The 57,671-nt window shown below is 61.9% G+C and carries 52 protein-coding genes (2 of these 52 running past the window's edge); 16 read left to right on the top strand and 36 right to left on the bottom strand.

Going from position 1 to position 57,671, the window contains the following annotated elements; translation table 11 throughout:
* Nucleotides 1-424, bottom strand: partial view of a glycine betaine/L-proline ABC transporter ATP-binding protein gene (locus Q9451_RS16685; RefSeq protein ID WP_012272330.1) — the 5' portion only. It extends 737 nt beyond the left edge of the window; 424 of the gene's 1,161 nt are visible here — the first part of the coding sequence; it begins with the start codon at nt 422-424; the stop codon falls past the left edge of the window.
* A gap of 361 nt (nt 425-785) precedes the next feature.
* On the opposite strand from Q9451_RS16685, the gene Q9451_RS16680 reads away from it, so the two are divergent.
* Together Q9451_RS16680 and Q9451_RS16675 are read left to right on the top strand one after the other, a co-directional pair.
* Nucleotides 786-1,766 carry a LysR substrate-binding domain-containing protein gene (locus Q9451_RS16680; RefSeq protein ID WP_012272331.1) on the top strand — a complete coding sequence of 327 codons (981 nt, stop codon included), beginning with the start codon at nt 786-788 and terminating at the stop codon, nt 1,764-1,766.
* A gap of 93 nt (nt 1,767-1,859) precedes the next feature.
* Complete coding sequence (locus tag Q9451_RS16675) at nt 1,860-2,744, top strand: alpha/beta hydrolase (protein WP_012272332.1); 885 nt, start codon at nt 1,860-1,862, stop codon at nt 2,742-2,744.
* 2 nt (nt 2,745-2,746) lie between these two features.
* Here the strand turns inward: Q9451_RS16675 and Q9451_RS16670 are convergent, their stop codons facing one another.
* From Q9451_RS16670 to mntP, 3 genes are all read right to left on the bottom strand, one after another.
* Nucleotides 2,747-3,478: a hypothetical protein gene (locus tag Q9451_RS16670; RefSeq protein ID WP_012272333.1), complete on the bottom strand. Its 732-nt coding sequence runs from the start codon at nt 3,476-3,478 to the stop codon at nt 2,747-2,749.
* Between the two features lie 223 nt (nt 3,479-3,701).
* Nucleotides 3,702-4,493 (bottom strand): histidinol-phosphatase, encoded by a 792-nt coding sequence (gene hisN / locus Q9451_RS16665; RefSeq protein WP_012272334.1) that lies wholly within the window; start codon nt 4,491-4,493, stop codon nt 3,702-3,704.
* A gap of 62 nt (nt 4,494-4,555) precedes the next feature.
* The gene (gene mntP, locus Q9451_RS16660; RefSeq protein WP_012272335.1) at nt 4,556-5,122 is read right to left on the bottom strand and encodes a manganese efflux pump MntP; all 567 of its coding nucleotides are present in this window, start codon (nt 5,120-5,122) and stop codon (nt 4,556-4,558) included.
* A gap of 288 nt (nt 5,123-5,410) precedes the next feature.
* Here mntP and Q9451_RS16655 point away from each other — a divergent pair, with 288 nt between their 5' ends.
* A complete protein-coding gene (locus tag Q9451_RS16655) occupies nt 5,411-6,301 on the top strand; it encodes a universal stress protein (RefSeq protein ID WP_012272336.1) in 891 nt (296 codons plus the stop codon).
* Between the two features lie 71 nt (nt 6,302-6,372).
* Here Q9451_RS16655 and Q9451_RS16650 read toward each other — a convergent pair whose 3' ends face one another.
* The 4 genes from Q9451_RS16650 to Q9451_RS16635 form a co-directional block, all read right to left on the bottom strand.
* A complete protein-coding gene (locus Q9451_RS16650; protein ID WP_012272337.1) occupies nt 6,373-6,894 on the bottom strand; it encodes an acyloxyacyl hydrolase in 522 nt (173 codons plus the stop codon).
* A gap of 196 nt (nt 6,895-7,090) precedes the next feature.
* Nucleotides 7,091-7,837 (bottom strand): phytanoyl-CoA dioxygenase family protein, encoded by a 747-nt coding sequence (locus Q9451_RS16645; RefSeq protein ID WP_012272338.1) that lies wholly within the window; start codon nt 7,835-7,837, stop codon nt 7,091-7,093.
* A 54-nt stretch (nt 7,838-7,891) separates the two neighbouring features.
* Nucleotides 7,892-8,335 carry a hypothetical protein gene (locus tag Q9451_RS16640; RefSeq protein WP_012272339.1) on the bottom strand — a complete coding sequence of 148 codons (444 nt, stop codon included), beginning with the start codon at nt 8,333-8,335 and terminating at the stop codon, nt 7,892-7,894.
* A gap of 133 nt (nt 8,336-8,468) precedes the next feature.
* The gene (locus Q9451_RS16635; protein WP_012272340.1) at nt 8,469-9,338 is read right to left on the bottom strand and encodes a LysR family transcriptional regulator; all 870 of its coding nucleotides are present in this window, start codon (nt 9,336-9,338) and stop codon (nt 8,469-8,471) included.
* A gap of 107 nt (nt 9,339-9,445) precedes the next feature.
* Between Q9451_RS16635 and Q9451_RS16630 the strand changes: the two genes are divergently transcribed.
* The gene (locus Q9451_RS16630) at nt 9,446-10,831 is read left to right on the top strand and encodes an aldehyde dehydrogenase family protein (protein ID WP_012272341.1); all 1,386 of its coding nucleotides are present in this window, start codon (nt 9,446-9,448) and stop codon (nt 10,829-10,831) included.
* Nucleotides 10,832-10,869: 38 nt separating this feature from the next.
* On the opposite strand, the gene Q9451_RS16625 is transcribed toward Q9451_RS16630, so the two are convergent.
* Both Q9451_RS16625 and Q9451_RS16620 read right to left on the bottom strand, forming a co-directional pair.
* Nucleotides 10,870-12,780, bottom strand: coding sequence for an AAA family ATPase (locus Q9451_RS16625; RefSeq protein WP_012272342.1), 1,911 nt, complete (start codon nt 12,778-12,780; stop codon nt 10,870-10,872).
* A 59-nt stretch (nt 12,781-12,839) separates the two neighbouring features.
* Complete coding sequence (locus Q9451_RS16620) at nt 12,840-13,739, bottom strand: helix-turn-helix domain-containing protein (protein WP_012272343.1); 900 nt, start codon at nt 13,737-13,739, stop codon at nt 12,840-12,842.
* A gap of 183 nt (nt 13,740-13,922) precedes the next feature.
* Between Q9451_RS16620 and Q9451_RS16615 the strand changes: the two genes are divergently transcribed.
* The 4 genes from Q9451_RS16615 (at nt 13,923) to Q9451_RS16600 (ending at nt 18,591) form a co-directional block, all read left to right on the top strand.
* Entirely contained in the window at nt 13,923-15,281 is a 1,359-nt protein-coding gene (locus Q9451_RS16615; protein WP_012272344.1) for a glutamine synthetase family protein, read from the top strand.
* 65 nt (nt 15,282-15,346) lie between these two features.
* Nucleotides 15,347-16,435 (top strand): polyamine ABC transporter substrate-binding protein, encoded by a 1,089-nt coding sequence (locus Q9451_RS16610; protein ID WP_012272345.1) that lies wholly within the window; start codon nt 15,347-15,349, stop codon nt 16,433-16,435.
* Nucleotides 16,436-16,448: 13 nt separating this feature from the next.
* Nucleotides 16,449-17,744: an FAD-binding oxidoreductase gene (locus Q9451_RS16605; protein ID WP_012272346.1), complete on the top strand. Its 1,296-nt coding sequence runs from the start codon at nt 16,449-16,451 to the stop codon at nt 17,742-17,744.
* Between the two features lie 169 nt (nt 17,745-17,913).
* Complete coding sequence (locus tag Q9451_RS16600; RefSeq protein WP_012272347.1) at nt 17,914-18,591, top strand: DUF3313 domain-containing protein; 678 nt, start codon at nt 17,914-17,916, stop codon at nt 18,589-18,591.
* 69 nt (nt 18,592-18,660) lie between these two features.
* Here Q9451_RS16600 and Q9451_RS16595 read toward each other — a convergent pair whose 3' ends face one another.
* Entirely contained in the window at nt 18,661-20,037 is a 1,377-nt protein-coding gene (locus Q9451_RS16595) for an L-serine ammonia-lyase (protein WP_012272348.1), read from the bottom strand.
* A gap of 146 nt (nt 20,038-20,183) precedes the next feature.
* On the opposite strand from Q9451_RS16595, the gene Q9451_RS16590 reads away from it, so the two are divergent.
* A complete protein-coding gene (locus tag Q9451_RS16590) occupies nt 20,184-21,125 on the top strand; it encodes a LysR substrate-binding domain-containing protein (RefSeq protein WP_012272349.1) in 942 nt (313 codons plus the stop codon).
* 10 nt (nt 21,126-21,135) lie between these two features.
* On the opposite strand, the gene Q9451_RS16585 is transcribed toward Q9451_RS16590, so the two are convergent.
* The 11 genes from Q9451_RS16585 to Q9451_RS16535 all read right to left on the bottom strand — a co-directional run bounded on the left by Q9451_RS16585 (nt 21,136) and on the right by Q9451_RS16535 (nt 33,203).
* Entirely contained in the window at nt 21,136-22,557 is a 1,422-nt protein-coding gene (locus Q9451_RS16585) for an undecaprenyl-phosphate glucose phosphotransferase (protein ID WP_012272350.1), read from the bottom strand.
* Between the two features lie 177 nt (nt 22,558-22,734).
* Nucleotides 22,735-23,487, bottom strand: coding sequence for a WecB/TagA/CpsF family glycosyltransferase (locus tag Q9451_RS16580; RefSeq protein WP_012272351.1), 753 nt, complete (start codon nt 23,485-23,487; stop codon nt 22,735-22,737).
* Nucleotides 23,487-24,674, bottom strand: a complete 1,188-nt coding sequence (locus Q9451_RS16575) for a glycosyltransferase family 2 protein (RefSeq protein WP_012272352.1) — start codon at nt 24,672-24,674, stop codon at nt 23,487-23,489. Before Q9451_RS16575 ends, Q9451_RS16580 begins: the two co-directional genes overlap by 1 nt.
* A complete protein-coding gene (locus tag Q9451_RS16570) occupies nt 24,671-25,873 on the bottom strand; it encodes a glycosyltransferase (protein WP_012272353.1) in 1,203 nt (400 codons plus the stop codon). The genes Q9451_RS16575 and Q9451_RS16570 overlap by 4 nt, the downstream gene beginning before the upstream one ends.
* Nucleotides 25,874-25,922: 49 nt before the next feature.
* A complete protein-coding gene (locus Q9451_RS16565) occupies nt 25,923-26,927 on the bottom strand; it encodes a VirK/YbjX family protein (protein ID WP_012272354.1) in 1,005 nt (334 codons plus the stop codon).
* A gap of 9 nt (nt 26,928-26,936) precedes the next feature.
* The gene (locus tag Q9451_RS16560) at nt 26,937-27,914 is read right to left on the bottom strand and encodes a glycosyltransferase (protein WP_012272355.1); all 978 of its coding nucleotides are present in this window, start codon (nt 27,912-27,914) and stop codon (nt 26,937-26,939) included.
* A 5-nt stretch (nt 27,915-27,919) separates the two neighbouring features.
* Nucleotides 27,920-28,444: a serine acetyltransferase gene (locus tag Q9451_RS16555; RefSeq protein WP_012272356.1), complete on the bottom strand. Its 525-nt coding sequence runs from the start codon at nt 28,442-28,444 to the stop codon at nt 27,920-27,922.
* An 8-nt stretch (nt 28,445-28,452) separates the two neighbouring features.
* Nucleotides 28,453-29,409 (bottom strand): glycosyltransferase family 2 protein, encoded by a 957-nt coding sequence (locus Q9451_RS16550; RefSeq protein ID WP_012272357.1) that lies wholly within the window; start codon nt 29,407-29,409, stop codon nt 28,453-28,455.
* Nucleotides 29,402-30,019 (bottom strand): acyltransferase, encoded by a 618-nt coding sequence (locus Q9451_RS16545; RefSeq protein ID WP_012272358.1) that lies wholly within the window; start codon nt 30,017-30,019, stop codon nt 29,402-29,404. The genes Q9451_RS16550 and Q9451_RS16545 overlap by 8 nt, the downstream gene beginning before the upstream one ends.
* 104 nt (nt 30,020-30,123) lie before the next feature.
* The gene (locus Q9451_RS16540) at nt 30,124-31,590 is read right to left on the bottom strand and encodes a GMC family oxidoreductase (RefSeq protein ID WP_012272359.1); all 1,467 of its coding nucleotides are present in this window, start codon (nt 31,588-31,590) and stop codon (nt 30,124-30,126) included.
* A 236-nt stretch (nt 31,591-31,826) separates the two neighbouring features.
* Nucleotides 31,827-33,203, bottom strand: coding sequence for an oligosaccharide flippase family protein (locus Q9451_RS16535; protein WP_012272360.1), 1,377 nt, complete (start codon nt 33,201-33,203; stop codon nt 31,827-31,829).
* 95 nt (nt 33,204-33,298) lie between these two features.
* On the opposite strand from Q9451_RS16535, the gene Q9451_RS16530 reads away from it, so the two are divergent.
* From Q9451_RS16530 to galE, 3 genes are all read left to right on the top strand, one after another.
* Entirely contained in the window at nt 33,299-34,825 is a 1,527-nt protein-coding gene (locus tag Q9451_RS16530) for an O-antigen ligase family protein (protein WP_012272361.1), read from the top strand.
* Between the two features lie 4 nt (nt 34,826-34,829).
* Nucleotides 34,830-37,430, top strand: a complete 2,601-nt coding sequence (locus tag Q9451_RS16525) for a cellulase family glycosylhydrolase (RefSeq protein ID WP_012272362.1) — start codon at nt 34,830-34,832, stop codon at nt 37,428-37,430.
* A gap of 105 nt (nt 37,431-37,535) precedes the next feature.
* Nucleotides 37,536-38,510, top strand: a complete 975-nt coding sequence (gene galE, locus Q9451_RS16520; RefSeq protein WP_012272363.1) for a UDP-glucose 4-epimerase GalE — start codon at nt 37,536-37,538, stop codon at nt 38,508-38,510.
* 132 nt (nt 38,511-38,642) lie between these two features.
* Here the strand turns inward: galE and Q9451_RS16515 are convergent, their stop codons facing one another.
* The 9 genes from Q9451_RS16515 to Q9451_RS16475 form a co-directional block, all read right to left on the bottom strand.
* The gene (locus Q9451_RS16515) at nt 38,643-39,449 is read right to left on the bottom strand and encodes a CpsD/CapB family tyrosine-protein kinase (RefSeq protein ID WP_012272364.1); all 807 of its coding nucleotides are present in this window, start codon (nt 39,447-39,449) and stop codon (nt 38,643-38,645) included.
* Nucleotides 39,450-39,460: 11 nt separating this feature from the next.
* On the bottom strand, nt 39,461-41,023 hold the full coding sequence (locus tag Q9451_RS16510) for a Wzz/FepE/Etk N-terminal domain-containing protein (RefSeq protein WP_012272365.1): 1,563 nt from the start codon (nt 41,021-41,023) through the stop codon (nt 39,461-39,463).
* Between the two features lie 19 nt (nt 41,024-41,042).
* Complete coding sequence (locus Q9451_RS16505) at nt 41,043-42,158, bottom strand: hypothetical protein (RefSeq protein WP_012272366.1); 1,116 nt, start codon at nt 42,156-42,158, stop codon at nt 41,043-41,045.
* Between the two features lie 25 nt (nt 42,159-42,183).
* On the bottom strand, nt 42,184-42,741 hold the full coding sequence (locus Q9451_RS16500; protein ID WP_012272367.1) for a polysaccharide biosynthesis/export family protein: 558 nt from the start codon (nt 42,739-42,741) through the stop codon (nt 42,184-42,186).
* A gap of 261 nt (nt 42,742-43,002) precedes the next feature.
* A complete protein-coding gene (locus tag Q9451_RS16495; protein WP_012272368.1) occupies nt 43,003-43,179 on the bottom strand; it encodes a hypothetical protein in 177 nt (58 codons plus the stop codon).
* 251 nt (nt 43,180-43,430) lie between these two features.
* Entirely contained in the window at nt 43,431-43,973 is a 543-nt protein-coding gene (locus Q9451_RS16490; RefSeq protein WP_012272369.1) for an XRE family transcriptional regulator, read from the bottom strand.
* Between the two features lie 79 nt (nt 43,974-44,052).
* The gene (locus Q9451_RS16485) at nt 44,053-45,471 is read right to left on the bottom strand and encodes a TIGR00366 family protein (RefSeq protein WP_012272370.1); all 1,419 of its coding nucleotides are present in this window, start codon (nt 45,469-45,471) and stop codon (nt 44,053-44,055) included.
* A gap of 152 nt (nt 45,472-45,623) precedes the next feature.
* A complete protein-coding gene (locus Q9451_RS16480) occupies nt 45,624-46,280 on the bottom strand; it encodes a CoA transferase subunit B (RefSeq protein WP_012272371.1) in 657 nt (218 codons plus the stop codon).
* Nucleotides 46,281-46,314: 34 nt separating this feature from the next.
* A complete protein-coding gene (locus tag Q9451_RS16475; RefSeq protein WP_004374230.1) occupies nt 46,315-47,013 on the bottom strand; it encodes a CoA transferase subunit A in 699 nt (232 codons plus the stop codon).
* Between the two features lie 140 nt (nt 47,014-47,153).
* Between Q9451_RS16475 and Q9451_RS16470 the strand changes: the two genes are divergently transcribed.
* On the top strand, nt 47,154-48,059 hold the full coding sequence (locus Q9451_RS16470) for a LysR family transcriptional regulator (protein ID WP_012272372.1): 906 nt from the start codon (nt 47,154-47,156) through the stop codon (nt 48,057-48,059).
* The gene (locus tag Q9451_RS16465) at nt 48,047-48,868 is read left to right on the top strand and encodes an aldo/keto reductase (protein ID WP_012272373.1); all 822 of its coding nucleotides are present in this window, start codon (nt 48,047-48,049) and stop codon (nt 48,866-48,868) included. The genes Q9451_RS16470 and Q9451_RS16465 overlap by 13 nt, the downstream gene beginning before the upstream one ends.
* 58 nt (nt 48,869-48,926) lie before the next feature.
* Here Q9451_RS16465 and Q9451_RS16460 read toward each other — a convergent pair whose 3' ends face one another.
* From Q9451_RS16460 to lexA, 4 genes are read right to left on the bottom strand one after another with little or no spacing between them, the layout of a single operon-like run.
* Entirely contained in the window at nt 48,927-52,007 is a 3,081-nt protein-coding gene (locus tag Q9451_RS16460) for an error-prone DNA polymerase (protein ID WP_012272374.1), read from the bottom strand.
* Nucleotides 52,004-53,422, bottom strand: coding sequence for a DNA polymerase Y family protein (locus tag Q9451_RS16455; RefSeq protein WP_012272375.1), 1,419 nt, complete (start codon nt 53,420-53,422; stop codon nt 52,004-52,006). The genes Q9451_RS16460 and Q9451_RS16455 overlap by 4 nt, the downstream gene beginning before the upstream one ends.
* 6 nt (nt 53,423-53,428) lie before the next feature.
* Complete coding sequence (imuA, locus tag Q9451_RS16450) at nt 53,429-54,049, bottom strand: translesion DNA synthesis-associated protein ImuA (RefSeq protein ID WP_012272376.1); 621 nt, start codon at nt 54,047-54,049, stop codon at nt 53,429-53,431.
* Nucleotides 54,049-54,666: a transcriptional repressor LexA gene (gene lexA / locus Q9451_RS16445; protein ID WP_012272377.1), complete on the bottom strand. Its 618-nt coding sequence runs from the start codon at nt 54,664-54,666 to the stop codon at nt 54,049-54,051. Before lexA ends, imuA begins: the two co-directional genes overlap by 1 nt.
* Before the next feature lie 92 nt (nt 54,667-54,758).
* Between lexA and Q9451_RS16440 the strand changes: the two genes are divergently transcribed.
* Both Q9451_RS16440 and Q9451_RS16435 read left to right on the top strand, forming a co-directional pair.
* On the top strand, nt 54,759-55,415 hold the full coding sequence (locus tag Q9451_RS16440; RefSeq protein WP_012272378.1) for an HAD family phosphatase: 657 nt from the start codon (nt 54,759-54,761) through the stop codon (nt 55,413-55,415).
* Between the two features lie 15 nt (nt 55,416-55,430).
* Nucleotides 55,431-56,342: a LysR substrate-binding domain-containing protein gene (locus Q9451_RS16435; RefSeq protein ID WP_012272379.1), complete on the top strand. Its 912-nt coding sequence runs from the start codon at nt 55,431-55,433 to the stop codon at nt 56,340-56,342.
* Nucleotides 56,343-56,378: 36 nt separating this feature from the next.
* On the opposite strand, the gene Q9451_RS16430 is transcribed toward Q9451_RS16435, so the two are convergent.
* Nucleotides 56,379-57,671, bottom strand: partial view of a TonB-dependent receptor gene (locus tag Q9451_RS16430; RefSeq protein WP_345960686.1) — the 3' portion only. It continues 768 nt past the right edge of the window; the window shows 1,293 of its 2,061 coding nt (coding positions 769-2,061); the start codon falls outside the window, past its right edge; its stop codon occupies nt 56,379-56,381.

The raw sequence follows: 57,671 nt of genomic DNA, 5'->3' as shown, positions 1-57,671 counted from the left end.
CTTCCGGTACACCGGCAATTTCCAGGCCGAAGGCGGTGTTCTCAAGCACGCTCATATGCGGCATCAACGCGAAGGACTGAAACACCATGCCCATTTCCTTGCGGCGCACATCCAGCAAGGCTTTGTCTGAAAGACCGGTAATTTCCTTGCCGTTGAGGTGAATGCTGCCGGAAGTGGGTTCGATCAGGCGGTTGAACAGCCGCACCATGGTCGACTTGCCCGAGCCCGAGAGGCCCATGATGACGAAAATCTCGCCACGCTTGACGGAAAAGCTTGCATCGAACACGCCGACAACGTGGCCGGTCTTGCTGAAGATTTCGTTCTTGTCGGCGCCCTTGCGGAGCATCTCCATGGCCATGTTCGGGTTGGGACCGAACACCTTGAAGATGTTGTTTACCGAAAGAATCTCATCGGCATGGCTCATACGACCCTCTTTATTATGCTTATTAACCAATCAATCAACATCGCACTTTCAATAAGGCGGGTAGCGATCAGTGCGAGTACGCTTGGCAGTCCGTTCAAATTCGAACGTGAGTCAAAACCGGCACGCAGAATGTCCTGCTTCAAAAAGTTATCCGACATCGATGTCTCGAATGTCGCGCCGTGGCTTTAACGTTAGGCCCAGCGCCAGAGCGGGTCCAACGACATTTGTATGGCGCTAACCATTACCTGAAGTTATCAATCGGGCGCTGAGGCCGTAGGTAGAGCCGCCCGCACATTTACCTGTTGGCGAGGAACAGGCTAGAGTGGCGTGATTGGCTAGATGAAGGACCTCCCCGCTACCCATGGTCAGACACTCCGAACCCGATCAGACGCTGATCAAGATGCCCTCGCTGCGTGCGGTCAAAGTCTTCGTCGCCGCCGCCAAGTACCAGAACTTCACCCGTGCCGCCGAGGCGCTGTGCGTCACCCAGGCTGCAGTCAGCCGGCAAATCCGCGAGCTGGAGACCTACCTGAGCGCCGAGTTGTTCACCCGTGTGGGCCGTGCGGTGGAGTTGACCGTGGCCGGTTCGATCTTCTTCGATGCGGTGCAGTTATCGTTCGTCAACATCTCCCAGGCGGCCGAGCGTATCCGCAGCAACACCAATACCAAGCAGGTAGTCACCCTGTGCTGTTCACCGGCCTTTGCCGCCTTGTGGATGGGGCCGCGCATGCCGAAGTTCTTCGCCGAGCACCCGGACATCGACATCAACCTTGTAACCACCCAGAACTTTCTGTCGATGGAGCCTGGGGTGCGCCCCGACATCTACATCACCAAGCTGGGCAAGGTGCAGGCAGGCTATAGCTCGCACCCGCTCAACCATGACGTGATCTACCCGGTGTGCACACCGCAGTATTTGGCGCAGCACCCGGAGGTCCGCACCCTTAAAGGGTTGCGCGATGGTACCTTGCTGAACCTCAGCCCCTACGGCCGCTCGCAAGTCGCCGAACATGTGGACTGGAATGTGTGGCTGGCCTTCCATGACGTCGACCTGAAAAGCCGCGCCAGTACCGCACCGCATTTCTTCAATGCCAACGACTACAACCTGTTGGTGCAACTGGCCCTTGGCGGCCAGGGCGTGGCGTTGGGCTGGCATCACTTGGTCGAGTCGCTGGTGGCACAGGGGATGCTGGTAAGGCCAGTGGCAGAAGAACTGGTGCTCAAGGACACCTTTCACTTCCTGGCATTCAATGAAGACAAGGAGCATGAAGCCAGCTGCCTGCGATTGCGGGACTGGTTGCTGGACGAGTTTCAGCCGTTGTTGGAGTCGTTGGGTAATCGGTAACCCTGCGCTTTCGGAAACAGCTTGCAACCAAACCAACCTGCCATCCCGTCACTTTTTCGACATCCAGCACAGTGCTTCTGCTAGAAAGCCCACATGCCTACTCTCTTCGTCACCCACCTGCGCCGCCGCTGGCTCCCCTGGGTGTGCGCCATTCTGCTGGTCATCGGCCTGCCCACCAGCTGCGCCGTGCTGCAGTACAAGGAGCGCGAGCTGGTGTTCCGCATCGAGCCTGGCCAAGCCAGTTGGTTTCGCGGGCTGCCCAGCGGCGTGCAGGAACTCGACCTGCGCCCGCACAGCTTCAGCGATAACCAGAGCCTGCACGCCTGGTGGTGGCCGGCCAAACGCGCCAACGCGCCGGCCATCCTTTACCTACACGGCGTGCGCTGGAACCTTACCGGCCAGTTGTTCCGCATAGAACAGCTGCATGCCATGGGTTATTCGGTGTTGGCCGTGGATTATCGTGGCTTTGGCCGAAGCCGTGGCGACCTACCTTCCGAGGCCACGGTCTACGAAGATGCACGCATTGCCTGGGAGCGCTTCGCCCAGCTGCAGCCAGATGCCGGCAAACGCCTGATCTTCGGCCATTCTTTGGGGGGCGCGGTGGCGGTGGAACTGGCCAGTGAGCTGACACGCGAATCACAGAACAACGGTGCCAGTGTGCCGGCACGCGGGTTAATCCTGGAGTCGACCTTCACTTCACTGGGCGATGTCGCGGCGGCAGTGGCCAATACCTCCTTGCCAGTGCGCTGGTTGATGTCGCAAAAGTTCGACTCGCTGGACAAGATCAAGGGGGTTGGCCTGCCTGTGCTGCTGGTACACGGCCTGGATGACCGATTCGTGCCAGCGCGTTTCAGCCAGCAATTATATGAAGCAGCCCACCAGCCCAAGACATTGCTGCTGGTGCCCGGGGCAACCCATAACAACAGCATGAGCCTGGCCGGGCAGCGCTATAAACGCGCCATACAAGCGCTGCTCTGAAGTTACTGCACCGGCAGAAAGTTCATCAGCAACAGGCTTTGCGCATAATTCAAGCCAATCCGCCGATACCGCTCATCCAGCAGCTCGGCCAGCAAATCCAGCCGCGCGACGATCTTGCCGAACTCCACGGCAAAACTCAGGTTGCTGCCCTCCTCCGAGATTTCGTTGGAGAACAACAGCAGCACCCCATTGGCGTCCTGTCGCTGGCTGAGCATCCACGTCGCCTTTTCGATATTGCGCGCAGCGTTGTTGATGAACAGCGGGTCGATGGTGTCGGTCATGTAGAACTCGGTACGCCCGCCGTGCGCGGTGATCAGCATGCTGCCGATGGCGTAGATGAAGGCGCCGACGCGGTCGCCGCGAAACTCGGGGCTAAGGGCGTAGCTCAATGCCGCCAGGTCGCGGCGGTTGCCCAGTTGCGGCAGCGGCCGGCGCTGCTCGATGGCGATGCGGATCTGGCGCTCGGCAGTGGCGGCGTCGACGTAGCCCGACATCTTCCACTGGTTGGGGTTGCGCAGGTACAGCTTGTTCATCAGCAGGTACAGGCTTTGCAAATTGTCGCGCATCGACAACGTGGCCAGGCGGTCGACGCTGGTCTGGAACAGCTCGCTGGGTTTGCCATTGCCGAACTGGCTGACCATATCGCGGCCCTGTTCCTGCGTGCAGGCACAAAGGCCCGCAAGGGCGCCGGCCAGCAGCAGGCGGGGGAAGAATTTGGGGTGTCTTGCAACCATCGGCACCGGGTCAATATACGGCGGCTGCTCTGGGGATCAGAGCAGCCTGGCCAAGCATAGAGCCCGGAAATTGGAAAAAGTGCGGTGATCAGGAAAGCAGAATCCTGTAAGGGCTCTTCGCGGGTAAACCCGCTTCCACAGGTTCAGCACTAGTTTTGAAAACTGTGCCCCACTTGTGGGAGCGGGTTTACCCGCGAAAAGGCCCGTATAGGAGACACACCCATCACATGGCGTGACGCAACATCTCCACCACCTGCGCATGCAGCGCCGGGTCACCACAGGCTACGACGCAACCACCGTTCTGCGCCGAGCTGCCATCCCAGGCCGTAATGACCCCACCCGCCCCTTCGATGATCGGCATCAGCGCCTGTACGTCATACGGCTGCAGGCTGGCCTCGACGATCACGTCGACAAAGCCCGAGGCCAGCATGCAGTACGCGTAGCAGTCGCCACCATAACGCATCAACCGCGCCTTGCCGGCAACGGCCTCGAACGCGGCCTTGCGCTCGGCGGTGTCGAACATGTCTGGCGTGGTGCACATCAGCGTGGCCGAAGCCAGGTCGGCACAGGCACGGGTCTGCAAGGGCGTGCCACTGCGCCAGGCGCCTTCGGGGGTGCCGACAAAGCGCTCGCCGGTGAACGGCTGGTTCATCACCCCAACCACCGGGCGCGTGCCGTCGTTAAGGGCAATCAGCGTGCCCCACAGCGGCAGGCCGGTGATGAAGGCGCGGGTGCCATCGATCGGGTCGAGCACCCAGGTCAGCGGGCTGCTGCCGACGGCCACCCCGGCTTCTTCGCCAAGGATGCCATGCTCGGGGTAACGCGCCTGGATCAACTCGCGCATGGCGTCCTCGGCGGCCTTGTCGGCAACCGTCACCGGGTCGTACAGGCGCCCGCCCTTGTCCTCGACCTCCAGGCTGGCGCGAAAGTACGGCTTGATCGCCACAGCGGCAGCATCGGCCAACCGCTCGGCGAAGGTACGGAATTCGCCGATCTGTTCAGCGCTCAGGGACATGGGGCAGGCCTCGTGACAATGATGGGGCCAGCATCATACCCGACACGCCGTGCCAGCCGCACTCAAACAGCCGTCAGGTGCTCATACAGGATGGTCGCGCCCACCAGCATCAGCACGATGCCGCCGATGATCTCGGCACGCTTGCCCACCACCGAACCCAGGGCCCGCCCCAGCATGGTGCCGAGGGTGACCATGGTCATGGTCGCCAGGCCGATCGCCGCAGCCGCCACCCAGATGTTCACATCGACGAACGCCAGGCCAATGCCCACCGCCAGGGCATCGATGCTGGTCGCCACCGCCGTCACCGCCAAAATCCAGAATGAGTGCTGGCTTTGCTTTTCTTCCTCTTCCTCATCCGGCTTCAGGCCGGCATGCACCATGTGCGCGCCCAGCAATAGCAGCAGGAAGAAGGCAATCCAGTGGTCCCATTGCTCAACGTACTGGCTGGCCGCCTGGCCCAGCAGCCAGCCAATGACTGGGGTTATGGCCTCGATGACACCAAAGATCAGGCCGGTGCGCAGGGCTTCGGCCAAACGGGGTTTATGCAGGCTGGAACCTTTGCCGATGGCGGCCGCGAAGGCATCCGTGGACATGGCGAAGGCAAGGAAAACGAGGGAAATGGGATTCAACGATCAGGCTCCGCCGGGCTACGAGTCAACGACAGCTCCCTGCAGGCCCGGCTTGGCTACAGAAAGGTCGTTGGTCTCGCCAATCCAGCTGGATGCACAGGCCATGGCAGGTTGCCAAATATGTTGACCGGTGCGCCTTCGCTTGGGTGCGAAGGCAGGCTACTCCCCAAAGAGTGCGGCGATGATAACAGCCCCAGGTGAAAAAAGCGTGAACGGCTTTACCGGCCACACAGGGCTAGACTGAACAGAACCAGGTGACCGGGGGGCTGCCACACGTGGAGGTGTGAGATGAGCCAGTTCAAGCGTCTGTTCGTCATGCTCGGCCCGCAAATGCGCCACACGCCAGCGCTGCAACGCGCAGCGGCGCTGGCGGAATCCAGTGGTGCTCTGCTGGATATCAATGTGATCGTCGACGACGTCGACACCTTTGGCTTGATGAGCGATGGTCGCGAGCGTGAGCGGCTGCTCAGCGACAACCGCCAATGGCTGGCGGACGAGGCCGAGCAACTGGGCAACGCCGGCCTCGACGTGTCCACCGAGCTGTTGTTGACCCGCGACCCACTAGGCTGCGTGCTGGAGCGGGTCGAACGGCTGGGCTGCGACCTGCTGGTCAAGGACGTACAGCACGAACCGGTGCTCAAACGCCTGCTGGTCACGCCACTGGACTGGCAGTTGCTCAAGGACAGCCCGGTCGCCGTGCACCTGGTCAGCGACATTCGCCTGCCCCTGCCCCGGCAAGTCGCCGCCGCGGTGGACCTGAACAGCCATGGCGCAGGCGAGCACCTGGACGAGCAGGTAATCCACTGCGCGCACGCCCTGGCCCTGCAATGCAACGCCGAGCTGCACCTGTTGCATGTGTGCGACGCGGCCAAGACCCACATTGCCGACTTCGGTGCTGGCACGGTGACCATGCCCGGCTTCGAGGGCAGCGTGCGCACTGCGCAGCGAGCAGCGTTCAACCGCCTGGGCGACCATCATCAGATCCCGCTGGAACGCAGGCATTTCCTGGAGGGCGCAGCGATCAAGGCCATTGCTCAGTTCGTCGGCCACAGCCGGGCCGATGTGATCGTGATGGGCAGCCACCGGCATGACGCGATGCAGACGTTCCTGGGTGGGACCACGGCGCATGTGCTGGAGCATCCGCTGTGTAACGTGCTGGCAATCAAGGCCTTACGCTGAATGCGGGTGTGCCTGAACCGATCTCTTCGCGGGAATGAATAGGAGCAGCGCAAGGCTGCTCCTATCTTGTGTCAGAAACCCTTGCTGTAGAACAGCGAGTACGACTCGATCCCGTCGTTAGGCTGCTTGAGCCCAGCGTTGGAGTAGTGCATCGCGCGGATCCCGACTTTTTGCTCGCCCGGCAACTTCAGACCAAAACCGATGCGGTCTTCGAAGTTGACCGACGAACCCAGGCGCTGGTCGCCCACGTCGGTCTTGGAAAACGCCGCCAGGCCAATACCAGCCTCAATGTACGGTGTGTAGGTGAAACCGCTGAACTCGTACGTGAACACCGGGCTGAATGACAGCGAGTGCGCGCCACTGGCGTCACCGCCCTCCCAATAGGTGTAGGCGGCATCCCAGTAACCGGTCACGTAACCGGTACTGCTTTCCAGCCATTTCTTGTCCCAGTCGAACGACAGGCCGATACGGTAGGTCATGTCGCCTTGGCTAGTGGCGCCCACGGCACCGGATACCTGCGCGGCCTGGGCCAGGTTGGCCCCTGCAAAGGCCAGCACTGCAGCGGCCAGCGAAGCTGCGAGACGGGTTTTCATCAACGACTCTCCTGATGGTCTACACGGCAAGCGGGGGCTTAGGCCCCTCGATCTTTTAGGGTGGACCGGCGCATCCAGACCGGTCACACGAAGTAATAGTTTTTTGATTATTGTCCAGATAATCAGAAAGTTGAAAGTGTATTGCCACTATTGGCTAAATCGCTTGCTTAAGATGTGCCTTGCCGTGCACAGCACTTCAGTCGTATTCCGCCTCTTCATGCTCACCCAGCAAACGCCTTTGCCGAGGCGTGGCTTCCTCCAGCACCTGCGGGTTGAAGCGCCAGTTCAAGTACGGCGAGAACTTCTGCGCGACCATGCGCCGGCCATAGTGCACCTGCAGCATGTCGCGCTCGCGAGCCTGGCTGCAATTGGGCCCGGCGCTGTGCCAGACGTCGCTGCGAAACACCAGTGCATCGCCCGCCTTGCACAACACGGCCTGTGCTTCACGCCCCTGCCAGTGATCTTCCCCCGCCTGGGGTGGCCGCGCCGCGCGGTGGCTGCCGGGTACGATGCAGGTCGGGCCGATGCCGTGGTCGATGTCGCTGAGGTACAGCTGCGCAGTGAGGATTTGTGCGGGTTGGGTGAAGTCGCCTTGCGCGCTTAGCCAATCGGGCAGCTGCATGGGCAGATGATCCAGGTGCAAGGCCATGCCCGGGTAACCCGGATGGCTGCGCCAGGCAGTTTGCCCGATCACATGGCAATCAGCGCCCAGCGCCGCTTCAGCCAGTGCTATCACAGGCGGCAGGTCGAGAAAGGGCAACCACAACGGGTTGCGGTTGAACACACACTTGTAGTGTTCCAGCAGCCCCTGGTAGTCCCAGTGAATCGGCTGCAGGTCATCGATGGCGCAGCGCAACAAGGCGATGCGCAGGGGTTCGAGCACACCGGGGAGCAGCACATAGCCCCGCTCGTCCAACATCTCCAGCTGAAGGTCCAGGTTCATGACGATGTGCTCCGCCATGACGGGAGCACATTTGTACTCCCGCCCGTTTATCCATCAACGCCAGTTCAGGTTCACGGTTGTGGGGGCTTTGCCATTCACGGTTACCAATTGCTGCACCGTCTCACCCTGGGCGTTGCCCATGATCTTGTACTTGCCAGGAGGCAACTGCACATACAGCAGCGGCCCGGCATCCGTGATGCTCAGTACAGGCTGGCCTTTTGCGTTCTGGATATCGACTGAAGCCCCGCTCTGGAATTTGCCTTCCGGGCCAGTGGAAAGCTCCACGTGCAGGTCATAACCAGATGTCTTGCGCAGCGCATTGGCCTCATCCTGGCCGATACCGCCTTGCAAGTAATGCACGCCGTTCTGTTCCTGCGGTTGCAACTGCACGGCCTGCATGTCGATGGGGGCATTGAGATCGGCGGCGGCAGCCAGGGTCCATGGCAAGGCCAGGGTTAACAGCAACGCGGCGCCGAGTGCATAGTGATGGTTACGCATGGTACGACCCTCCTTTAGAGGATGGCTTACCTATTATCTGATCCTCTCAGGGGGGTGGTGTTCGTGCTGATGCATGGTCGTCATCGTGATATTCGGCACTAAGCCATCAAATAAACGTAAATTTAGCTGTTTATCAATTGGTTGTGCGCCCTTCCTCTAGTAGTTTCACGAACATGCTCAAACTGCGCGATACTGTGCCTCGGCGCCATACCAGCCAGGTTTTCAGGTAGCGGAAGTCCTCCGACATCGGCCAGGCGCTGACGGTGCTGCACCCGGGCATGTTGTCGAGCATGCTGCGTGGCATCATGGCCAGGCCGGCACCGGCGCTGACGCAGGCCAGCATGCCGTGGTAGGACTCCATCTCGTGGATCTTGCCCGGCACTGCCTGGTCCTGCACGAACCAGCTTTCGAAATGATGACGGTACGAACAGTTGGCACGGAAGGCGTAGATGCTTTCGCCGTTTACGTCCTGGGCGCGGGTTACGGGTGCATGGTTCAACGGGGCTATCACCATCATCTCTTCCTCAAAGACCGGTATGCCCTCCAGCGTCGGGTGCAGCACCGGGCCGTCGACGAACGCGGCCACCAAGCGGCCAGACAACACGCCTTCGAGCATGGTCCCGGAAGGCCCGGTGGACAGGTCCAGGTCAACCTTGGGGTAGCGTTGGTTGTACGCCGCCAGCAAGGCCGGAATACGCACCGCTGCGGTACTTTCCAGCGAGCCCAGAGCAAAGGTGCCCTGTGGGTCTTCACCTGCTACGGTCAGCCGCGCCTCGTGTACGAGGTCCAGAATGCGGCGCGTGTATTCGAGGAAGTTCCAGCCTGCAGGCGACAGGCGCAGGCGGCTCTTCTCGCGAATGAACAGCTCCACGCCCAGGTCTTCTTCCAGCTGCTTGATGCGCGTGGTCAGGTTCGACGGCACCCGATGGATGTGCTGCGCGGCAGCGCTGATGCTGCCCTGCTCTGCCACGGCTTTGAAGATCTCCAGTTGCACCAGGTCCACAGCCTTTCTCCAAACGTGAATGTTTCGCTCATTATTATTCAGTTTTCATTAAAGCCATAGCCCACTAGTCTGGCGTCATTGATTAACAACAACGAGAGTGTCCCGCCATGAGCGCGATCAGCAGCCTGACCCACGCCATCTCCCTCGACCCGTACAGCGGCGAGCAGATCGGCGCCTACCCATTCGACACCGACGCCGCACTGGAAGCGGCGCTGCAACGTGCCAAGGTTGGCTACCGCCAGTGGCGCCAGGTGTCGCTGGGTCAGCGCAGCGAGTATTTGCTCGCCCTGGCCAGCACCCTCGAAACCAAGGCCGAAGCCTTCGCGCAAATGATCAGCCGCGAAATCGGCAAGCCGATTGCCCAGGCACGCGGTGAAGTCAGCAAATGCGTAGGCCTGTGCCGCTGGTACGCCGAACACGGCCCAGCCATGCTTGCCGCCGAGCCAACCCAGGTGGAAAAAGCCCGTATCGAATACCGCCCACTAGGCCCCATCCTGGCGGTGATGCCGTGGAACTTCCCGGTTTGGCAGGTACTGCGCGGCGCCGTGCCGGCGATTCTGGCGGGCAACACCTACGTGCTCAAGCACGCCCCGAACGTGATGGGCAGCGCTTACCTTATGGGTGAGCTGTTCAAGGACGCCGGCCTGCCGGAGGGCGTGTTCGAAGTGCTGAACGTGACCCCGGATGGCGTCACCCGCGCCATCAACGACCCGCGTATCGCCGCTGTGACCCTGACCGGCAGCGTTCGTGCCGGCATGGCGATTGGCGCCCAGGCCGGCGCAGCACTGAAGAAGTGCGTGCTGGAGCTGGGGGGTTCCGACCCGTTCATCGTGCTGGCTGACGCCGACCTGGATGCTGCCGTCAAGGCTGCGGTGATCGGCCGCTACCAGAATACCGGCCAGGTCTGTGCTGCCGCCAAGCGCCTGATCGTGGAAGCAAGCATTGTCGAGCAATTCACGCAAAAGTTCGTAGAAGCCACGCGCCAGCTGAAAGTCGGCAATCCGCTTGAAGACGACACCTACATCGGCCCGATGGCCCGCTATGACTTGCGCGACGAGCTGGATGGCCAGGTCCAGGCGACGCTGGCCGAAGGCGCCACCCTGCTGCTGGGCGGCAACAAGGTCGAAGGCGTGGCCAACTTCTACGCCCCCACGGTGTTCGCCAACGTTACCCCGGACATGACCGCATTCAAGCAGGAGCTGTTCGGCCCGGTGGCGGCGATCATCACCGCACGCGATGCCGACCATGCGGTGGAACTGGCCAACGACAGCGAGTTTGGCCTGGCATCGACCATCTACACCGCCGACTATGGGTTGGCCGAGCGCATGACCGCCGCGCTGGATACCGGTGGCGTGTTCATCAACGGCTACTGCGCCTCCGACCCCCGTGTGGCGTTTGGTGGCGTGAAGAAGAGCGGTTTCGGCCGTGAACTGTCGCACTTTGGTGTGCGTGAGTTCACCAATGCCCAGACCGTGTGGCTGGACCGTAACTGATTCAAAGGCATTGGGGCTGCTTCGCGGCCCCAACTGCTTCAATCCCGAACCTGGTCCTTGACCCAGTCCAGCATCCCTCCCGGCACGATCAATTCATGCCGCGCCCGTGAACAGGCGGTATACAAACCCGCCAGCATCCGCGCCCGCTCATTGCGGTTCCCGGCCACCTGGGGCGCGACCATCAGCTCTGGCGACACCATCACCCGGGCAAACTCCATGTTCTTCACATCCCGCACCCGGCCCAGGAACAATTTCGGCGCCTTGTCCCAGCGGTAACGGCTCTTGGCCTTGGCGAAGTGCTCCGGTGTATAGCCCTTGCGCAGCATGCTGGCCACCGCGAGAAACGCTTTGTCGTCACCCTTTTCCTGCTCCAACGCCTGCCAGCTGGGATAACGGAACAGCATTGGATGGCGCGCCCGAGTGCCGTAGCGGTACAGCTCGATACAGTCCTCGACGAACAGTTCGAAGTCCTTACGTGCGCTTTTCAGCAAGATGAACGGCACGCCCTGATGCGTCAGGCGCTGGAACCAGCCAAACAGGCCCCATTCGTCGTCGACGATCAGCGCCGTGGGCTGCTGCGGTACTGTCACCGTATCGAAGAAACTGACCCGGGTGTAATGCTCGGCGCTGCCACTGAAGGCCGCCTGAATCGCGGCAGGGTGCGCCTGGATCAGCGGGTTGAGCACGTTGTCCATTGCCGGCCCGGCGCGCAGCGAATGGTCGATGCAGCGCTGGCGGATGAAGCTGCCATGATGCGGGCTGAGGCCGTTGAGGTTCTGCAGTTCGTCACCCAGGGCAATGATCGACTGCGGGCTGCGATCGAGCACGGCAAGCATCGGTGCAGACAGCTCATGGGCCTCATCGACGATGACGTGGGTGTAGCGGCTGTCAATCACATGATCCGTCAGCGACAACAGTTTCACCCGGTGATAGTCACGCACCGGCAGCTGGATGTCCCGCGCCGACGGACGAATCAGCTCCTGCCAGTACAAACGGGCCTTTTCCAGCAGCACCTCTTGATCCAGCGGCGAGGTGCCCGGCCCGGCCCAGGGCAAATGGTGCAACTGCAACTGGGTATCGGCACTGTGGCAGAACGTGCGCACGGCGCGGATGCACAAGGCGACCACATCACGCGCAGCGAGCGGCCCTATGTCGGGGATGGCCAGCCAGCGCACCACCTGCGCGTCCTGCGGGCGCCATGACAGTTTGGTGCGATAAGGGTCACGCAGGCGCCAGCCGTTGCTGGTGAGGTCGCGGTTGAGCAGCTCGTCGGCCAGCTGGCCGAAGGTCAGCGCGGTGTACGCCGAAGCGTCCTTGACCCGCGCCTGCAGGGCGCGCAACTGGCCTTCGGTCAGTGCCAGCAGCAACGTGCGCTGTGGCTCCAGCAGGCGGGCGAACTGGTGAATCAGAAAGGTCTTGCCGGTGCCGGCGAAGCCTTGCACGGCCACCGATTCGTCGACGCCACTTAGGAACTCACGCAGCAGACGGTTCTGCTGGTCGCTGAGCATCAGGTCGTTGGCCAACGACGGCAGGTGCACCGGATGCAGCGGGGTGGCACGCTGGCGGTAGCTGTCGGCGAACTGGAAGTTCCACTGGCCCTCGCCATCGAGCAGCTCGACTGCCTGATACGCCACTTCGGCCGACAGCAGCGCAATGCCATTTTCGCCGAGCATACCCAGGCCCATGGCGAACGCCTCATGATCGAAATGCTGCGCCACCTGACCTTGGAATCGCCCAGGCGCGACGCCTTCGACTTCGTTGGCGATGCGCACGATTTCGGCAAAACGGCGCTCCTGCGCGTCGGCCGAGGCGGTGGCGGGCTGGCGTGGCAGATTTTGGATAAACAGTACCGCAGCGGCATCAAGCATGCTGGCAGTAGTGAAGAAGTCGCTGTCAGGCGCGTTGGCGAGGCGGTCGGCCTGGTCGCTGGGCAAAGGCAGGTAGAACATCGGCACCTCGGGTGGAAACAGGGCGGCACGATAGCAACTTTCAGTGAGGAATGCTGGTTTTAACCCCTGCCCCGCTTCAACGTCTCGCTGGGAAACTCCTTGAACAGTTGCCTGTAACTCTCTGAAAACCTTCCCAAATGCCAAAACGACCAACGCATTGCTACCTCGGCCACCGTCACCCCACCCCCGCGCAAGAGATCACGCCGCGCACCATTGAGCCGGCGTAACCGTAACCAGTGCGCAGGCGGCATACCGGTGAACGCTTTGAAGGCCTGCTGCAACTGGCGCAATGAAACCCCGGCCACCTCAGCCAACTCCACCAGGTTCAGCGTTTCCTCCGGGCAGTCGGCCGCCCATTCGCTGACCCGCCGCATGATCGCCCGCTCCTCGTCACGCCGCCCCAAAGCCACGCCCTGCAAGCGCTGGCAGGCGTTGTCGAGTATGAACAAGCAGTCTTCGAGCAGTTGTTCTGCCAGGGCCTGCCCCTGCAGCGGGCAATCGGCCTCGCCCAACCGGGTCAGCGTTGCGCTCAGCCAACTGCCGAACAGTGCATTCTGGCCGCTGCCCAGCGGCACCATGAACAACCCTTCCAGGCGCTGCGGGTCCAGCCCATGGCGGGCCAGGAAGGCCTGGTCGAACACGACCGCCACCTCCTGGTAGTTCTCCGGTGTGATCCAGATATTGCGGCTTTGTTCGTTCAGCAGGTACAGGCTGTTCTCGCTGCGGTCGAAGCAGAACGCCAGCGAACCCGTTGGCGCACGGAAAAACTGCTCCACCCGGGTGTTGAGCCGCTCTTCGTACACCTCCACGCCATCGAGCCCCAGGCAACGCAGCTCACCGCTGAAATGCCCCGGTGACATCTGCCGGTACTGCTGCTGCCACCCAGGGGTGGCGCGCACTTGTTCGGTGACGTCGGTGGTGTGGAAAGCCTGGACCTGCAACGCATTGGCGATTGTCACGCATCTTCCTGTATGCACTCTTTTGGTGCATTCGATACTGGAGAAAGTGGATAGATTGCCCCGGGGGGCTGCGACCAAGATAGTCTCCAGCGCGTCACCTGGGAAGCGCAGCGCCTTCGAAACCGTGTAACGACTTTCGTCAGCGAAGTGGCTCCCACACTAAAACCCAACCAAGAGGTCTGTATGAACGCCCCCTTCGATCAGCTGTCCACCTGGCTGAAAGAACACCGGATCACCGAAGTCGAATGCGTGATCAGCGACCTGACCGGCATTGCCCGCGGCAAGATCGCGCCCACCGCCAAGTTCCTCCACGAGCGCGGCATGCGCCTGCCTGAAAGCGTGCTGTTGCAGACGGTCACCGGCGACTACGTTGACGATGACATCTACTACAACCTGCTCGACGCTGCCGACATCGACATGGTCTGCCGCCCCGACCCGACCGCCGTGTACCAGATCCCGTGGGCCATCGAGCCGACCGCGATCGTGATCCACGACACCTTCGACAAACAAGGCAACCCGATCGAGCTGTCGCCGCGCAACGTATTGAAGAAGGTCCTCAAGCTCTACGCCGACAAGGGCTGGCAGCCGATTGTCGCACCAGAGATGGAGTTCTACCTGACCAAGCGCTGCGAAGACCCGGATTTGCCACTGCAGGTGCCACTGGGGCGTTCCGGTCGTGCCGAAAGCGGCCGCCAGTCGTTCTCGATCGATGCCGCCAACGAATTCGACCCGTTGTTCGAAGACGTCTACGACTGGTGCGAGATCCAGGGCCTGGACCTGGACACGCTGATCCACGAAGACGGCCCGGCGCAAATGGAGATCAACTTCCGCCACGGCGACGCGCTGGACCTGGCGGACCAGATCACCGTGTTCAAGCGCACCATGCGCGAGGCGGCACTCAAGCACAACGTGGCCGCCACGTTCATGGCCAAGCCGATCACCGACGAACCGGGCAGTGCCATGCACCTGCACCAGAGCGTGGTCGACATCGCCACCGGCAAACCGGTCTTCGCCAACGAAGACGGCAGCATGAGCCAGCTGTTCCTGCACCACATCGGTGGCCTGCAGAAGTACATCCCCAAACTGCTGCCGATGTTCGCGCCCAACGTCAACTCGTTCCGCCGTTTCCTGCCGGACACTTCGGCGCCGGTCAACGTCGAGTGGGGTGAAGAAAACCGCACCGCCGGCTTGCGCGTGCCCACGTCCAGCCCCGAGGCGATGCGCGTGGAAAACCGCCTGCCAGGCGCCGATGCCAACCCGTACCTGGCCATCGCCGCTAGCCTGCTGTGCGGCTACCTGGGCATGGTGGAGCGGATCGACCCGAGCGCGCCGGTACAGGGCCGCGCCTATGAACGGCGCAACCTGCGCCTGCCGATCACCATCGAGGACGCGCTGCAGCACATGGAAGACTGCGAGACCGTACAGCAGTACCTGGGCAAGCAGTTCGTCCAGGGCTACGTGGCGGTCAAACGGGCCGAGCACGAAAACTACAAGCGTGTGATCAGCTCGTGGGAGCGTGAATTCCTGATGCTGAGCGTCTGATCCACCATGGGGGCTTTGCAGCCCCCTGCACCTAACTCGAAGAACAAGACCAACGAGGTGTCCCCATGCGTCATCTGCAAGCCCTGATCCCCGCCGCATTCACCCTGCTGTTCGCCACCACCACCCACGCCACCGCTTCGGTCAGCGTGTACAACTGGACCGACTACATCGGTGACACCACCCTGGCCGACTTCCAGGCCAGCAGCGGAATCAAGGTGGTCTATGACGTGTTCGACTCCAACGAAACCCTGGAAGGCAAACTGCTGGCCGGGCGCACCGGCTATGACGTGGTGGTGCCGTCCAACCACTTCCTCGCCCGCCAGGCCCAGGCCGGTGCCTTCCTGCCGCTGGACCGCAGCAAGCTGCCGAACTGGCAGCACCTGGACCCCAAGCTGCTCAAGCAGCTTGAGCAGAATGACCCCGGCAACCAGTACGCCGTACCCTATCTGTGGGGCACCAATGGCATTGGCTACAACGTCGACAAGGTCAAGGCAGCCCTGGGTGTGGACCATATCGATTCGTGGGCGGTGCTGTTCGAGCCGGAAAACCTGAAAAAGCTCAAGCAGTGTGGCGTGGCATTCATGGACTCGCCCGACGAACTGTTCCCGGCCATCCTCAACTACCTGGGCATGGACCCACGCAGCGAAAAACCGGGCGACTATGCAAAGGCCGAGGCCCGTCTACTCGAACTGCGCCCCTATATCACCTACTTCCATTCCTCCAAGTACGTCTCCGACCTGGCCAACGGTGATGTCTGCGTGGCGTTCGGCTACTCCGGCGACGTGTTCCAGGCCGCCAACCGCGCTGTGGAGGCGAAAAACGGCGTGAAGGTGGCCTACAGCATTCCCAAGGAAGGCAGCAACCTGTGGTTCGACCTGCTGGCCATCCCCAAGGACGCCAACAACCCCGAGCAAGCCCTGGCGTTCATCAATTACCTGCTCGACCCCAAGGTGATTGCCAAGGTCAGCACCACGGTCGGTTATGCCAACGCCAACCCGGACGCCAACGCCTACATGGATGCATCGCTGGTGAACAACCCCGAAATCTACCCACCCCAGGAGGTGCTGGACAAACTGTACATCTCCAGCACCCCGAGCCCGAAGATCATGCGCGTCATGACCCGTTCCTGGAGCAAGATCAAGTCCAACCGCTGAGTCGAGAACGCCCATGCCTTTGAACAACCAACACACCGCTTCGTACTACGCCGCCACGGCGCGCGACGCGGCACCCTACCCTAGCCTGGACGGCGAATTGACAGCCGACGTGTGCGTGGTGGGCGGCGGGCTGACCGGGGTCAATACGGCCCTGGAGCTGGCCGAGCGCGGCCTCTCGGTGGTGCTGCTGGAAGGCCGGCGCATCGGCTGGGGCGCCAGTGGTCGCAATGGCGGCCAGCTGATTCGCGGTATTGGCCATGATGTCAGCGGCTTTGCCCGGCATGTCGGCCAGGACGGTGTGCGCTACCTCAAGCAGGCCGGCATCGATTCGGTGGAGCTGGTGGCCGACCGTATCGCCCACTATGGCATTGACTGCGACCTGCGCTGGGGCTTTTGCGAGCTGGCCAACACAGCGGCGCAGTTCGCCGCCTTCAAGGATGAGCAGGACGACCTGGCCGCCTTGGGCTATCGCCATGAAACCCGCCTGGTCGGTGCTGCGCAACTGAACGAGGTCGTTGCCAGCGACCAGTACGCTGGCGGCTTGGTGGACATGGGCTCGGGCCACCTGCACCCACTTGATCTGGTCCAGGGCGAAGCCCGCGCAGCCCACAGCCTGGGGGTGCGCATCTTCGAACAAAGCCCGGTACTGCGCATCGAGCACGGCCCCAGCGTGACCCTGCACACCGCCCGTGGCAAGGTGCGCGCCAGCAGCCTGGTGCTGGGCTGCAACGCCCACCTCGACGAGCTGGAGCCGCGCCTGAGCGGCAAGGTGCTGCCGGCCGGCAGCTATGTAGTGGCCACCGAGCCCTTGCCCGAAGCTTTGGCCAGCAGCCTGATCCCGCAGAACATGGCGCTGTGCGACCAGAAGGTCGGCCTGGACTACTACCGCCTCACCGCCGACCGGCGCCTGCTGTTTGGCGGGGCCTGCCACTATTCCGGGCGTGACCCCAAGGACATTGCCGCGTACATGCGGCCCAAGGTGTTGAAGGTATTCCCGCAACTGGCCAACGTGCGCATCGACTACCAATGGGGTGGCATGATCGGCATCACCGCCAACCGTTTCCCCCAGGTCGGGCGCCTGAACCAGCACCCCAACGTCTATTACGCCCAGGGCTATTCCGGGCACGGGCTGAACGTGACGCACTGGACAGCGAAGCTGCTGGCAGAAAGCATTGCCCTTGGTCACAGCCACGGCCTGGATGTGTTCAGCGCCGTGCCGCACCTCACCTTCCCTGGCGGCAAGGCATTGCGCTCGCCGTTGCTGGCACTGGGCATGCTGTGGTACCGGTTGCGCGAAGCGCTGGGGTGAGTTCGGGGTGGATTTTGCGGCGCCCGGGAGATCGAGCGCCGCGCGGGCGGCGCTCGGTCTTCCAGGCACCAGATGATCCAAGGCGAGCACTTGGGATTAAACCCACTGGCCAACTGTCACGCACCTGCTAGCGTTGTTGAGGCCGACCTCTCAAGGATGCCTCTTCATCATGAAATCACTGCCTCGCATTACCCTGTTGTGCGCCGCCCTGCTTGCGGTGGCCGCTTGCTCCAGCAATCGCGTGGACCCCAAGGATTACTCCGGCTTCCTCAAGGATTACAGCCGGCTGCAGGAGGCCAAGAGCCCGTCGGGTGACCCGGTAATGCGCTGGATCGACCCCAAGGTCAACGTCAACCAGTACAGCCAGGTGTTCATCGAGCCCAGCCAGTTCTACCCCAAGCCGCAGCCGACAGCGGTGATCTCGCAGCAGACCTTGCAGGAGATCACCCGCTACTTCAATGAAGCTCTGCGCCGTGAAATGGGTAGCGTAGTGCCCTTGGCCAAGGGGCCAGGCCCCGGGGTGATCGTGGTGCGCCCTGCAATCACCGCGGTGTCTACCAGCAACGAGGGACTCAAGCCGTACGAGGTGATCCCTATCGCGCTGATTTCGGCGGGGGTGAACACCGCCATGGGTGGCCGTGATCAGGAGGTGGATGTCGGCGTGGAAGCAGCATTCCTCGATGGTGCCAGCCAGAAGGTACTGGCCCAGGTGGTACGCAAAGGTACCGGCCAGGAGCTGGAAAACGATACCCAGAAGCTGACCTTGAATGATGTCAAGCCAGTGCTCGATGGCTGGGCCAAGGACATGCGTGCGAGCTTCCTGGCGGCGAAGCAGAAAGCTCGCTGATGCGGTTTTGACCCGGTTGTTCAATGCGGTCGCTTGCAGGAGCACGCCTGCAAGCGACTGCGTTAAAACTCAGCACTCAACAAACGCAACAGCCAAACCGCCGCGCGAGGTTTCCTTGTAATTGGCATGCATATCCGCACCGGTATCACGCAGGGTGCGGATGACCCTGTCGAGCGAGATGAAGTGCTCGCCATCTCCCCGCAGCGCCATCTGTACAGCGTTGATCGCTTTGACTGCAGCAATCGCATTGCGCTCGATGCACGGCACCTGCACCAGGCCGCCCACCGGGTCGCAGGTCAGCCCAAGGTTGTGCTCCAGGGCAATCTCGGCCGCATTTTCCAGTTGCGGCGGCGTAGCCCCCAGCACCTGCGCCAGGCCAGCAGCGGCCATCGAGCAGGCTGAGCCGACCTCCCCCTGGCAACCCACTTCGGCACCGGAGATCGATGCATTCTTCTTGCACAAGATGCCGACTGCCGCTGCGCCAAGCAGGAAGTCCACGACATCAGCGTCGCAGGCGTTGGAATTGAACTTCATGTAGTAGTGCAATACCGCCGGGATAATACCGGCGGCACCGTTGGTGGGCGCGGTAACCATACGCCCACCGGCGGCATTCTCTTCATTGACCGCCAGAGCGAACAGGTTGACCCATTCCATGGCGCCAAGGGTCGAGCCAATCACGTTGGGCTTGCCCAGTTCCTGCAGGCTGCGGTGCAGCCGCGCGGCGCGACGCTTGACGTACAAGCCGCCTGGCAGGATGCCCTCATTGCGCAGACCGTTCGCCACGCACTCACGCATGGCCGCCCAGATGCGCAGTAACCCTTCCCGGACCTCGGCCTCCGGGCGCCAGGCGCATTCGTTGGCCATCATCAGTTGCGCCACGCTCAGGTCATGGCCCTTGCACAAAGCCAGCAATTGGGCGCCACTGTCGAACTCATAGGGCAGTCGCACTGCATTCGTTTCGCCTGCCGGCGCATCGATCTCGGCCTGCTCGACGATGAAACCGCCGCCCACCGAATAATACGTCTGGCACAACAGGCTACCCTGCCCGTCCATGGCCTCCAGGCTCATGGCATTGGGGTGATAAGGCAGGTTCTCGTCGAGCAGCAGCATGTCACGGCCATATTCGAAGGCCAGCGGATGGCTGCCATCGAGCATCAGGCAGTGCTCCTGCAGGGCCTGGCCTATACGCGATTCGATAGTGGCTGGGTCGATGCGGTCTGGCCACTGGCCCATCAGGCCAAGCAGGCACGCACGGTCGGTGGCATGGCCAACCCCGGTCGCCGACAGCGAGCCATACAGCCGCACCTCCACGCGCGTTACCCGCGCCAGCAGCCCCTGCTCGCGCAGGGCCTGGGCAAAGGTAGCGGCCGCCCGCATCGGGCCGACGGTGTGAGAACTGGACGGCCCGATGCCGATTTTGAAAAGGTCGAAAACACTGATAGCCATGCTAATGCCTGACCGTACCCTGATATGCATCCACAGTACGGTTGTCTGAAGAAATTGAGCGATATTGCGATTTTGCGCGATACTGACGCGCTGACTCACGGATGACCAACGAAACTTTCTAAGCAAGGCTTTAGTGGTACTAAACGATGCGACGACAACTCAATGGTCAGATGTTCGTCTGGCTGCATGTATTCGCCTGCGCAGCCCGGCACCTGTCCTTCACCCGCTGCGCCGAAGAACTGCACATCACCCCGGGCGCGGTCAGCCAGCAGATGCGTCAGCTGGAAGAACGCCTGGGCTATCGGCTGTTTCTGCGTCGAGCGCGGGGCGTGGAACTGAGCGCCGAGGGGCAACGCCTCGCCCAGACTGTGGCCGAGGCCTATGGCAGCATCGAGGCCGAGCTGCTGCGGCTGGACGCAGGAGAAATTCGCGGCACGTTGCGCGTCCGTTCAATCCCCTCGTTCCTGGCCAAATGGCTCACACCTCGCTTACCGCGTTTTCAACAGCGCTACCCGGATATCGAACTGCGTCTGGTAGCCGAAGACAGCGCCCAGGCGCTGACCCCGGGTGACTTCGACCTGGCCATCGACCTGAACGATGGCAGTTACCCCGGCATGCTCTCGACGCCACTGCTGGACGAGCAGATCTTCCCGGTGTGCTCACCCATGCTGTTGCGCGGGCGCCCGCCGTTACACGGGCCCGCCGATCTGGCGCACTACCCGCTGCTGCACGACATCACTGCCTGGCGCGGTAGTTCGGAATATGCCGAGTGGGAGTTCTATCTGGAAGGCATTGGCGCCGTCGGGCTGGATGTGCGGCGTGGGCATACCTTCAACCGCAACCACCTGACCATCGAGGCCGCGATTGCCGGCATCGGCGTAGCGATCGCCCGGCGCACGCTACTCAACGACGAACTGGAGCGCGGCGCTTTGATCGTGCCGTTTGGTGTGCCGATCGCCAACCACAAACGTTATGTGGTGCATTACCCGCCAGGTGGCTTGAACCAGCCAGGCGCGCGGGCAGTGCATGACTGGCTGGTGGAGGAAGCGCGTGTGTTCAGGGAGCTGCATCCGCTGAACAAGGAATAGCCCAACAGGTTCAATAGGCCTGTTTACCTGTGAACGCATTGAGCGTGCGCACCAGGATCACGAAGTCCAGCCACAACGACCAGTTGTTGATGTACTCGATGTCCGAGTCCACCCGCTGGATCATTTGCTCGATGTCTTTGGTCTCCCCTCTGAACCCGCGCACCTGCGCCAGGCCTGTCATGCCGGGCTTGATGTTGTGGCGGGCAAAGTAGTCGACGATATCCTGCGAATACAAGGTGTCGTGCTGCAAGGCATGTGGCCTGGGCCCGACCAGCGACATTTCCCCGGTCAGCACATTGAACAACTGCGGCAGTTCATCCAGGCTGGTACGGCGGATGAACGCGCCAATACGCGTGAGCCGTGGGTCGTTTTTCTGCGCCTGTTTGACCTCGCCATTCTCTGGCTGGTGAACGTGCATGCTGCGAAATTTCCAGATACGGAATGATTCCCCTGTCCAACCGGTGCGCTCCTGGCGGAAGAACACCGGGCCGCGGCTGTCGAGCTTGATAGCCAACGCAACCGCCAACAGCACCGGTGATGCGAACAGCAGAATCAAGGCTGCCAGCACCCGGTCCTCGAGGTTTTTCAAGAACAGACTCATGCCCGTCAGCGGCGTTTCCGACAAGGTCAGCACCGGAATGCCGGCAATTTCCCGCACGCTGTGGTTGATCAGGCGCAACGAGAAGATATCCGGTACCCAGTTGACCGCAATGCACTTGTCGAGCAACTTGAAATACACGTCATTGATGACTTCGGAGCCGCCCAATGGCGTTACCAGGTACACGGTGCGGATTGCATGTTGGGCCACCAGTTCGTCGAGGTCGGCAATGTGCCCCAACACTGGCAGGCGCTGTTTGCCCTCGGCATTCTCGCGCCCCTGCTCCTCGGCCTTGTCGATCAGTACGCAACCTAGCACCCGCTCGCCAAACCAGGGGTTGTTGCTGATCTTCTGGTACAGGAAATTGGCCAGGTCGCCGGCGCCAATGATCAGCGCATTGTCCAGGCGCGCATGCGCGCTAAAGCGTTTTTGCAGTTCGCGTACGGCAAAATGCAAAAACAACTGGGCGATATAGCCAATGACGAATAGCTGCCCCACCAATAGCCGCGAATAGGTTTCGCTCTGTTTGGTCAGGAAGGCCATGACCACTAGGAAGCAAAAGGTTGCCGACCAGGCTTTGAACAGGCGGAAGGCCTTGATCGAAAGCCCCACGTTGGTGCGATAAATGGCGTAATGATCATAAATCACGGCCAGTGCGCCAATCAGCAACAGCAGCATGATCACGTAATCGGAGGTGATGTAGCCGAACTGGTCGTAGATCAGGTACCAGGCGATACCGGTCACGGCAATGCCATCGAGGCCGGCCTGAATGGCGTTACTGACACTGCTTCTTCTCTGGAGTAAGGAACGACTGCTTCTGGGTTCGAAAACCATTTCAGACCTCATCAATTTGAGCGTAGCAAGTGCCTTCCATCAAACAGCAAGTCTTGAAACCAGCTTATGCAAAGCCAGTGAAGCAGGTTCGCGGGGCCCCCAAGCCATTGATCTCACTGTAGCAGCCACCCGCCGCTGGCGTGCCCGGAATCGCCGCTGCTACGCATTTTGGCCGATTCATACGGTGCGCCTGGCCGAAACCGCCGCCCGCCGGTACAACAACGTGCGCAACAGGAACAGCGGGTTGCCCACCACATAACGCAGGAACAGGCGCTTGGGTTCGCGCAACAACCGGTACAGCCACTCGCCACCCAGACGCCGCAACCACTCGGGGGCCCGGCTGACCTTGCCGCCGAGAAAGTCCAGAATCGCCCCGCCGCAGACGATCAGGCAGGGCACGCCAATGGCTGCCAATTCTGCCGCTACCGCTTCCTGCTTGGGCATGCCCATGCCCAGTACGATCAGTTCGGGCTGCTGCTCGCGGGCCAGCTGCAGATAGGTTTCAGCGTTGGCAAAACCATCGTGAACTGACACCGGCACAATGCCAAACTCGGCTTCACAGCGTTGTACCGCCTGGCCCAGATAAGGTTGCCGTGTGCCCCAGAAAGCGACTTTGCGCCCACGGTATGCAGCCATGAGGCGGGGAATGAAGTCGGTGCCATTCATGTTCAGCCCAGGCTCCAGCCCCAACCGGCGATACAGGATCGCCATGCCAGAACCATCACGCAGCAGCACATCCGCGGCAGTTAGTGCCCCGCAGTAGGCGCCATCGCGCACCACCAGGTTCATCGCATGGGCGTTGACGAAGCCCAGCACGGTGGCCGACTCCGGCGTGGCCAGGCGCTCGAGCAGGTGCTGCGCGGCAGCGTCGTCGACGACCACTTCCAGCTTTTCGATAACACGCTTCCAGCGATGTGGCCACTGTGCCATCAGTCGTCATCCCGTTTTGAACGCACCCATTCAACCTGGCGCTTGATCAGGAAACTCAAGTACAAGGGGACCTTTCTGGCCGCGTAGAACGGCGCGTACAACAGTACCGAGAACGGTATCAGCTCACGACAGAAACGCGCCCAGGCCAACACCACGGCCAAGCCCAGCATGGCCAAGGCGGCAAGTGCCAGCCACGCCGGTGCCGCCAGGCCAAACAGCAGGTACGCCAGCCAGGCCAGCAGGTTAAGCCCGAGCAAGGCCAACACCAGCAACGCCAGGGGGGGCACCAGCAAGTCCAGGGTCATGGCCGCCAGGCTGCCGTTGCGCTGAGTAATGGCAGCCAGCGCCCGTTTGGGCGCGTCGGCCAGCATCAAACCCAGATGGCCGTGCTCCCAGCGCGTGCGCTGGCTGTTGAGGCCTTGCTGGCTGAGCGGAAACTGGCTGGTAACCAATGCCTCGGGGCAGAACACAGGGGGCTTGCCCTGCTGGCAAAGGTCCAGGCCAAGCTTCACATCCTCGACCAGGTGACCATTGGCCAGGTTGATCAGGCTCAGGTCATGCCAACCAAACGCCATGCCTGCACCCATCAGCTGGCATGGCAGGCCCAGGCGCGACCAGCCGCGTGGCCGCACCAGGTTCTTGACGCGCCAGGCGAACTCGGCCACCTGCACCTTCAACCCAGCACCTGCCGGGGCACGCATCAGGTACAGCGACTGTACTGGGCGGGCAACTTCGCGGCAGCGGCGCGCCAGGCAGTCGATTGCCCCTTCGCCCACCTGGCAGTCGGCATCCACCACGATGACGACTTCGGGTGGCCGCTGAGCCAGGTGACGCACGCCAAAGTCCAAGGCGTAGCCTTTGCCGCGCAACCGCGTATCGTAGCGCTCGACCACTTGCGCACCAGCCTCTCGCGCGAGCTGGGCAGTGTCGTCCGAGCAGTTGTCCGCCACCACCAGCAAGCGGTCACCGTCCAGCAGTTGCGGGACAATACTGGCCAACGTCGCGCGAATGATCGAAGCCTCATCGTGGGCAGGCACCAACACCGCTACCGACGGGCGCCCGCCAGTGCCCTGGGGCTTAGACCGCGCCGGCAGGCAGGCCAGCAACACCTGCAGCAACAGCACCAACACCGGCACCAGGACGATGATCGCCAGCAGGCCCAGTAACCAACCCAATACACTTATCATGCGTATGCCTTGAAATAGCCGGCCAGCCTGGCCGCCTCGGTGTCGATGTCATGCCGCTGCAAGACTCGCTGGTAGGCCGCTTCGCCCATGTGCTGCAGCACTTCGGCCGGTTGCGCCAGGCAGTCGGCCATGGCTGCCGCCAGCTCGTCCACGGCACCGGCAGGGAATAACCAGCCGTTCTCGCCAGGGCGTACCAGCTCAGGGATACCCGCCACATAGGTAGTCAGCACGGGTCGGCGCAAGGCCATGGCTTCCATGATGACCACGGGCAAGCCCTCGGCGAAGCTGGGTAGCACCAGCGCACGGGCGGCAAGGATTTCTTCGCGCACCTGCGCGCTGCTGATCCAGCCGGTGATGCGCACCTGCGCCTGCAGGCCGTGTCGGGCAATCAACGCCCCGATCTCCTCGCGCATTTCCCCGTCACCTGCCAGCACCAGCTCGAAGTCGATTGATTGGGCCGCGAGGCGGTGCGCCGCCTCAAGCAGCAACAACTGGCCTTTCTGTTCGCAAAGGCGCCCGACACACACCAGGCGTGGTGCGCAAGGCACGTTAACCGGCGCCACATCATGGAAACCACGTTCCAGGCCGCAATGCACCACCTTCACCTTGCCCCAATGCTCGTGGGCCACCCACCGGTACAGTTGGCTGCGCCCGTACGAGCTTACCGCCGCGACAAAGGCGGCACGCCGCACCTTCTCACCCATGTGCAGGAACTGTGGTTTATCGAACTCTTCCGGCCCATGCACGGTGAAGCTGTAAGCCGGCCCGCCCAGGACGTTGGCCAGCATCACCACTTCAGTAGAGTTGGTACCGAAATGTGCATGCACGTGTGTCGCCTCCCCTGCCTGCAACCACTGCAGCACCTGGCAGGCCTCGGCCAGGTAGACCAGATGGTAGGGCCAGGCACGATCGGCCCGTAAACCAAGGCGCATGGCCAGCCACAGCGCCTGGAAAAACCGCCGCGGCTGCGCACGCAGCACTTGCCACGTAGGCCCCAGCAGCCCCTTCAGCCCGCCTTGCAGTACGTAGCAGGTCTTGTCCCGTTCGGTTGCATCCTCGGCATCCTGCACCTGGGCGTCCCACCCGCGCAGCGCTATACGCTGCACATCCATCCCCTGGCGCTCCAGCGCCAGAATTTCGCGACGTATGAAACTGTGGCTGACCTTCGGGTACTGATTGATGAAGTAAGCAATGCGCATACGAATCCAGATCCAAACCCGCTTGATGACGTACCTTCCCTGGCAACCTTCACTTCAGGCTGTCGACCACGGGAGGTCTGTCCACTGCCGATGCACTCACAGCAAATGCATCCCCCTGTTTTCCTTGTAGTCCAAGGTTGTGATTGCTGCTTGGCAATGCTGCCTGCAAGCGGGTAAAAACATCGTCGAGCAACGCCTCGCGGCGGCGGTACATCGCCCGTTTCTTCGCCGGGATGTCGGCTTGCGCCCGTTGCGCCGGGGCCAGCGGCAGGGTGAAAAAGTCCTCACGGTCAGACGCGGTGGCGCCGTGCTCCTGCCAGATCACGTCATAGTTGGCTGCAAGGTCCTGGCCCTTGTCGTTGCCAAAATACGGGTGTCGATGGTGCCGACAGGTATCGTTGACGGCATACAGCCGCGTCACACCCAAGCTCCTGGCCAGGCATTTCAATGCTTCGAGCAGCAGGCTGCGTGGGCGTAGCCCTTCGAAGTCCTTGGTCAGGTCGCGGTAGATGGCCAGCGAAGTTTCACTGTCGATACCTTTATGGATGCCCTGCACCGCACCGATGAACAGGCTTGGTCCACCCTGGCCATGGCCCAGGGTAAAGGCCAGGGATGCCACGCGCAGGTCGCCTTGGAACAGGTTCAACACCAGCTCGCCTTCGCGCTTGAACCAGATCGGCCGGTCCAGCACTAGGCTGCAGCCCGGCGAATGGCTGGACAGGTCACACAGCCGCAGGCTTTCGTCGCGCCCCAGCAGTAACAACGCCGGAAACTGCCCAGCCACCAGTTCGAAGTGCGTAGCCACCACATCCAAACGCTGTGGGGCCTCCCAACATTGGCTGATGTAAGGCCATTGCACGACACCAATGCAATCCACACCCAGCCGTTGCAAACCATCCGGGCCCAGCGCCGAGGTCATGCGCCGCATGAACCCGTTCAGCTCAGGCCACTGCCTGGCGATCTGCCGCGTCAACTTGTACTTGTTGTGCAACGCCCGCAACGAGTAACCCGGTTGCAAGGTGAACACGCTTTTCACGAGGGTGCCGAGCATCATGGGTTTCTCTCACTTGTACTCGATCAAAGCCGATTTACCAGCCGCCAGGCGGTGGCGCAGGAACTTCAGCTGGCCGAGCATTTCCGGGAACTTGCCCAACACCAGAAACACCGCCTGCAGCCAGTTCTCGCGCGCCGACTTGCCACCACGGCGGGCCAGGCGCAGCGCCTGCAGTGGGTAGATCAACAGCAACAGCAGGCCCCAGCCGCCTGACACCAGGCAGGCCAGTACGATCAACACGGGTATGCCCAGCCCCCATATCCAGGCCCGGCGCGACTCGCGCAGCCAGTGCCGTTCGGGTGGCTGGCCATGCAAGTAGGCACCCTCGGCATAGGCATGCCCAGCGCGCAGGCTACGCCGCCACCATTGGCTGAAGCGGGTCATGCCGGCGTCGTGCAGGGTCATTTCGGCGGCCAGGCGCCAGACTTTCCAGCCGTTGGCCCGCAAACGCACGCACAGCTCTGGCTCTTCTCCCGCGATCAGGTCAGGGCGAAAGCCCTCAACCGCAGCAAAGGCATCTGCGCGCATCAGCGCATCGCCGCCACAGGCCTTGGCCTCACCGACAGGGGTGTCCCATTCAAGGTCACACAGCAGGTTGTACACCGAGCGCTGAGGGAAGCGCTCTCGCCGGCGACCACACACCACCGCCACTGCAGGGTGCTGCTCAAGAAATGCCTGCGCGGTGGCCAACCAACTGGCATCCACCTCGCAGTCGCCATCGACGAACTGCACCAGTTGCATCTGTGGCAACAGCTGCTGCAAGGCGGCGAAGCCTTCGTTGCGAGCACGTGCCGCAGTGAACGGGGTACTCATGTCCAGCGCCAGCACCTCCACCCCCAGGTTGGCGGCCAACTGCAGCGAACCGTCGGTGGAACCCGAGTCGACATACATGACCTTGTCCGCCCCCTGGGCCAACGAACGCAGGCAGCGCTCCAGGCGCTGGCCTTCATTGCGGCCGATCACTACCACACCGATCACAGTCGCCATGGGCCTCACTCGACTGGCGCTGCAGCAGCCGGTTGCCGAGCCTTGATGATGGCCGGTACCCCCACCGCCAAAGAATTGTCAGGCACATCCACCAGCACGACAGCATTGGCGCCGATGATCACGTTGTTGCCAATGCGAATGCTGCCGAGCACTTTGGCACCGGTGCCAATATCGACGTTGTTGCCGAATATCGGGGCAATCGGCTCCTCGACATTCTTCAGGCCCACCACCACGCCGTTGCGGATGCGGCAGTCGTCGCCAAAGCGGGCATAGCCACTGACGACAATGCCGCCAAAATGGTCGATGACGAAGTTGCGCCCGATCACCACTTCGCAAGGCAGTTCGATACCGGTGATGATCTGGACGAATTTGAACAGTACTTTGTAGATCAATGAGCACAGTTTGCGCAGCAGTGCCGGGCGCACGGTATAGCGCCAGCGGCCAAAGCGGTACACCAGCAATACCCAGAAACCCTGGGCGCCCCAATCCCCGCCATGGGCCCGCAGGTCGGCCCGAATATTCTCGAACATGGCTCCACCTACCTTGTCGGTTGGCTGGCGTACCGGGTCTTGTACAACAGTGACCAGGTTGCCCGGCAATGACGCCAGCAGGCCTGTATCGCGCCCCAGCCGCGTCGCTTCAACAGCGCCTTGAGTGCCAGCACCAGGTCGCCCAGGGTGACCAACAGCATGTGCAGGGCAAGCCCCGCCACCCCGTGATGCTTGCGAAAGTACAGCAACTCGCTTTCGATCTGGTAGGACGAGATCTGCCGGCTGGCCGCTTCCAGTTCCGCCACCGACTTGGAGCTTTCGCCACCGATGTGCACCACCGTGGTATGCGGGTAGAACACCACCTTCCAGCCAGCCTCCTTCACCCGTTTGCAGTGGTCCACCTCTTCGTAATAAAGGAAGTAGCGTGGGTCGAACAAACCCACCGTGTCGAGCACTTCGCGGCGTACCAGGTAGAAGCAGCCAGGCAGCCAGTCACACTCGCGCACCGAGGCATGGTCCCAGTTCATTTCGTCGACCATCTTCAAGCCAGGGAAGAAGCGGCCCAGCCCGGTACGCCCGACAAACACATTGAGCGGCGTGGGGAAGTAACGGCAACTGGGCTGCAAATCACCATCGCGCCCCTCCAGACGCACCCCCAACACGCCGCATTCCGGGTGAGCATCCATGTAGTCGAGGGTTTTTTGCAGGGAGTCGGCGGCAACGAAGGCATCGGTATTGAGCAGCAAGGCGTACTTGCCCTTGAGGTGCGCCAGCAGCTGGTTGTTGGCCCGGCCAAAACCCACGTTTTGCTTGTTGCTCAGCAGCAGTGCCTCGGGGCACACCTGGGCCATGCGCTGCACCGAGTCATCGCGCGAGGCATTGTCCACCACCAGGTAACTGGCCAGCCGTTCACTATCGGCCCGGCGCAGCGCATCGAACATCGGCTGCAGCAGCCCGGCAGTATTGAAGTTGACCACCATGACGTCCACGGGTTTGCTACCCATTCTTGCTGTCCCCGAAGAAATACTGGCGCCTCTGCGCCATCAACAACGGTTCAACTTCCGGGTCGTAGGCTCCCTTGCGCTGCTTCACCAGGTCGATCCACGGGTAGGATTCGCAACGTGCCTCGACCCGTTGAATCAACTGCTCGGTCGTGCAGATAAACACGGCCGGGTTACCACCATAGACGGTGCCTGGCGGCACATCCTTGGTCACCACCGCCCCTGCGGCTACGATGGACTCTGGCCCGATGGTCACGCGGGGCATCACGATCGCACCATGGCCGATGAAGCAGTTGTCCTTGATATCGATGAAGCCAACCGAATCGAGGTGCTTGCCGAAGCGGTGCTCGATCAGCAATACCACCCCGTCATGACCGATCAACGTGCAGTCGGACAACCCCACGCTGTTACCGATGCGTACCAGCGAAGGGTCAAGAAACTTGCAGCCTGTGTTGACGAAGAAGTTGCTGCCGACCGAGTGAAAATTACCCCACTTGGCGAGGTAGGCGCCCCACTCAAGCCCGGAAGGGTTGCAGAACCTCCTGTAGAACCTGCCCCCTCGCCCCGTTGCATGGGCATAGTGCGCCACTGCCTTGCGTATCCATCCCTTCATACTGCCTGGCCTCGCGATTCGAACAATCTGGAGTGTCCTGAGGCGTTCCGGTCTCGTTCTTCTAGGTGCTGACCGCAGCGCACTCAACCCATGTACAACCTGCATCACGCAGCGGCGCCGCTGGCCGCTCTCATCTTGCTATCGAGGTGGTCGGCCAGCCGCACGGCAAATTGCAACAGCGGCATGGTCGGGTTGGAAGCGCCGCCCTTGGCGAAGATGCTGCTGCCGGCGACATACAGGTTTTCGGTGCCGAACACTTTGCAATTGGCATCGACAACACCGAACTGCGGCGAAGCGGCCATGCGCGTGGTGCCCATGTGGTGGGCATGGGGCGCCATTTTCAGCGGAATCGAGGTGTCATAAACGAAGTCGTTCAGCTTGACGAAGCCCAGGTCCATGTCGGCGAACTGCTTGGCCAGTTCGCTGCCAATGCACTTGATGGTATGCCGGTCATCGGCGCTGAGCGCCCAGTTGACATTGACCTTGGCTACGCCCAGTGCGTCCTTTTCCTCCAGCAGCGAGATGCGGCTGTGCAGGTTGGGGAACTGCTCGATCATGGTGCTGATCACGCCGTCACCAGGGCAGCTGAACTTGGCGACGAAGGCGACCTTGCTGGCAACCCCCATGTCGCAGGCCAGGTTCTCCAGAAAGTGCTTGACCTCGGCAGTACGGCCATAGGTTTGCACATCCGCCAGCAAAGCGGCGGTGACATTGCCTTTACCGGCCTTGTACTCGTCGACGAAGGCATCGGTGGTGTAGTACTGGCGGGGCTCCGGGTCCTGCCCGGACTTGAGGATGAAGGTGCCCAGGTCGATGTTCAGGTGTTCCATGAAACACCCGCCGGCCAGCCCTTCCTTGTTCACCACACCGGCCGCCACCAGCGTCTCGCTGTTAAGCAACTGCCGGGCATTCTCGATGGCCCCCGTGGCCAGAATGAAGTTTCTGGCCACCAGGCGCTGACGATTGCGTTCATAGTCGGACAACACCACCGCCGCCAGGTGGCCGGAAGCTTTGTCGAACTCAAGGTCCACGCAGTTGCAGTTGATGAACACGTCCAGGCCTTTGGTCTGCTCCAGTGCCGTGGCGTACTTTTGCGCAAAGCGTGTCGGCGTGCTGAGCAGAAACCGATCTGCCTCGAAGTCACCACCCGTCAGGCCGGTGTTCATGGCGCGAAAATCCGAGCCGGCAGGCAGGTCGACGATATCCATGGCTGCCGGCAGGTAACCTTCGATCTCCGAATAAGGAATAGGCCAACCCGGTAAATCACCCGGAGGGGCGATGGTAAAGTCCGAAGGGGTGAACGGCCGACAGCGCCCTGCCCAGTGGTTGGACGTGCCTCCCAGATAGCGCAGGCGAGTTTCCTCGGGATACAGCTCCAGGCCCGTGGATGCGCAGGCGTACAGGCTTTGCGAATGCGGCGCATATTCGCGCCCACCGCCTTCGGCGAGCATCACGTTCCAGCCAGCGGCGGCCAGGCGTAAGCCCAGGGTAATGCCCGCCGGCCCGGCACCGATGATGCAGAAATCGTAGTTGTCGCGCAGCGCCTTCTGCTGCTGATAGTCCTTGATCATGCTGGCTCGTTCCGGAAATAACGGGACGGCAATACCCAACCGTTGATGACCACGAACCCAGGCTTTTCGAGCGGCTTGCCAGCAACGGCCGCCGAGGCGCCAAACACCGCGCCACCCACACCGAGCAAGACACAACTCTGGAGAAAGCCTCTACGGCCCAATTGCGCAGTACAAAAAGTGAGCTTCCCCATGATCCCGTGACCTGTACCCATGAAAGTTACACCCAGCGCGCCGCTTTACAGCCAGTCGAAAAAGGCCGTCAGCAACGCCCCGCAGAGCGCCCCGACCAGCAACATCGGCAGCACCACCAGCTCACGTTTGAGGCTGAACATATCCAGTTTGCAGTTCACATACACAACCAGCACCAGCGTTGGCACGGCATGCAGGGCAACCCCCCAGATCGCCCACTCCACACCACCAATCGCCAGCAACAGCGGTAGCAGCCCCCACAGCGAAACCAGGCGAATGATGTTGTCCATGGCCTGATACTTGGTCAGGCCCAAGGCAATCCACACCTGATGAGCCAATGTATAGCGCATAACGATGAACGACAGCGAAAGAATTGCCAGCATCGGGCCAGCTTCACGGTAGCGATCATCGTACATCCAGCCGATCAGTAGCGGGCTGGCGGTCAGAAAACCACCGCAAATAAACAGCACCAGCAGGTCGACCAGCAGGCGGAAGCGGTGATACAGCGCTTTCAGGCGTTCCTTGTCGTCGGCCCGGGCCGCTTCACTGAACGCCGGCAGCGCCACGGCGCCCACTATTTTCATCAGCGCTGTCTGCACCGCGCCAAGGATCAGCACCGCAATCGAATACACCCCCAGTTGCGCCGCCGACATGCTGGCGCCAAACCAGATGCGGTCACCGTACATGGCCAGCACGCCGACCATCGACGACAACAAGATCCAGCGGCCAAACACGATCAGTTCGGTCAGCGCCGTGCGGTCCCAGCGCAGGTGGTTGTTCGGCCCCTCCAGGGCGGTATGGCCCAGCACGGTCCAGGCCACCGCCGACACCAGGCCCGAGACCACCAGTGCCCAGATCGAGTGGGTCAGCAAGCCCAGCACCAGCATCACCACCAGGCCGGCTACTTGCGAGGCCAGGTCGACCAGCACCACGCGCTTTTGTTGGAAAGTTCGTACAGCCACATCTATCTTGGTGGACTGGAACCCCCAGATGGCCGCCGACAGCCCGGTTATCGCCAGTACCATCGGCAGCACCGGGGCGGCATAGGTAGAGTCCGCTGGCCACAGCTCGGCCAGTTGAGCCAACCAGGCGCCCAGTGCCAGCAGCAGGGTCAGGGCGAACAGCAGGAAACCGCGAATGATCTGCACGGTCCAGGCGGTGTTGAGAAAATCCGGGTCGTCACCGCGGTGACTCTGGATGATGTTCTGCCGCAGGCCGACATCGGAAAGCAGATGCAGAAGTACCGAAACGGTGGTGGCAATGACCATCACCCCGAACATTTCCGGCAGCAGCAAGCGGGCCATGATCAGATTGCCGCCCAGGCGCATCACCTGAGAAGCCACCTGCGAGACCAGGTTCCACGACCCGGCGTTCAGGGCCCGCTTGCGCAGGCTCGCAGTGGCTGACGCATCAATCGACGGCATGACTTCATTCTCTGACTGATTGGCTAAAAGTCACTATAGTTTCAATTAGCCACGATGCTAGCCGTTGCCCACCGAAGGAAAGGTGTACATAGCCGATGCCTGAACATTTTCGTGCGTTGATCGTCATCCTGTTTTTGGCGAGCGTGGTCTTCCTGCTGGCGCGGCGGCCTGCCACCGACCTGATTCCGCTTGGCGACTACAAGCGCCGGCGCAATCTGTGGTTCCTGCTGACCGTGCTGGCCTTTGCCTCTCACAGCTTCTGGCTGTACCTGGGGGCGGGCGCGGTCATTTTGCTGCTTGCCGGGCGCCGCGAGCACAACCCCATGGCGCTGTTCTACATGCTGCTGTTCCTGATCCCGCCAGCGTCGGTGCAGGTGCCGGGGTTTGGCGTGGTCAATTACCTGGTCGACCTCAACCACATCCGCCTGCTGACCCTGTGTGTGCTATTGCCGGCCGCGCTGCAACTACGCCGCCAACCTGACACGCTGCGCTTTGGCCGCACCTGGGCCGACAAGCTGCTGGCGGCCGGCCTGGTGCTGATGAGCGTGCTGTATTTGCGCGAAACCACGCCCACCGACACCCTGCGCCAGGCGCTGTACCTGTATGTCGATGTGTTCCTGCCGTACTACGTGGCCAGCCGTGGCCTGCGCCAGATCAGCGACTTCAAGGACACCTTGCTGGCCTTCGTGCTCACCGCCTTCGTCATGGCGCTGATTGCCGTGGCTGAATATGTGCGCCACTGGCTGCTGTACAGCGCCCTGGTCGACGCCATGGGCGTGCCATGGAGCATGTCCGGTTACCTGAGCCGCGGCGGCGCGCTGCGGGCCAGCGTCACCACCGGCCAGGCGATTGCCCTGGGTTATGTGATGAGCGTGGCGATTGGGTTGTTCTTGTTCGTCCAGGGTTATGTGCAGCGCCCGCTGCACAGGGCCATGGGCGCCCTGCTACTGGCCGCCGGGCTGTTCGCGCCGTTATCGCGTGGCCCGTGGATCGGCGTAGTGGTCATCGTGGTGGTGTTCATTGCCTTGGGCAAAGGCGCCGTCAAGCGTCTGGCGCTGCTAGGCGCGGCCGGCATGCTGGCGTTGCCGCTGCTGACCGTCGTGCCTGGCGGTGACAAGGTGCTGGACCTGCTGCCGTACATCGGCAACATCGAAAAAGAGAACATCACCTACCGCGAGCGACTGATGGACAACTCCTGGATCGTCATCCAGCGCAACCCGCTGTTCGGCTCGTTCGACTTCCGCAACACCCCGGAAATGCAGTCGATGATCCAGGGCGAAGGCATCATCGACATCGTCAACACCTACATCAACCTGGCACTGAGGGTCGGGCTGGTCGGGCTCGGCCTGTTCGTGGCGTTCTTTGCCGTGGTGCTGAGGGGCATCCGCAGAGCCATGCTCAGCTTCCCCGACAAGGATGACGAGCGAAGACAGCTCGGCCGGGTGTTGCTGGCGACGCTGATCGGCATTCTGGTGATCATCTTCACCGTCAGCAGCATCACCTTCATCCCGGTGGTGTACTGGTCAGTCGCCGGGCTGGGCGTGGCCTACATCCAGATGGTGCGCCGGCTGCACAACAGCCAGGCCATGGAACTGGCCGAACCCGGCCTACTACCCAGGTAATTTCATGAACGTGCTTACCTTGCGTCATTTCGTGCGCCTTTCGGCCCTTGCCGGCCTGGCCCTGTTACCGTTGGCCGGCTGGGGCTCAGACTGGCAGGTCAGTGTCGATGAGCAGAATGGCCTGCCTACCGTGACACGCGGTGGCGGCCCGGTGATGAAGGCCAAGTTCGATTTCTGGGCCGCCAACTGGAGCTGGACTGGCTTTTATACCGACTTCAAGGTCAATGGCCCCTACCACTACACGCTGAAGGGCAAGAACAAGGAACTGGACTTCGACCTGCAGGCAGATATCCGCAAGGAACAGGCGCAAACCCTGAGCTGGGCCTTCGACCTCGACGCCCACAGCCAGCAGCGCGGTGTAATGGGAGGCGGCATGGTGTTCCAGTTCGACCCGGCGCAAATCGCCGGCGACATGGGCGCCCCGCAGCTGCTGCCCGACAACCGCGGCTGGACGTGGGGCAAGGCCGACCAGGGCCGGCGCATCGAGATGCGCTTCGACCCGCCACTGGCCAAGGTCTACTTCGAGCGCGGCAACCCGTCCGAGCTGCGTGCATTCCTCTACAAGGACCCGATCGCCGCCGGCCGCCAACAGCTCAAGGCCGTGCTCAACGTGACCGGCGACATCGACCTGGGCCCCACCCCCAACGAGCGCTTCGGGCTGGCCGACCCTGCCAGCTGGCCCGATGACCAACTGGACTGGCGCACCTCACCGGTGGACCTGTCATTCCTCAACGCCGCAGAAAAGCCCGCCGGCAAGCGCGGCTTCGTCAAGGCGGTCGGTGACCAGTTGATGTTCGCCGACAACACCCCGGTACGCTTCTGGGGCACCAACTTGTCTGCCTACTCGCTGTTCAAAAGCCCGGACGAAGAAATCCGCCAACAGGCCAAGCGCCTGTCGGCCCTGGGTTTCAACCTGGTGCGCCTGCATCACCACGACTCGCCCTGGGTCAGCCCCAACGTGTTCGGCGACGGCACCCTGGTGCGCGATACCCAGCAGCTCAGCGCCGAATCGTTACGCAAGCTAGACCTGTGGATCAAAGCGCTTAAGGACGAAGGCATCTACATCTGGTTGGACATGCATGTGCAGCGTGCATTTACCGCCAACGACAACATTGAAGACTTCAAGGAGTTGCCCGAGAAGGAAGGTCGCGTTGACCTGAAGGGTTACGCCTACGTGAACGACAGTATCCAGAAAGCGATGAAGCGCTTTGCCGAGCAGTACATGACCCATGTGAACGAGTACACTGGGCTGGCGTACAAGGACGACCCGGCCATCGCCGCCGTGCTGATCACCAACGAGAACGACCTCACCCAGCACTACGGCAACGCCCTGTTGCCAGACAAGGATGTACCACGCCACAGCGAACGCTACATGTCGGCCGCCAAGGCCTTCGCCAGGCAACATGACCTGCCCGCCGACCTCACCTGGCGTGCCTGGGAGCATGGCCCGTCCAAGCTGTTTCTCAATGACCTGGAGCAGCGCTTCAATGCCGACATGATCGCCCACTTGCGCGGCCTCGGTGTAAAAGTACCGATCGCGACCACCAGCACCTGGGGCGGCAACGGTTTGAGCGCGTTGCCGGCGCTTACCGCAGGGGATGTCATCGATGCCCATAGCTACGGTGCCAATGGCCAGCTGGAGAAGAACCCACTGACCAGCGACGGCATGATCGACTGGATAGGCGCCGCCCAAGTGGTCGGCAAACCACTTACTGTCACCGAGTGGAACGCTGAACCCTTCCCGCTGCCCGACCGTCACTCACTGCCGCTATACGTGGCCGGTACCGCCAGCCACCAGGGCTGGGACGCGATGATGCAATACGCCTACAGCCAACAGGGGTTCAACCCCGGCTGGCGCACCGCGGACAACTGGCACGCCTACAACGACCCGGCGATGATCGCCACGCTACCCGCCGCCGCCCTGCTCTACCGCCGTGCGGACGTCAAGCCAGCCACCACTCGCTACGTGTTCGCACCAACACCTGCCACCCTCTACGATCAGGAAATCACTCCACGCAATTCAGTGCTGTTGCGCACGGCCATGGAAAAGGGCCAGTTGCAGATCGCGCTGCCACAAACACCGGAACTGCCTTGGCTGAAGCCTGCGGCTATCCCAGCAGGCGCACAGGTACTGCAGGACCCAGGGCAATCGCTGCTGCCCGCCGATGCCACCGAGTCGGTAACCGACACTGGCGAGCTCAAACGCAACTGGCAACAAGGCCTCTACACCATCGACACGCCGTTGACCCAGGCCGCCACCGGCTGGCTGGGCGGCCGCTCGATCAGCCTGGGGGCCATTGAGGTTAATTCGAAAACACCTTATGCCAGCGTCGTGGTGCAGAGCCTGGACGGTAAACCCTTGGGCCAGTCGCGTGAGCTGCTGCTTTCTCTGGGCACCCGTGCCATGCCCAAGGCCGATGACAAGACACCCTTCAATGTCGAACCCCTTGAAGGCAGCCTGACCCTCAAAGCGCCCGCTGGCCTGAAACTGTTCGCCCGCGATGCGCAGGCACAACTGAAGCCACTGCCGGCGGCGTACAAGGATGGGCAATACACCCTTACCTTCGACGGTCACTACATGTCCAACTGGCTGTTCTTGAAATAGAGCATATGGCCATCTACGCTCAGGTCACCTGTCGCTGATCATCCCACCTGCACGTTTCAGGGAGGGTTCGCTGCGTCTGTAAACAGCAGTTTCCAGGAGGTAGGGATGAAATTTCTGGTGGTGGGTGGCGCGGGTTACATTGGCTCGCACATGGTCAAGCACCTGCTTGCTGTGGGCCACGAAGTGGTGGTGGCAGACCTGGTCTGGCCTGGCCCGGGCATCCAGTGGGCCAAGCTCGACATCGCCGACGAGGCCGCACTGGATGTGCTGTTTGGCGTCTGTCGCTTCGATGCGGTGTTCCATTTTGCCTCGTTCATTCAAGTGGGCGAGTCGGTCAGCGCGCCCGGCAAGTACTACCAGAACAACGTCGCAGCCACCCTTGCCCTGCTGCAGGCCATGGTGAATGCCGGCATCAAGCACCTGGTGTTTTCTTCGAGTGCCGCCGTTTATGGCAACCCACAGTACGTGCCGATCGATGAAGCGCACACCAAGGGGCCGATCAACCCTTATGGGCTGAGTAAATGGATGGTCGAGCAGATTCTTGAGGACTTCGACCGTGCCTATGGCTTGAAGTCGGTTTGCCTGCGCTATTTCAATGCCGCAGGCGCTGACCCCGAAGGGCAGCTGGGGGAACGTCACGACCCGGAAACCCACCTGATTCCATTGATCCTGCAGGCGGCATCTGGCCGGCGGGAGGCGGTGACCGTGTTTGGCCGCGACTACGATACGCCGGATGGCACCTGCATACGTGACTACGTGCATGTTGCAGACCTGGCGGCGGCCCATGCGTTGGCAGTGGACTATTTGCTGGCAGGTGGCGAGCGTACCGCGTTCAACCTGGGCAACGGCTTGGGCTTTTCGGTGCAGCAGGTGATCGATACGGCGCGGACGGTGACCGGGCGGCAGATCAATGCCCTCGATGCGCCGCGCCGCGCTGGCGACCCGCCACGGCTGGTGGCTGATGCGAGCAAGGCGATACAGGTACTGGGCTGGCGGCCAGAGTTTGCCTCGCTGGAGCAAATTGTGCGGCATGCCTGGCAGTGGGAGTTGCAGTATCCCTGGACCGTGCAGCAGGGCTGAGGATCTTGGGGGCGCTTTGCGCCCCATCGCGACACAAGGCCGCTCCCACAGGTGCAGCGCAAATGGTCGATTTTTGCGCTGCACCTGTGGGAGCGGCCTTGTGTCGCGATGGGCTGCAAAGCAGCCCGACAATCAGTAATAGGTCCGCGGTTGCTCGTCCGCCTTGTTCAACACCGTCCCAATCAGGTTCACCGTGGCCAGGTGATGCAGGCAATCCTCGATTTCCTTTTTGTTGTTCATCCCGTTGGCCACCACCAGCAACACACAATCGAACTTGGGTATCACGGTGATCGCATCGTCCGAGCTGAGCAGTGGTGGCAAATCGAAAATGCAAATACGCGACTCGTAGCGGTTGCGCAAATCGCTGATCAGGTTGTTCACCTTGGGCGACGACAGCATCTCGGTGGACAGCGGGACTGGCACCCGCGTTGGCAGCACCACAAAGCGCGGCAAGGTCGGGTTGACCAGGCATTCCTGCAACTCGGCCTTGTCCGTCAGGAACTCGTTCAACGCCTGCTCCATGGGCAGGCCCAGGGTGCTGCCAACCTTGGGCCGGCGCAGGTCGAAGTCCACCAGCAACGCCGTCTTGGTGGTGTGGTGGGCAATACTCATGGCCAGGTTGATCGCCAGCACCGTCTTGCCCGCTTCAGGCGTTGGCGAGGTGATCGCCAGCGTGCGCCAGCCGTTTTCCTCCATGGCCCTGAGCACCTGCGTGCGCAGCAGGTCGATCGGCCCGTTCATGTTGGAGTTCTTGTTGTACGCCACGATGCGGTGGCGCTCCAGGTGGTCCGCACGCAGGGGCACCACCTTGGTATTCACGTAGTCGAACTGCCCCGGCACTTCTGCCAGCGCCGTACCGGGGGCGGGAGACAGTGCCTGGGGTGTGCCTGGGGTAACCTGATGAAGATTATTGCCAACAGCCGGCTTGGTCCTGTCCATCACTGCTTTCCCTATACAAACCGAGACATGACTTTGAACAACAGCACATCCAGTGGCATGTAGAACATGTGCACCAACACTACCATGATAGCCGCCAACGCCAGTGCCGCCAGGATCAGCCGGTTGCGCCAGCGCTTGCGCCTGGCCACGTCGGCCCTGGTATCGATATAGGGCACCGCAACCAAAACCCGTTTACCCAGCAGGTTTTCCAGGGCGCCAACACCGCGCACGCGCTGATTGAGCATTTCCATCAGCATCACCAGCGCACCGCCGCCAGCAGGTGCCAGCACCAGGCCAAGCGCCGCGATTTTCTTGCGGTTTGGCTTGATCGGCTTCTCAGGCAGCAGAGGGGGCTCCAGTAGCACGAAGCGTTCGGCCTTGTTTTCCTGCTCGAGGCTTTCGGTAATCTTCGCGCCCATTTCCTTGGCGCGGATTTCTTCATACTTTTTACGTGCGTTGTCGTGGTCACGCATCAAGGTCACCAACCCGCGCTCGACCTGCGGTGCTTCGAGGATCTCGGCTTCGTAGCCTTCCATCTTCTTGGTCAGCTCACGCTTCTGCTCGGACAGTGAGGCAATCCGCTCCTGGGCAGCGCTCATCTTGGCGCGCACACGGGCCACGTCGAGGCTGACCGTGGACGCTGCCGCCGTACGATCGCCACTGGCTTCGAGCGCCTGGATCTTGCGTTTGATCGCCACCACATCCGGGTGGGCGTCCTTGTAGCGGGTCAGCAGCCGGGCATACTCGGCCTTCAGGCTTGGCAGGTCCTGGGGTTGGTCGGCAGAGGCTGGCCTGGTGCCCTCAGTCGTTTTGGTCGCCAGGCCGGCATTGGCCGCGGACAGTTCCAGCTCCAGGTAGCGCAGCTCTTCCTGGGCAGCCTTGTAGTCACGGTCGACTTCGCGGAACTCCAGCTCCGAACGCGACAGCATGTTCATGCGCAGGGTCTGGTGCTCGGGCAAGGCATTGGCATGAGCCTGCTTGAAATCGGCCAACTGGTTTTCCAGGCTGGCCAGTTCGGCGCCCAGTTTGTTGGCTTCCTGGGTAAGAAACTCGGTGGTTTCGTTGGCCCGCTCGGTGCGCTGCTTGAGGTTTTCGTTGAGGAACAGCGTCACCAACTCGTCGGCGACTTCCTTGGCCACTTGCGCTTGCTTGTGCTCGAACGACACATTGAACGCCACGGTCGCTTCACCACGGCCACGGACAAAGGTGGTGAGGGTTTCGACCACGATGGCGTTGCGCATCTGGTCGATCTTGTCGCTTTCACTGAGGCGTTTGTCGGCGAACAAGTCGTACTTGCCGATGATGCGCAGCAGGTTTTCACGGGTCATCACCCGCTGGCGGATCACCTCGATGCGCTCATCGGCAAAGCTGGTGTTGTTGGTCGACACCAGCTCGGGCGAAATCTGCTGCGACTCCACCAGAATGGTGCCGGTCGATTGGTAGATCGGCGGCACCATCAAGGCGACGGCGACGGTCGCGACAAGAATGACTGCGGCACTCACCCCTAGCACCAGGGCTCTGTCCTTGATAATGGCGATGTAATCTCTGAGGGAGAGCTCGTAGTCAGACTTCATGGGGCCACCTGCCTGCGGTTCAGATGTCGGGGTACCTGTACGTCAACGTCAAACCAACGATCGTTGCGGTCGCATCCGGTACATGGTCCTGTTGCCGTTCCTTGTACATCAGTGACAGGCGCAGGTCCCAGTAAGGCGAAAACTGGCGGCTGGCCCATACGCTGTAAGTCTGCAGCGTGTTGGGCGACTGCCCTTTGCTGTCTTGCCAGGCCGCGTCGGCGCCCACCCGAGTCAGTTCGGCCACCGCGTAGCTCCATACACCACGCACCTGGTCCAGCTCGGCGAAACCGCCTTCGGCGCTGGCCACCGTGCTGCGTTCGGCGGTAAAGCTGGCATCGGCACGCGGGCCGGTGTATAGCAACGCAACCCCACCCTCCCCACGCCGGCCGCCGTCGTCACCAGACACCTGGTTGACGCCAATGTGGGCATCGGCGCTCAAACCTTCGGCAAGCTGGTACTTGACGCCGACTGCAGGGGTGTAGCTGTTGGAGGCGGTCGCGGTAAGGTCCTGCTCAGGCTCATAGCGTCGTGCGCCAAAGCGGGTGTACACATCGGCCCGCTCGCTCCAGGCGTAAGTCCAGGTAAATACGTTCGCCAGCTCCTCGTAGCCCGTCAGCGTACTGATGTCATAACGGGCACGGTTGTAAGTGGTTTCGTTGCTCAAGGTGCTGCGTTCAGTTACCGCCTGGCTCCAGTTGCCCGTCAGGGTGTAGAGCTTTTGCGTACCGTCGGTGGTGATCACCCCGGTGTCCAGCACTGTCCCCGACAGCGTCGAGCTTTCGTTGTAGCGCGCCACCAGGCCGAACCGCCCACGCTCGGTGGTGCGCTGCCAGCCCAGGCTGATATCGGGATCTTCACGGTCATCGACTATATCCGTGTCGGACGAGCGCAACACATGCATGCCCAGCCCCAACCTCAATTCGTCACGGTCGAACGTACCGATCAGGGTGTAATCAGGCGCAATGATCGTGCGCGTTATGCCCTTCTCCCCCGAGGTCAGCAACAAAGGGTTGCTGTCATATTCGACGGATGTCGGTACCGCCACCGTAGACTGCCAATTTGCCGCCAGGACCGCGTCCGTAAACGGCAAGGCCAAGATTGCCGTTGCAATGCTAGTTGTTCTAAGAAGAGGCATTAAATGTTCTTATTAAAAGGCAAGATCAAGGAACGACCAGCGTATCGCCAGCCTGAAGTTGGATGTTGGTGGACATGTCCCGCCCAGACACCAGGTCCTTATATCGCACGGGCAGGATCTTTTGGGAAGCGCCTGCGCCACGGACCACCTTGATTTCGCTTTCGTCAGCAAACTTGTCCAGGCCACCCGACATGCTCAAAGCTTGAAGCACCGCCGTAGGGCCTGCCATTTGCACCGGCCCAGGCTTGATCACTTTGCCTTGTACGTAGACCATGTTGCCGGCGATGCTCTTGACGACAACGCTGACGTTAGGGTCGGGAAGGAATTTTTCGAGTTTGGCAGCCACCTGTTTTTCGACTGCCGTCACATCCAGGCCGGCGACATTGATGCGCCCGGCCAGGGGGAAGGTGATACTGCCATCGGGAAGAACGGTGGCTTCTTGACGCAGGCTGTCTTCCTGCCACACCGAAACCATCACCACATCGCCGGGGCTGAGCAGATAGGCAGCACTGCTCTGGTCGGCGTTACCGGCGCCAGACCACACCGTCAGCAGGCAGAACGCGGCAAACATTGAACGCACCATGAGGGTCCCTCCGGCCAAATGGCCCGACAAAGAGCACTGAATGAGAACAACACACCAACTCTCGCTCCGCTTCGCGACGTACCGCTGCCGCGATGGCCTCGACCTTCCTGGAGGCCCTTGCCTTGACGCTGTAGACGTGGGCTGCAACACCCTGCAGACATGGGCCTATACAGGCTACTGGGAATATAGCAACGGTTGAAGAATTCACAAGCCAGGTCTTGCGCTTGCGGCATGCATCCCTTCACATGCCAGGCATGCGATTCAGATCTTTCTGCGGTTGGCAACGGCTACAAAGCCGATGACGGCAAAGGCAAAGAACCAGCCGGCAGTTGAAACAGGAATGATACTGTTCTGATTTATATACGAATCTGCCGCGCGCGCAGCGCCACTCAGCATTACCAGCAAAAACATCGATTTGATAATCAGAGTCGTGCGCATACACCCCTCCAGAAAACAGGAAAAATCAAATAGTTATTAGCGCGGTGTGGCGGGAGTTGTTTCTTTGTTGACTTGAGCTTATGGGCACAATGACATTACGTCAATGATCCGACACCATAATAAAATTCAATGGGCGATGGGGGCTTTCGTCAAAATATCGACATGCAATTTATGCAAGGGCGCGCTATCAGGGCGGAGGCTGCGTTTCACGGCTGAGAACGCATAGGGGGCATGCCCTGCCCCCAGAGGTTTCACTCGTCTGCGTGGTGAACCACGACCAGCAACTGCGCCGGCGTGACACCTACCGAGCGTAGCCGGTGCGGCGTCTGGGCGTTGAAATGAAGGGCATCGCCCTGTTCCAGCAGCACCCGTTCGTTCATGAAGTCCACTTCCACCTGGCCAGCATGCACGAACAGGAACTCCTCGCCCTGGTGTTCCTTGAACGTGGGGTCACTGAATTCGGAGGGTGGCTGGATCAGGAACGGCAGCAGGCTGCGTTGGCCGACCTGGCTGGTGAGGGCCGCGTATCCCGGCCCTTGCCCATCGCCTACCAACGCCTGGCGCTGGCCATGGCGCACCAGGCTGTAGCGGCTCTGCCCAGCCTGTTCTTCGGCGAACAGCTCTTCGACATTGACGTTCAGCGCCCGTGCCAGTTTCAGCGCCGCCGCGATCGAGGGCGTGTTGAGGCCGCGCTCGACCTTGGACAGGTAGCTTTTGGTCATGCCGGTCTTTTCGGCGAGCATTTCCAGGGTCATCCCCAGTTTCTTACGCAGCAGTTTCAATCGAATAGACATGTAACGCGTGTTTCCCAGGCTGAGGCAGCCATGATACGCGTCTGAAAGCTGACGCCAAGCCTGCAGGGATGGCCTTCAATCAAGGCATCACTGGCGGTACGTACTGCAACGTCGTACCCAGTGCCCACAGCAACACCAGCACCAACGGCACATGCACCAGCAACTGCACGAACGAGAAGCCGATCAGGTCGCGCGCCTTGAGCCCCAGTACGCCCAGCAGCGGCAGCATGTAGAACGGGTTGATCAGGTTCGGCAAAGCTTCGGCAGCGTTGTAGATCTGCACCGCCCAGCCCAGGTGGTACTGCAGGTCATTCGCCACCAGCATCACGTAGGGGGCCTCGATGATCCACTTGCCACCGCCCGAGGGGATGAAGAAGCCCAGCACCGCCGAATACACCCCCATCAGCACGGCATAGGTGTCATGGGTGGCAATCTGGGTGAAGAACAACGAAATATGGTGGGCCAGGGTCTGTTCGTCGACACCCTTCACCTGGGTGAGGATGGCGGCGATCGAACCGTACAGCGGGAACTGGATCAGCACCCCCGTGGTGGTCGGCACGGCACGCGCCACCGCGTCAAGGAAACTGCGCGGGCGCCAGTGCAGCAAGGCACCGAGCATGATGAACAACAGGTTGTAGGTGTTCAGCCCGGAGATAGCGGTAATCGCCGGCTTGGTGGCGAACTCCTGGTACAGCCAGCCAGCGGCCAGGGCCACCAGCAGCAGAATCAGGATGGGGCTGTGCTCCAGCCACTCACCTGGGCGGGTACGTTGCGGTGCGGGCGGCGCCGTGAAGGTGGGGTCGACACCACAGTCTTCAGCGCTGCGTGCACTGTTCGGGCCCGGGGCGGTGGCGTAGGCGATCACCAGCGAGACCACCACCAGCGCCGCCAACATCACGCCGGACTGCCAGAGGAAAATGGTTTCGGTGAACGGGATCACCCCAGTAATCGACAGGATCGAGGGTGGCAGGCTGGCCGGGTTGGCTTGTAGCTGCGCCGCCGACGATGACAGGCCCAGCGCCCACACCGCGCCCAAGCCCAGGTAGGCAGCCGCACCGGCGGCGCGGTAGTCCATTTTCAGGTCGGTGCGCCGCGCCAGGGCGCGTACCAGCAAACCACCGAACACCAGCGACAGGCCCCAGTTGAGCAAGGAGGCCAGCATCGATATCAGCGCTACCCAGCACACGGCCGAGCGACCGTTGCCGGGGATGCGCGCCAGGCGATCGATCAGACGCGCGGCGGGCGGCGAACTGGCAACCACATAGCCACCAATGACCACGAAGGCCATCTGCATGGTGAACGGGATCAAGCTCCAGAAACCGTCGCCAAACGCTTTGGCGGTGTCGGTCGGCTTGGCCCCCATGGCCAGTGCGCCAATGCACACCAGCAGCACCGCCAAGGCGGCGAACACCCAGGAATCGGGGAACCAGCGTTCGGCCCAGTTGGAGCAGCGCAAGGCAAAGCGCGCGGAACGGCTGTCTTGAATTTCAGCGGCCACAGTTGAATTCCTTTTATTGGTTTTATGAGGTGACACGTGTTGCCAGAAAACACAAAACCCTGTGGGAACAGCCATGCCCGCGAATGCATCGGTAAATTCACCGCAGCATTCGCGGGCACGCCCGCTCCCACAGGGTAGGATCGTGTAATGCCTTAGAAGGTCATTTCCTTCACATCATCCGGCACGATCAGCTTGCCGGCGGTTTTCTCGATGATTTCCTCGACGCTCACCCCCGGCGCAGTCTCGCGCAGGATGAACGCGCCGTCTTCGATTTCCAGGTAGGCCAGGTCGGTAAGCACCTTGCGGATGCAACCGGCACCGGTCAGCGGCAAGCTGCACTGGGGCAATAGCTTGGACTCGCCATCCTTGGAGGCGTGGGTCATGGTGACGATGATGTTGTCGGCGCCAGCCACCAGGTCCATGGCGCCACCCATGCCCTTGACCAGCTTGCCCGGGATCATCCACGAGGCGATGTTGCCCTGCACGTCCACCTCGAAAGCACCCAGCACGGTCAGGTCGACGTGGCCACCACGGATCATGGCGAACGATTGTGCCGAATCGAAGATCGAGGCACCGCGGCGGGCGGTGACGGTTTGCTTGCCGGCATTGATCATGTCGGCATCGATAGTGCTTTCGGTCGGGAATTCGCCCATGCCGAGCAGGCCGTTTTCCGACTGCAGCATCACATCCATATCGGCCGGTACATAGTTGGCCACCAGGGTCGGAATGCCGATGCCCAGGTTGACGTAGTAGCCGTCCTTCAGTTCACGGGCGACGCGTTGTGCCATCTGTTCGCGGGTCAGTGCCATGGTCAGGATCTCTTTGTTGTTCTGGTGATGGCGCTCAGGCCTTGACGGTGCGCTTTTCGATACGCTTTTCGAAGGTGCCGACGATGACACGGTCCACGTAGATGCCCGGGGTGTGGATTTCGCTGGGCAGCAGCACGCCTGGCTCGACGATTTCTTCCACTTCGACCACGGTGATCTTGCCGGCGGTGGCCGCCAGCGGGTTGAAGTTTTGCGCGGTGTTGCGGTACACCACGTTACCGTAGTGGTCGGCCTTCCAGCCCTTGACGATGGCAAAGTCACCGGTGATGGATTCTTCGAGGATGTACTTGCGGCCCTTGAACTCGCGCACTTCCTTGCCGTCGGCTACCGGTGTGCCGTAGCCGGTGGCAGTGTAGAACGCCGGGATGCCGGCCCCTCCCGCGCGCATTTTTTCGGCGAGGGTGCCCTGCGGGGTCAGTTCCACTTCCAGTTCGCCGCTGAGCAGCTGGCGCTCGAACTCGGCGTTTTCGCCCACGTAGGAGGCGATCATCTTGCGGATCTGCCGGTCTTCCAGCAGCACACCCAGGCCGAAGCCGTCGACGCCGCAGTTGTTGGAGACCACCGTCAGGCCCTTGACGCCACGCCGCTTGATTTCGCTGATAAGGTTTTCCGGGATGCCGCACAGGCCAAAGCCACCGGCCAGTACCGTCATGTTGTCGGTCAGGCCTTCGAGGGCCTGTTCATAGGTTGCAACGCGCTTGTCCAGTCCGGCCATGCTGATCCGCCTTTTGTAGTTGTTGAACCGACGAGGCTGTCGGTGAGCGTGTGCAGACATCTTCACCGCAAGCGACTGATTTGTTAATTTTGTTTTCGTCATCGATTGATAACTTTTACAAAACAAACAATAGGCCCGACATGAACGTCAAGCAACTGCGCGCCTTTGTCGCCGTGGCCAAGTACCAGAGCTTCGCCCAGGCCGGTGAACACCTGCATGTTTCGCAACCGGCCTTGAGCCTGACCATCAAGGCCCTGGAAGAAAACCTTGGCGGCGCCCTGCTCAGCCGCACCACGCGCAGCGTCAGCCTGACCGCCGAAGGCGAAGTGCTACTGCCACTGGCACGGCGCCTGCTGGCCGACTGGGACGACACCGAAGAGATGCTGCGCCAGCGCTTCACCCTGCAACTGGGCCGCGTGTCGGTGGCGGCCATGCCGGCCTTCGCCGGCAATTTGCTGCCCCATTCGCTCAAGGTGTTTCGCCAACGCTACCCCAAGGTCAACGTCACCGTGCATGACGTGATCAACGAACAGGTACAGGAACTGGTTCGCCATCGCCGCGTCGAACTGGGCATCGGCTTCGAGCCGGATAACATCGATGGGCTGGACTTTCACCCGTTGTACATGGACCGCTTCGTTGCAGTGCTGCCCGCCGACTCACCCTTGGCACGGCTGCCCCAGGTCAGCTGGGCACAGCTGATGGCCGAAGATTTCGTGGCCCTGCAACGCCCTTCGGCGGTGCGCCTGCTGATGGAGCAGAATGTGGCGGCCCAACACGGCAAGCTGGCAGTGGCCTTCGAGAGCCACCAGCTGACAACCATTGGCCGCATGGTCGCCAGCGGCCTGGGGGTCAGTGCCGTGCCGGCGCTGTGCATCAACCAGATGCAGGAGCTGGGCGCCCGTTGCGTGACCTTGGTCGAGCCTGTCGTCGAACGGCGCATTGGCGTGATTGCGCTCAGCGAGCACCAGCTTTCCACCGCAGCGCAAGCGCTGCTTGAAGTTCTGCTTTCCAATACCCGCATCCCGGAGGTGACATGCGTTATGTGAAACTGGCAGGTACGCAGGTCCCGGCCATCGGCCAGGGCACTTGGTACATGGGGGAAGACCCTGCGCGCAAGGCTGACGAAGTGGCGGCCCTGCAACAGGGTATCGAGCTGGGCCTGAACCTGATCGACACCGCCGAGATGTATGCCGAAGGGGGGGCGGAAGAAGTCGTTGGCCAGGCCATTGCCGGGCGCCGCGAGCAGGTGTTTCTGGTCAGCAAGGTCTACCCGCACAATGCCGGCCGCCGCAACATGTCGGCCGCCTGCGAACGTAGCCTCACGCGCCTGGGCACCGACTGCATCGATCTTTACCTGTTGCACTGGCGAGGCCAGCACCCGCTGGAGGAAACCGTCGAAGCCTTCGAACGCTTGCGCGAGCAAGGCAAGATCAAGCGCTGGGGCGTGTCCAACTTCGACGTCGATGACCTGCGCGAACTGCACAACCCTGACTGTGCCACCAACCAGGTGCTGTACAACCCGGCCCAACGTGGCATCGAATTCGACTTGCTGCCGTGGTGCGAAAAGCGTGCATTACCGACCATGGCCTACTGCCCGCTGGCCCAAGGCGGGCGCTTGTTGCAACACCCGGTACTGGCAGAAATCGCCGAGCGCCATGGCGCCACACCGGCCCAGGTCAGCCTGGCCTGGGTGACCCGTGATGACGGGGTGGTTGCCATCCCCAAGGCGGTGACGCCCGAGCATGTGCGGCTGAATGCGGCTGCGGGTGCGCTGACCTTGACCCGCGAAGACCTGCGAGCGATTGATCGGGCGTTCCCGGCACCCACGCGCAAGCAGCGGTTAGCGATGGTCTGAGTGGTAGCACTGCTAATTGTATGAGCGGCCTTGGGCCGCTCATACAATTAGCGTACGGTTAATGAAAATCCCGGCTACGCACATCCAGCCCTTGCAACAGCGGGCTCACATCCTCCAGCCGCCGTGCAATCAAGTGCCGCACACCATTCTCCTGCTCCAGCCGCCCACTGACCTTGAGCAGCTGAGACCCCACCAAGGCCCGCCGCTGCCGTTCGGCAATGTCCCGCCACACCACCACGTTGACCATCCCGTGCTCATCCTCCAGGGTAACGAAGGTCACTCCACTCGCGGTCTGGGGCCGTTGGCGGCCTACTACCAGCCCGGCCACGGCAATGGTGTCGCCATGCTCGACACCTTGCAGCTCACTCGAGCTACGACACCCCAGCGCCCTCAGGCGTGAGCGCAGCAGGGCCAGTGGATGCGGGCCAAGCGTAGTACCGAGGGTTTGATAATCGGCTACCAGGTCCTCGTCCACGGTAGGTGCAGGCAAAGCCACCGCCACTTCCGGCAAGGCTTGCACGTCGGCGAACAACGGCAGCTGCGGCTGCACCGCTGCCACCTGCCAGCGTGCCTGATGCCGATCGCTGGCCAAGGCCCGCAGCGCTCCGGCATCGGCCAGGCGGGCTCGGGCCCGTGAGTCGAGCCCGGCACGCAGGCACAGGTCTTCGACGTCGCGCCATGGCCGTTGCGCCCTTGCCTGCTGCAAACGCCTGGCATCGGCTTCGGCCAGGCCACGCACAAGGCGCAAGCCCATGCGAATGGCCAATGTGCCATGCTCATCAGGCTCGAGGGTACAGTCCCATTCACTGTGGCAAACGTCTACGGGCCGCACCTCGATACCCTGGCGGCGAGCCTCCTGCAGCAACTGGTCAGGGCTGTAGAAGCCCATCGGCCAGCTGTTGACCAACGCACACGTGAAGATCGCCGGCTCATGGCACTTCAACCAACTGCTGGCGTAGCACAGCAGGGCAAAACTGGCCGCATGCGATTCAGGGAAGCCATAGCTGCCAAAGCCCTTGATTTGCTCGAAGATGCGCTGGGCAAACGCCAGCTCGTAACCGTTGCGCAGCATGCCCTGTACCAGCCGCTCGCGGTGCGGCTCCAGGCCACCATGGCGCTTCCAGGCCGCCATGCTGCGGCGCAACTGGTCAGCCTCGCCCGGCGTATAGTCGGCTGCGACCATGGCCAGTTCCATCACCTGCTCCTGGAATAGCGGTACACCCAACGTACGTTCGAAGACTGCCTTGAGTTGCGCGGACGGGTACGTCACCGGCTCCTGTTTCAGGCGCCGGCGCAGGTACGGATGAACCATGTCGCCCTGGATCGGACCGGGGCGGACGATGGCCACTTCGATGACCAGATCGTAGAACGTGGTGGGCCGCAGCCTGGGCAACATGGCCATTTGCGCGCGTGACTCGATCTGGAACACACCCATGGTCTCGGCGCGGCTGATCATGGCGTAGGTGGCTGGGTCTTCGCTGGGGATGGTCGCCAGGGTCAGCTGCCGGCCACGGTGGCGCTGCAGCAGGTCGAAGCAACGGCGCAAGGCACTGAGCATGCCCAGCGCCAGCACGTCGACCTTGAGCAAGCCGACCATGTCCAGGTCGTCCTTGTCCCACTGGATCACCGTACGCTGCGCCATGGCCGCATTCTCCACTGGCACCAACTGGTCGAGCGGTTGCTGGGAGATGACGAAGCCACCTGGGTGTTGCGACAGGTGCCGGGGGAAGCCGATCAGTTCACCAGCAAGTACCAGCACCCGCCGCAGCGAAGGGCTGCCGGCCTCGAAACCGGCCTCGGCCAGGCGCTGCTCATCGGGTATACGGTCGCTCCAGCGGCCACAGCACTTGGCCAATGCATCCACCTGGTCGGCAGGCAGCCCCAGCACCCTCGCCACATCCCGCACAGCTCCGGCGGCATGATAGGTGTTGACCACCGCCGTCAGTGCTGCACGGTGCCGGCCATAGCGGCGGAACACGTACTGGATCACTTCTTCGCGTCGGTCATGCTCGAAATCCACATCGATATCGGGCGGCTCGTTGCGTTCGCGAGACAGAAATCGCTCGAACAGCAGGTGATGCTCCATAGGGTCGAGTTCGGTGATGCCCAGCACGAAACACACTACCGAGTTGGCTGCCGAGCCACGGCCCTGGCACAGAATGCGCTGGCTGCGGGCGAAAGCGACAATGTCGTGCACGGTCAAGAAATAGCTTTCGTAACCAAGCTCTTCGATCAACGCCAGTTCCTTGGCCAGCACATCGCGCACCTTTTCACTTGGCCCGTTTGGCCAGCGCAACGGCAAGCCCTGCTCGCACAGATCACGCAACCAGCTGGCCGGGGTGTGGCCCTCGGGCACCAGTTCGCACGGGTACTGGTATTTCAATTCGCTGAGGTCGAATTGACAGCGCTGGGCAATGGTCAAGGTCTCTGCCAGCAAGTTGGCCGGGTACAGTTCCCCCAGTTGCGCTTGGCTGCGCAGGTGCCGCTCGCCGTTGGCAAACAGAAAGCGCCCGGCCTCGTTTACCTGGCAATGCTGGCGGATGGCAGTCATGCAGTCCTGCAAGGCACGGCGGCCTCGCACATGCATATGTACGTCGCCACAGGCCACGGCGCGCACGCCCACATCAGCCGCCAGTGCCTGCAGGCGCTGCAGGCGCATGGCATCGTCACAGCCCCGGTGCAGGTGCACGGCCAGCCACAGACGCTCGGCGAATACACTGCGCAGCCATTCACCGGTGGCTTTATCAACACTGTCGTCGGCCACCCACAAGGCCAGCAGGCCTTGATGGTGCTGCTGCAGGTCGTCACGAAACAACTGGTACTCACCCTTCTCTGCCCGCCGCCGGGCACGGGTGATCAGTGCGCACAGGTTCTGGTAGCCGGTCAGGTTCTCGACCAACAGCACCAGCTTGGGCCCGTCGTGCAACTGCACCTCGCTGCCGACGATGAGCCGCAGCTGATGCGCCTTGGCGGCCTGCCAGGCGCGCACGATACCGGCCAACGTGCATTCGTCAGTAATCGCCAAGGCCTGGTAGCCTTGTTCGCGCGCGCGCCGGAACAGCTCATCGGCACTCGACGCACCGCGCTGGAAGCTGAAGTTGGACAGGCAATGCAGCTCGGCATAACCCGGCGTGTTCATGCGAACCAACCCTGCAACCACAGTGGGCCGGCCTGGCTCAAGTCGCGGTAGGCCCAGCCGCGCAGGCCGTCACGGGTTTCGATATGGTAGTAATCGCGTCGCACATCGCCGCCATCCCACCAGCCGGATTCGATGCGTTCAGCGTAACCCTGCACCTGATAGCCGACGCCATCCAGCGCCATCGGTGCCGGCAGCAGCCAGCCTGGGCGACTGCCTGGGGCAACCGGCATGTGGCCTTGAGCGCCCTGCTCTGCCAGTTGCCAGGCGCATTCGGGGCGGTGATCGGCTGCCGCGCTTAGCCCCTTGACGGCCTCATCCCCCAGGCGCGCGCGCAGCCGCTCACGCAATTGCTCCCAGGGTTGCGCCTGTTGCGCCCGAGGGTCGAACAACGCCTGATGCTGTGGCACGAACGGTGGCAAGTCTTCGGCCACCAGCCGCAGGTTGCGCACCGGTGCGGGTATGCGTAGCGGCTCCAGGCGGCCACGGGCCAATTCGAACAACATCGACGCATCGCGTTCGGCCGCCAGCAGGCCAACCTTGAGCACCGTGTCTGGCCCCTCGGCATGCTCCAGATACAGGCAAAAGCGCTGCACCCCGCAGTCGCGCCCGGCCAGAAAGGCAGCAAGGTCGTTGAGCATGCGCCGCAGTGGGAACAACAGCGCCTGGTGCGATTCGACGTCGAAGTTCAGTTCGAGACGGGTTTCAAAGCGGTCCGGTGGCCGATAGAAGTCCAGCCCCAGGTTGCGCAGGCCTAGCAGTTGGTCGAGGTGCAACTGCACCTGGGCAGAAAAGCGTCTGGCCAACGTGTCGCGCGGCAAGGCCACTACCTGGCCCAGCTGGCGCAGGCCCATGCGGGCAAAAGCTTCGGCGGCTTCTGCCGGCAAGCCGACACGTGTGATGGGCATGCTCAACAGCGCTGCACGGGTGGCCTCGGCATCGCTCACGGCCAAGCCATCGTGCCCATTGGCAAGCATGCGAGCCGCCACCGGGTTGCTAGCCAGAACGATGCGTTGGCGCAGGCCCAGTTCTGCCAACTCCTGGCGCAGGCGCGCCTCGAACAAAGGCCAGGGGCCGAACAGTTGCAGGCTGGAGCCTACTTCCAGCAACAGCGCCCGAGGGTAATGCAGGCTGACCTGGGCACTGAAGCGGTAAGCCCAGGCTGCCAGCAGTTGCTGCACCTGGTCGATGCGTTTTGGGTCGACTTCGACGCAGGTGAAGCCATCCGCCAGGGCACGCGCTGCAGTCAGGGTTTGCCCGGCTCGCAGGCCCAGTGCAGCGGCGGCCATGTTGACCGACTGCAACACACGTCGCTGAGTCGGCCCGCCAATGAGTACCAAGGGGGTATCAAGGTCGTCACGCTCACGCAGCACGGTATCCAGCGCAAGCTGGGGGAGCAGAATGCAAGCCCAGAGCATGGCGCATCAGCCCCGCCCTGGGCAGGCAATGGGCAGCGCTGGAGGCATGCCACCACGGCTTTTCAGCACGCGCCATTGTGCCGGCCGAGTGTCGACGGCAATGCGCAGTGCTGCCGGTGAAGGGTTGTGCGCCGCCTGCTGCGGCCTGCAGGCGAATGCCAACGCCTGACCGGTTTCGGCGGCCACCTGCAAGCGCCGCAGGGCGCGGTCATCGGCGCGCTCCGGCCAGCACAGCACCGCCGCACAACTGCCCGAGCGCAGGCACTGCTCGGCGGCCCACAGGGCATCGGCAGGTTCGGCGTCCACTTGTACCAGCCAGCGCAGGTCCACACCTGCTGCCTGCCAGGCCGGTGCGTAAGGAATGAAGGGCGGTGCCACCAGCACTACGCGGTTGGCATCTGCACTCAGCCGGGCCAGGGTTGGCCACAGCAAGTGCAACTCGCCACAGCCGGGGCTGGCCAGCAACAGCTCGCTCAGTGCTGCCGCCGGCCAGCCGCCTTCGGGCAAGCGTGCGTCGAGGGCCGCATGGCCGGTTGGCTGCAACCCGAGTGGCCGCGCCTCGGCCTGCCGACCGCGCCAGATACGGCGCTGGTCGAGCAGCCTGTCGAGGTCGACCACCGCGCCCATCAGTCGCGCCTCAGCAGGCCGCAGAATACGCCTTCGATGAAGAATTCCTGTTCTGGCTGCACATCGATGGGCGCATAGGCCGGGTTACGGGGCAACAGCCGGTAATTGCCGCCCTGGCGTTGCAGGCGCTTGATGGTCACTTCGCCGTCCAGGCGCGCCACCACGATCTGCCCGTCACGGGCGTCGGCCTGTTGCAGGATGCCGACCAGGTCACCGTCGAAGATGCCGTCGTCGATCATCGAGTCGCCACGCACTTTAAGCAGGTAGTCAGGGGTGCGGCGGAACATGCTGGGGTCGAGCAGCAACTGTTCGTGGATATCGAGGTCCGGGCCTATGGGGGCGCCTGCCGCTACCTGGCCCAGCACCGGGATTTCGAGAATCTCCGGCCGGCGCAACGGTTCGGCCAGGCGAATGCCCCGCGCCTGGTTAGGCGTGACATCGATGTAACCGGCTTGGCACAGGGCGGTAATGTGCTTGCGGGCGACGCTGCGCGAAGCAAAACCGAAGCGCGTGGCGATATCGGCCAGGCTTGGCGGCTGGCTGTGCTCGGCAATGCGCTCGCGGATGAATTCGAAAATGGCGCGGCGCTTGGGGGTAAGATTGTCCATGGAGCACATTTGTACTCTTTTCGTGGCGCGCTGACCAGCCCCCTTTGTCGTCCACTTTGGTTATGATCCCTTGGCTTGTGTTTTTTTGATCTGGATATCCCATGCTGACCGCCCTGCTGTTCGACCTCGACGGAACCCTTACCGACACCGACACCCTGCACCTGCAGGCCTTTCGCCAACTGCTGCGTGAGCACGACGGCCGTGAGCTGAGCCAGGCGCAGTTCGATGCTCAGGTCAGTGGCCGCGCCAATGGTGAACTGTTCGCCGAGCTGTTCAACGGCGCCAGTGTCGAACAGTGCCAGGCGTTGGCCGACCGCAAGGAGGCATTGTTCCGCGACCTGTCGCCGTCACTTGAACCCATGCCAGGCCTGCTGCGCCTGTTGGAGCACGCCCAGGCCCATGCCATCGGCATGTGTGTGGTGACCAACGCACCGCGACTGAACGCCGAGCACATGCTGAACGCCATGGGCCTTGGCCAGCGCTTTGAACATGTGTTGGTGGCCGAGGAACTGGCGCGGCCCAAGCCAGACCCGCTGCCTTACCTCACCGGGCTGCAGCAGCTGGGTGCCGAGGCCAGGCAGGCGCTGGCTTTCGAGGACTCATTGCCGGGGGTGACCGCTGCCAGTGGCGCGGGGATCTTTACCGTGGGCGTGGCAACGACGCAGACCGCTGAACGTTTGCTGGCGGCGGGTGCACAGCTGGTGATAGATGACTTCAACGACCCTGCACTGTGGGCCCTGATCGAGTCCATGCAGTAAGCATCTGGGGCCCCCATGCTGATCGACGAAGAACTGACCCTTAAAAAGCTGGAAACCTTCCTCGCCTTCATGCGCACCGGCAACCTCGGCCGCGCCGCCGCCGAGCTGTCGACCAGCGCAGTCAGCGTGCACCGTGCCATCCATTCGCTGGAAAGCGCGCTGCGCTGCCCGTTGTTCAAGCACGAAGGCCGCCAGCTGATCCCGCTGGAAAGCGCCTACGTGCTGGAAAAGAAAGCCCGGCAACTGATTCAGGACGCCGAGCAGATGGTGCGTCAAACCCGCGAAGCAGCCGGCTTTTACGCCGAGCGCTTCCGCTTGGGCGCACTCTACTCGCTGACCGTGAAAACCGTGCCAAAGCTGGTCATGGGCCTCAAGCTGCGCCGCAGCGAACTGAACATCGACCTGACCCTGGGCTCCAACGTCGATCTGCTGCAGCGCCTGAAGAACCACGAACTGGAGGCCATCCTCGTCTCCCTCGACGAGAGCGCCAGCGACCCGGCCTGCGAGCAACTGCCGCTGTTCTCCGACGACATTTTCCTTGCCGTACCTACTGATTCGCCCTTCGCCGGGCAGGCCGAGGTAGACCTGGCTGACCTCGCCGACTCCACTTTCATTACCCTGACCCAGGGCTTCGCCACACACCGCGATGGCGCCCGGGTGTTCCAGCAGGCCGGGTTCGAGCCGAAGGTGGCCATGCAGGTGAACGATATCTTCACCCTGCTGAGCATGGTCAGTTCAGGCGTGGGCTTCGCCCTGCTGCCTGGGCGCATCGCGGCGGTGTACGAGAACCGCGTCAGGTTGATTGCCTTGAAGCCGCAATATCGCCTGCAGCAGCACATTGGCGTGGTGTTTCTGAAGGCGCGCGAGCGGGAGCCAAACTTGTTGGCGTTGTTGGCAGAGTGCCGAATGTACAGCCGAGATAACTGAACCTGCGCCAGCAACGGCCAGCGCAGGTTCATGGGGTCAAAGGTCGTAACGCAACGCCAGGTCTACCGTGCGCGGGGCGCCCACATCGAGGATGTCGCCGCTGCGATTGTTGGTGATGTATTCCTTGTCGAAGGCGTTTTTCACAAAACCGGACACGGCAATGTTGCGGGTAATCTTGTACTCGGTATTGAAGTTGACCAGCCAATAATTGTCGCTGCGACGCTCGTCGGTGACCTGCCCGGCGTCATCAAACTCGTACTCGGAGGGCGACGTGCTCTGGTAGACGAGGTCGGTGTTGAGGGTGAGGCGCTCGTTCCAACGGTAGGTCGCGCCCAGCGACATCTTGTATTTGGGCGAGTAGAGGAAGTCTTCGCCACTCATGTCGCGACCATCGCCGGTCACGAAGTCCTTGTACTTGCCAACGGTTACCGAGGCTGCACCGTTGAGGGTCAACTGCTGGCCCAGGTCTTTCTCGACCGACACTTCCAGGCCCTTGATATCGCTGCGGCCGGCATTGAACACATGGACGAACTCGATGTTGGGGTCCAGCACGCTGACCTGCTGGTCTTTCCAGTCGGTGTAGTACAGGTTGGCGCGGGTGCGCAGCGTATCGTCAAGTAACGAGCCCCGGTAAGACAACTCGTAGTTTGTGGTGTATTCCGGGTCGTAGGCCTCGTGACCGCCACCGGCACGCATGTTCACACCGCCACCGCGATAACCCTTCTGCACCATGAAGCCCAGGTACTGCCCATCGGCCAATTCATAGTCCAGGCCAAGCTTGGGCAGAACCGCATCAAACGATTTGCTGACCTTTCCGGGGCTGGAGAAGTCGTCCTGGTCAATGTCAGTGTCATTGGTTTCGTGGTCGTATCGCAAACCAGTGATCAGTGTCCAGCTCGGTACGAAGGTCCAGTTGATCTCGCCGAACAGCGCCTGGTTTTCAATTGTGGTATCGCCCTTGGCAGTGCCGAACAGCTGGTTGTCGAAGAGCAGGCGATCATGGAAATCGTTGGTGTTGTGCCCGTAGTAGGCCCCGACGAAGCTCTTCAAGGTGTCGCCGTTGTAGTTCAGGCGCAGTTCCTGGCTGAACAGGTTGCCGTCCTGCTGACGCAACACCACCTGGTTGGCGTCGGCCGACTGGTCGAAGTCCAGGCGTGCGTCGTAGTCCGAGCTTGTGTTGGCGGTAAGACTGGTCAGCGACCAGTAATCGTCCAGCCGATAGTCGACCTTGGCGCTGACCGTGTCCTGCTGCAGCTTGTCGAAGGCCTTGGTGTCGGAGGTCATCTTGTAATAGCGAACCTTGCCGTTTTGCCGCATGACCGTGTTATC

The organism is Pseudomonas sp. NY8896, from assembly GCF_039634505.1.
This window is presented reverse-complemented; position numbering and strand designations above follow the sequence as displayed.

Coding starts and splice junctions, on each gene's coding strand:
- Q9451_RS16680 (WP_012272331.1), top strand. CDS start 786: ATGGTCAGACACTCCGAACCCGATCAGACGCTGATCAAGATGCCCTCG.
- Q9451_RS16675 (WP_012272332.1), top strand. CDS start 1,860: ATGCCTACTCTCTTCGTCACCCACCTGCGCCGCCGCTGGCTCCCCTGG.
- Q9451_RS16670 (WP_012272333.1), bottom strand. CDS start 3,478: ATGGTTGCAAGACACCCCAAATTCTTCCCCCGCCTGCTGCTGGCCGGC.
- hisN (WP_012272334.1), bottom strand. CDS start 4,493: ATGTCCCTGAGCGCTGAACAGATCGGCGAATTCCGTACCTTCGCCGAG.
- Q9451_RS16655 (WP_012272336.1), top strand. CDS start 5,411: ATGAGCCAGTTCAAGCGTCTGTTCGTCATGCTCGGCCCGCAAATGCGC.
- Q9451_RS16650 (WP_012272337.1), bottom strand. CDS start 6,894: ATGAAAACCCGTCTCGCAGCTTCGCTGGCCGCTGCAGTGCTGGCCTTT.
- Q9451_RS16645 (WP_012272338.1), bottom strand. CDS start 7,837: ATGAACCTGGACCTTCAGCTGGAGATGTTGGACGAGCGGGGCTATGTG.
- Q9451_RS16640 (WP_012272339.1), bottom strand. CDS start 8,335: ATGCGTAACCATCACTATGCACTCGGCGCCGCGTTGCTGTTAACCCTG.
- Q9451_RS16630 (WP_012272341.1), top strand. CDS start 9,446: ATGAGCGCGATCAGCAGCCTGACCCACGCCATCTCCCTCGACCCGTAC.
- Q9451_RS16625 (WP_012272342.1), bottom strand. CDS start 12,780: ATGTTCTACCTGCCTTTGCCCAGCGACCAGGCCGACCGCCTCGCCAAC.
- Q9451_RS16615 (WP_012272344.1), top strand. CDS start 13,923: ATGAACGCCCCCTTCGATCAGCTGTCCACCTGGCTGAAAGAACACCGG.
- Q9451_RS16610 (WP_012272345.1), top strand. CDS start 15,347: ATGCGTCATCTGCAAGCCCTGATCCCCGCCGCATTCACCCTGCTGTTC.
- Q9451_RS16605 (WP_012272346.1), top strand. CDS start 16,449: ATGCCTTTGAACAACCAACACACCGCTTCGTACTACGCCGCCACGGCG.
- Q9451_RS16600 (WP_012272347.1), top strand. CDS start 17,914: ATGAAATCACTGCCTCGCATTACCCTGTTGTGCGCCGCCCTGCTTGCG.
- Q9451_RS16595 (WP_012272348.1), bottom strand. CDS start 20,037: ATGGCTATCAGTGTTTTCGACCTTTTCAAAATCGGCATCGGGCCGTCC.
- Q9451_RS16590 (WP_012272349.1), top strand. CDS start 20,184: ATGCGACGACAACTCAATGGTCAGATGTTCGTCTGGCTGCATGTATTC.
- Q9451_RS16585 (WP_012272350.1), bottom strand. CDS start 22,557: ATGGTTTTCGAACCCAGAAGCAGTCGTTCCTTACTCCAGAGAAGAAGC.
- Q9451_RS16580 (WP_012272351.1), bottom strand. CDS start 23,487: ATGGCACAGTGGCCACATCGCTGGAAGCGTGTTATCGAAAAGCTGGAA.
- Q9451_RS16575 (WP_012272352.1), bottom strand. CDS start 24,674: ATGATAAGTGTATTGGGTTGGTTACTGGGCCTGCTGGCGATCATCGTC.
- Q9451_RS16570 (WP_012272353.1), bottom strand. CDS start 25,873: ATGCGCATTGCTTACTTCATCAATCAGTACCCGAAGGTCAGCCACAGT.
- Q9451_RS16565 (WP_012272354.1), bottom strand. CDS start 26,927: ATGATGCTCGGCACCCTCGTGAAAAGCGTGTTCACCTTGCAACCGGGT.
- Q9451_RS16560 (WP_012272355.1), bottom strand. CDS start 27,914: ATGGCGACTGTGATCGGTGTGGTAGTGATCGGCCGCAATGAAGGCCAG.
- Q9451_RS16555 (WP_012272356.1), bottom strand. CDS start 28,444: ATGTTCGAGAATATTCGGGCCGACCTGCGGGCCCATGGCGGGGATTGG.
- Q9451_RS16550 (WP_012272357.1), bottom strand. CDS start 29,409: ATGGGTAGCAAACCCGTGGACGTCATGGTGGTCAACTTCAATACTGCC.
- Q9451_RS16545 (WP_012272358.1), bottom strand. CDS start 30,019: ATGAAGGGATGGATACGCAAGGCAGTGGCGCACTATGCCCATGCAACG.
- Q9451_RS16540 (WP_012272359.1), bottom strand. CDS start 31,590: ATGATCAAGGACTATCAGCAGCAGAAGGCGCTGCGCGACAACTACGAT.
- Q9451_RS16535 (WP_012272360.1), bottom strand. CDS start 33,203: ATGCCGTCGATTGATGCGTCAGCCACTGCGAGCCTGCGCAAGCGGGCC.
- Q9451_RS16530 (WP_012272361.1), top strand. CDS start 33,299: ATGCCTGAACATTTTCGTGCGTTGATCGTCATCCTGTTTTTGGCGAGC.
- Q9451_RS16525 (WP_012272362.1), top strand. CDS start 34,830: ATGAACGTGCTTACCTTGCGTCATTTCGTGCGCCTTTCGGCCCTTGCC.
- galE (WP_012272363.1), top strand. CDS start 37,536: ATGAAATTTCTGGTGGTGGGTGGCGCGGGTTACATTGGCTCGCACATG.
- Q9451_RS16515 (WP_012272364.1), bottom strand. CDS start 39,449: ATGGACAGGACCAAGCCGGCTGTTGGCAATAATCTTCATCAGGTTACC.
- Q9451_RS16510 (WP_012272365.1), bottom strand. CDS start 41,023: ATGAAGTCTGACTACGAGCTCTCCCTCAGAGATTACATCGCCATTATC.
- Q9451_RS16505 (WP_012272366.1), bottom strand. CDS start 42,158: ATGCCTCTTCTTAGAACAACTAGCATTGCAACGGCAATCTTGGCCTTG.
- Q9451_RS16500 (WP_012272367.1), bottom strand. CDS start 42,741: ATGGTGCGTTCAATGTTTGCCGCGTTCTGCCTGCTGACGGTGTGGTCT.
- Q9451_RS16495 (WP_012272368.1), bottom strand. CDS start 43,179: ATGCGCACGACTCTGATTATCAAATCGATGTTTTTGCTGGTAATGCTG.
- Q9451_RS16490 (WP_012272369.1), bottom strand. CDS start 43,973: ATGTCTATTCGATTGAAACTGCTGCGTAAGAAACTGGGGATGACCCTG.
- Q9451_RS16480 (WP_012272371.1), bottom strand. CDS start 46,280: ATGGCACTGACCCGCGAACAGATGGCACAACGCGTCGCCCGTGAACTG.
- Q9451_RS16475 (WP_004374230.1), bottom strand. CDS start 47,013: ATGGCCGGACTGGACAAGCGCGTTGCAACCTATGAACAGGCCCTCGAA.
- Q9451_RS16470 (WP_012272372.1), top strand. CDS start 47,154: ATGAACGTCAAGCAACTGCGCGCCTTTGTCGCCGTGGCCAAGTACCAG.
- Q9451_RS16465 (WP_012272373.1), top strand. CDS start 48,047: ATGCGTTATGTGAAACTGGCAGGTACGCAGGTCCCGGCCATCGGCCAG.
- Q9451_RS16460 (WP_012272374.1), bottom strand. CDS start 52,007: ATGAACACGCCGGGTTATGCCGAGCTGCATTGCCTGTCCAACTTCAGC.
- Q9451_RS16455 (WP_012272375.1), bottom strand. CDS start 53,422: ATGCTCTGGGCTTGCATTCTGCTCCCCCAGCTTGCGCTGGATACCGTG.
- imuA (WP_012272376.1), bottom strand. CDS start 54,049: ATGGGCGCGGTGGTCGACCTCGACAGGCTGCTCGACCAGCGCCGTATC.
- lexA (WP_012272377.1), bottom strand. CDS start 54,666: ATGTGCTCCATGGACAATCTTACCCCCAAGCGCCGCGCCATTTTCGAA.
- Q9451_RS16440 (WP_012272378.1), top strand. CDS start 54,759: ATGCTGACCGCCCTGCTGTTCGACCTCGACGGAACCCTTACCGACACC.
- Q9451_RS16435 (WP_012272379.1), top strand. CDS start 55,431: ATGCTGATCGACGAAGAACTGACCCTTAAAAAGCTGGAAACCTTCCTC.